Origin of the sequence: Curtobacterium sp. NPDC087080, assembly GCF_044745105.1 — a bacterium.
Lineage (GTDB): Bacteria > Actinomycetota > Actinomycetes > Actinomycetales > Microbacteriaceae > Curtobacterium.
On the sequence record NZ_JBIUZP010000001.1, the window covers coordinates 56,503 to 114,173 of the forward strand.

A 57,671-nucleotide genomic window follows, 5' to 3' on the forward strand; every position below is an offset into this window, starting at 1 on the left:
CGCCCTGCTGTCCCTGTTCTTCGTCATCACGAAGATCCCCGAGACGAAGGGTCGCTCCCTCGAGGAGATGGGCATCTCGGCCGAGGGCGACACGGTCTCGGCGAAGTAGCGTCCACCGGCGTCACCACCCGACGGGAGGCGCGGTGCGGGTCGGTCCCGCACCGCGCCTCCCGTGCGTCCACGGTCAGCAATCCAGCCCGCGTCGGGCAGGTCGCCGGGACCTGCTAGCATTGCCACCGCAGCGCGCTCCAGCGCGCTGACTTCGCGCGTCCACCGTGCCTGCAACGACACTGCTCGTTCAACGGCACGTCCCGCGGCCACCGGTCCTGCTCTCGCGAGCGGGCGGCCGTGCGGACAGGGCGCCAGGGGCCACGACCACCGGTCGTGACCGACACAACCGCAACCGTGCGCACGGCCCAACAGTCGTGCGCCGAGAACAAGGAGGGACGGCATGGCCGTCGTCACCATCCGCCAGCTGCTCGACAGCGGCGTCCACTTCGGACACCAGACCCGTCGGTGGAACCCGAAGGTGAAGCGCTTCATCCTCGCCGAGCGCTCGGGCATCCACATCATCGACCTGCAGCAGTCGCTGGCCTACATCGACCGCGCGTACGACTTCGTCAAGGAGACGGTCGCGCACGGTGGCACGATCCTCTTCGTGGGCACCAAGAAGCAGGCGCAGGGCTCCATCGCCGAGCAGGCGACCCGCGTCGGCCAGCCGTACGTCAACCAGCGTTGGCTCGGCGGTCTGCTCACGAACTTCCAGACGGTCTCCAAGCGCCTCGCGCGCATGAAGGAGCTCGAGGAGATCGACTTCGACGACACGACGAAGGGCTTCACCAAGAAGGAGCTCCTCATCAAGAAGCGCGAGCTGGACAAGCTCCACAAGACCCTCGGCGGTATCCGCAACCTCACGCGGACCCCGAGCGCGCTCTGGGTCGTCGACACCAAGAAGGAGCACCTCGCGATCGACGAGGCGCAGAAGCTCGGGATCCCGGTCATCGGCATCCTCGACACCAACTGCGACCCCGACGAGATCACCTACCCGATCCCGGGCAACGACGACGCGATCCGCTCCGTCGGTCTCCTGACCCGCATCGTCGCCGACGCCGCGGCCGAGGGCCTCAAGACCCGCCACAACGGTGGCGACGAGGAGACCGCCGAGCCGCTGGCCGAGTGGGAGCAGGAGCTCCTCTCCGGTGAGCAGGGTGGCGAGCAGGCTGCTCCGGCAGCCGAGGCCGCTCCCGCAGCCGAGACCCCCGTCGAGGAGAACGACGCCGACGCGCAGGTCGCCGCGAAGGAGATCGGCGAGCCGATCGCCGACGAGGCCAAGAACGCCGAAGCCACCTCGGCCGAGTAGTCACCGGGGGCGTCGGGCCGCTCGGCTCGGCGCCCCTTCCTTCTCTCCCCACAACCACAGTCCAGAAAGGACTCCAGTCAATGGCCAACTACAGCCTTGCTGACGTGAAGAAGCTCCGTGAGGACCTCGGGGCCGGCATGATGGACGCGAAGAACGCGCTCGTCGAGGCCGACGGCGACTACGACAAGGCCGTCGAGCTGCTCCGCATCAAGGGCGCGAAGGCCGTCGCCAAGCGCGACGACCGCGCGACCTCCGAGGGTGTCGTCGTCGCGACGACCGAGGGTGGCGCCGCCACCGTCGTCGAGCTCGCGAGCGAGACCGACTTCGTCGCGAAGAACGAGAAGTTCACCACCCTCGCCGACAAGGTCGTCGCCGCGGTCGCCGCCGCCCGTGCGTCCGACGTCGAGGCCGGCAACGCCGCGCCGCTCGACGGCAAGACGGTCGCCGAGACGATCGACGAGGCCGCCGCCGCGCTGGGCGAGAAGCTCGCGCTGCGCACGGTCGTCCGTGTCGAGGGCGACGCCTTCGAGGTCTACCTGCACAAGACCAGCCAGGACCTGCCGCCGCAGATCGCCGTCGTCATCGCGTACGCGGGCTCCGACGCCGCCGAGGCGCGCTCGATCGCCCAGCACGTCGCGTTCGCGAACCCGACGTACCTGACCCGCGACGAGATCCCGGCCGAGGCCATCGAGAAGGAGCGCGCGACCGTCGAGGCGATCACGCGCGAGGAGGGCAAGCCGGAGGCCGCCCTGCCGAAGATCGTCGAGGGTCGCCTCAACGCGTACCGCAAGCAGGTCGCGCTCCTCGAGCAGGACTACGCGAAGGACAATAAGCTGTCCGTCGCGAAGGCCGCCGAGAACGCCGGTCTGACGATCCAGGGCTTCGCCCGCGTCAAGGTCGGCGCGTAACGAACCCGTGACGGGGCTCGGAACCACATCGGTTCCGGGCCCCGTTTTCTGCGCGCTGCGACACGCGCGGACCCGGCCTGGAGGCACGGCCTCCTCCGCCGGACCGGCTGCGGCCGGGTAGATTCCCACGAGACATTCGACGAAGGGTGCGCCACATGACGAACGAGAAGACCGGACGCCGCCGGGTCCTGCTGAAGCTGTCGGGGGAGGCGTTCGGGGCCGGGTCCCTCGGGGTGAACCCGGACGTCATCAGCACCATCGCCAAGGAGATCGCGCAGGCCGCGCAGGACGTCGAGGTGGCCATCGTGGTCGGCGGCGGCAACTTCTTCCGCGGCGCCGAGCTCTCGCAGCGCGGCATGGACCGCGGGCGTGCCGACTACATGGGCATGCTCGGGACCGTGATGAACGCGCTCGCGCTCCAGGACTTCCTCGAGCAGGCCGGTGCGGCGACTCGGGTGCAGTCGGCGATCAGCATGACCCAGGTCGCGGAGCCGTACATCCCGCGGCGCGCCGAGCGGCACCTCGAGAAGGGGCGCATCGTGATCTTCGGTGCCGGTGCGGGGCTGCCGTACTTCTCGACGGACACCGTCGCGGCGCAGCGGGCGCTCGAGATCGACGCACACGAGGTCCTGGTCGCCAAGAACGGTGTCGACGGCGTGTACACCGCCGACCCGAAGAAGGACGCCACGGCCGAGAAGCTGCACCACGTCACGTACCAGGACGCCCTGCTGCAGGGTCTCAAGGTCGTCGACGCCACCGCGTTCTCGCTCTGCATGGACAACGGCATGCCGATGCACGTGTTCGGCATGGAGGGCGAGGGCAACGTCGCGGCCGCGATCCGCGGGGAGCGGATCGGCACGGTCGTCAGCAACTGACCCGCACGCTGACTAGACTCGACGCAGTACCGAAGGAGAACCACCGTGATCAGTGATGTCCTGACCGAAGCCACCGAGAAGATGGCGAAGGCCGTCGACGTCGCCAAGGACGACTTCGCGACCGTCCGTACCGGACGCATCAACGCCGCCCTCTTCCAGAAGATCCCGGTCGACTACTACGGGACGCCGACCCCGCTCGCGCAGCTCGCGTCGCTCCAGACGCCCGAGGCCCGCACGCTCATCGTCACGCCGTACGACAAGTCGGCGCTCAAGGAGATCGAGCGCGCCATCGCGACGTTCCCGAACCTCGGCGCCAGCCCGTCGAACGACGGCGAGATCGTCCGCGTGACGATCCCCGAGCTCACGCAGGACCGCCGCAAGGAGTTCGTGAAGCTCGTCCGCGGCAAGGGTGAGGACCACAAGGTCGTCATCCGCAACATCCGCCGCCGCGCGAAGGACGACCTCGACGCGCTGAAGGGGGAGATCTCCGACGACGAGATCGCCCGCGGCGACAAGGACCTCGAGACCCTGACGAAGAAGCACGTCGACCAGATCGACGACGCGCTGAAGAAGAAGGAAGCCGAACTCCTCGAGGTCTGATGCGTCTCCCCGAGCCGGGCGGCGACCGCCCCACAGAACCGCGCCCGCCGGAACCGGTCCCGACTGCGAAGAAGGGGCTCCGACAGGACTTCGACGCCCGTGCCCGTGCGGCGCGCGCCGACTTCGAAGCGCAGCTCAAGCAGCGCAAGGCGGAGTTCGGTGCGCGCAACGAGGCCCTGACCGCTCGCACCGGTCGGAACCTGCCGGCCGCGATCGCCATCGCCCTGGCGTTCGCGGTCGTGATGCTCGGTTCGCTGCTCATCTGGAAGCCGGCCTTCATGGTCGTCGCGGCGTTCCTGCTCGGTGTCGGGGTGTACGAGCTCGCGAGTGCGATGCGCTTCGCTGGTCGCGACGTGCCCCGCGTGCCCAGTGTCCTGACGGCGGTCGCCATGGTCCCGGCGGCGTTCCTCGGCGGGCAGGTCGCGGCACTGTTCGCGATCATCGGCGGCATCGTCCTCATCGCGGTGTGGCGGCTCGTCGAGGTCAGGCTCACGCGTGAGAAGCCGCCGGCCGGGCACGTTGCCCGTGACCTGACCAACGGACTCTTCGTCCAGGCGTACATCACCCTGCTCGGCGCCTGCATCGTGCTGCTCTCGGCGCAGCCCCGCGGCGAGCTGTGGGTGATCGCGTTCATCCTCGTGGTGGTCGCCGTGGACACCGGGGCGTACGCCACCGGGTTGAACCTCGGCAAGCACCCGATGGCGCCGCGGATCAGCCCGAAGAAGACCTGGGAGGGCTTCGCCGGGTCCGTCGCGGCGAGCATCCTGGTCGGCATCGTCGTGACGTGGCTCATGCTCGGGCTGCCCTGGTGGACCGGCATCGTCCTCGGCGTGCTCATCTCGGGCTCGGCGACACTCGGGGACCTGACCGAGTCGATGATCAAGCGGGACCTCGGGATCAAGGACATCTCGTCCTTCCTGCCCGGGCACGGCGGGCTGCTCGACCGCATCGACAGCATCCTGCCGTCGGCCGCCGTGGCCTACGTGTTGTACCTGATCGTCAACCACTGACCTGAACGGCCGACGCCCCGGCGGGCCGCGCGTCCAGGCAGCGTCATGGTCCGGTGCTGGCAGAATGTCGCCGTGGCCACGACCTTCCCCTCCGCAGACCGCAAGTCCCTCGGGTACGACGTCGACGAGGTCGATCGGTTCCTCGAGGACGCCCGTCGTGCCTACACCGCGGGCGACACCGCACCGGGCATCGAGGCGGCGAAGATCCGCGCGACCGCGTTCTCGATGCGCAAGGGCGGGTACTCCACGGCGCACGTCGACGCAGCGCTCGAGCGGCTCGAGGACGCCTTCGCCGCACGGGAGCGGGAGCGCGAGATCGCCGACGTCGGCCAGAAGGCCTGGTACGCCGAGGCCCGCGCCAAGGCCTCGGACGTGGTCGCACGGCTCGAACGCCCGGCAGGGCAACGCTTCGCCCGCACCAGCCCGCTCGGCACCGGGTACCACCCGAAGGACGTCGACGCCTTCGCGGAGCGGCTCGCCGGCTACTTCCGTGACGGCAAGCCCCTGAGCCTCACCGAGGTCCGGTCGGTGGTGTTCCGTCCCAAGCACGGCGGCTACCGCGAAGCACAGGTGGACGCCGTCCTCGACGCCGTCGTCGAGGTCATGCTCGCCGTCCGCTGACGACGCGCGGGTCACGGGTGCTTCTCATCTCGTGACCGTTCCGTTATCCTGGTCCCACTCATGGGCAGGCACACGGCAGACTCCAGCTCCGACCGCGGTACCCGCGAGCACCTCGACCCTTCGGTCGTCGGTGAGCGCCGCGCGGCACGCGACCGACTCCGCACGACGGGGCACTCGGTCCTCCACGCGACCCCGCGGGTCGAGACAGCGTCGCTGCCGTCGACTGCGCTGGGCGCACCCGTCACGGGCCCGACCCCCGTGGCGACGGCCGCGTCACCGACGACCGGTCCGGTGCTCGTGCGTGGCCCGATCGCGCCGACCGGTGTCGCCGACCCGCGGATCGTGCAGCGCCGCCGTGCGGTCGCCGCACCGGCGAAGCCGAAGGCCGCCCGCACCCTCAACTCCTTCATGCGCCGGCGCGCGACGATCCCCACGCTCTCCTTCTTCGCCGTGTTCGGCTTCGTGGGTGGCTCCCTCTTCAACCCGATGCAGCCCGACGTGGCCCAGGCCGCCGTCGTGGCCCCCGTGCTCGTGAAGGCGCCGGTCGAGCCGCAGCAGTTCACGGCGCACGGCACCTACGCCGCGTTCGACGTGACGCGCGACGGCTACGGGGTCACGCTGCCGAAGCCCAAGGTCGTGGAGCAGCCGGCCGAGACCACCGACGACCAGGCCGGCTCCGCAGCGAAGAGCTCGGCCGTCACACCGTCGAACACCCTCGCCGCGACGGCCGCGACGCCGAACCCCGGCAGCGCGCAGGCCATCGCACAGCAGATGGTCGCCGCTCGTGGGTGGGGCAGCGACCAGTTCAACTGCCTCGTGTCGCTGTGGAACAAGGAGTCGGGCTGGCGCGTGAACGCGTACAACCCGAGCGGTGCCTACGGCATCCCGCAGGCGCTGCCGGGCAGCAAGATGGCCACGGCGGGCGCGGACTGGCAGACGAACCCCGCGACGCAGATCACCTGGGGTCTCAACTACATCTCCGGTGTCTACGGCACCCCGTGTGGCGCCTGGGGCCACAGCGTCTCCCACAACTGGTACTGATCGGCAGTTCCGGGGTGCCGCGCAGCAACCGGCCGCGGCGCCCTCGCGGCCGTGGTCCCGAGCCGACCGAGGACGAGACCGGCCTCGACCGTCTCATGAGCACGTGGAAGCGGACCGAGGTCCGTCGTGGTCGCACGTACACCGTGCAACCGGTGTCCGCAGCATCCGCGCAGAAGGAGTACGTCTGCCCGGGCTGCGGCCTCGCCGTGCTGCCCGGTGTGGCCCACGTCGTGGTCTGGCGGGCGGACGGTGTGCTCGGGGACGAAGCCGACCTGGCGTCGCGCCGCCACTGGCACCACCACTGCTGGAGCATCGCATGAGCACCGAGATCCGCTCGAACACCGAGCTGCTCGCCCGCCGCACCGACATCGAGCTGGTGACGGACGACCACCTCACCCTCGTCGGTGAGCTCGCCGAGCCGCTCGACCGGCCGGCGCGGGGCACCCTCGTGACGCTCCACCCGCTGCCGACCGCGCAGGGCTTCATGGACTCGCACGTGCTCAAGAAGGCCGCGGCACGACTGCCGGCCCTGGCGGACATCGCGGTGCTCCGGTTCAACTTCCGGTCCGTCACGTCGCCGCGGGGCACCTCCGAGGGCGTGTTCGGCGACGGCGAATCCGAGGGCTTCGACCTGCGGGCAGCCGTGCACGAGACCGTCGAGCGCGGGTTGCCGACGCCGTGGCTGCTGGGCTGGTCCTTCGGCACCGAGGTCGCGCTCAAGCACGGGCTCGAGCACGTGGCCGCCGGCACCGTCGCCGGCGTGGTCCTGCTGTCGCCTCCGCTGCACCGGACGACCGACGACGAACTGCGCCGCTGGGCGGACGTGGACGTGCCGGTGGTCGCGCTGGTGCCCGAGCACGACGACTTCCTGCAGCCGGACGAAGCCGCACGACGCTTCGCGATCGCGCCGAACGTGCGCGTCGTGCCCGTCGCGGGCGCGAAGCACCTGTGGGTGGGGGAGCGGTACGTCCGGACGGTGCTCGACGCCGTCGCGGACCTGGTGGTGCCCGGCAGCGCGCCGCTGCCCACGCACCTCGAGGACTGAGCAGCCGGCCGCCTCTGCGGGCGGCCGCCACTGCGGGCCGGCCAGTGCCGCCACGCATGCGCGCGGCGAGCGGACGGCCGGAGGTGACCGGCGGGCACCACGGGTGCCGCGGACGACGTGACCCGGCGTGGAGGCGCGGGGTGCGCCTCCAGGCCGGGTCACCGGTGCCGCCGTCAGCGGGCGGTCGTGTCCTCGTCGGCGTCGGCGTCGGACGGTCGGCCGTTCGCCGTGGGGTCGTCGAGCAGCCCGGTGGCGTGCGTGAGCACACCGCGCAGGTTCTCCAGGTAGCCGGCGACCGCGTCGCGCTCGGTGCGGATGGCGGCGAGCCGGTCCTCGGACTCGGCGATGGCCGCTGCCGACCGCTCCTCGGCCTCGGCGATCATGCGGTGGACACGCTCCTGCGCGTCGCTCACGATCGTGCGGGCGCGCTCCTGGGCCTGCGCGGTGCTCGTGCGCTCGAGGTCGTCGGCCTCCTGCCGCAGTCGCTCGGCGCGCTCCCGGGCCTCGGACGCCCGGCGGGTGGCCTCGGCGAGCTGCAGGTTCGCCTCGTCGAGGTACCGCTGCGTCTCGGTCACCGTCTCGCGGTGCTTCTGCAGGTAGTCCTGCTCGGCGTCGTCGCGCCGGGCGGCGAGCTCCGACTCGAGCGCGGCGCGCGCTTCGTCCTGTTCGCGGACGATCGCCGCACGGACCTCGTCGCGTTCCTTCGCGAGGTCGGCCCGGACCGTGGCGACCTCCTGCTGCAGCGCGGTGCGCTCCGCCTCGAGGTCGGAGAGCTCCGCCGTGCGACGGTCGGCGATCTCGGTGTCGACCTCGGCGTGCTCACGCTCGCGGCGTGCGGCGAGCTCGTCGGTGTGCTCCCGCACGGCACGCTCGGCCGCGGACTCGGCCTCGGCACGCTCGCGTTCGATCCGGGCGCGGTGGTCCTCGAGCTCCGCGGCGATCCGCGCTGCGGTCTCCTCGACCAGACGGGCGTTCTCGGCGCGGGTCTGTTCCTCGTCGACCCGGAGCTGGGCGCGGGCGGTCTCGAGCTCCTGGTCGAGCGCGGCGCGGGCCTCGGCGACCTCGCGCTCCCAGCGCGCGCGGGCGGCGCCGAGTTCGGCGTCGAGCTCGCGGCGGCGGTCGTCGGTCTCCGCCTCGAGCGCCGCGCGGCCACGCTCGACCTCGGACTCGAGCTCGGCCCGACCGGTCTCGAGCGCGAGCTCGTGGGCGCGTCGCTGTCCGTCGCGCTCGCGCTCCCAGGCCGCACGGGCCTCGGCGAGCTCGCGTTCGAGCGCGGCGCGACGCGTGGTCTCCTCGCGGTCCAGGTCCTCGGTGCGGCGAGCGTGCTCGGCCTCGAACACGCTGCGGCGGTGCTCGGTCTCGCGGTCCAGGTCGGTGGCGGCGCGACGGGCGTCCTCGGCGGCGCGCTGGGCGTCCTCGCGGAGCTCGGCCGCCTCGCGCTCGACCCGGGCCCGCAGCGCGTCGGTCTCGCGGATGGCGACGGACCGGACCTCGGCGGCCTCGGTGACGGCGGCGCCGCGGACGGCCGCTGCCTCGTTGCGGGCGTCCTGCGTGAGCAGGCCGGCCTCGGCGCGGGCGCGCTCGATCGTGTCGGACGACTCGGCACGGACGCGGGTCAGCTCGTCGGTCGCGCGGGACCGGGCGTCCTCGAGGGTCGCCGATGCCTCCTGTCGGGCTTCGCGCAGCAGCCGCTCGGCCTCGTTCCGGCTCGACGCGCGGAGACGCTGCGCGTCGATGTCCGCCTGGCTGATGAGCCGGGTGGACTGTTCCTCGGCCACGCGCAGGGTGGACTCGAGGCGGGTGCCGAGACCGCTGTAGGTCGGGGTGCCGGCCTCGTCGAGCTCACCCTGCAGGTCGGCGACCCGGGCCTGCAGGAGACGGATCTCCTTCGCGGCCTCGGCGCGGTCGGTGTTCGACTTGATGAGCTCCCGACGGAGCTCGTTCACCGAGCGGTCCACCTCGTCGCGGCGGTACCCGCGCAGCTCGGTCCCGAACTCGGCCTCGTCGTTCGCCACGTGTTGCTCCTGGGGGTCGGCGGAGGGCCAGCCCTTGGCCCGCGGACGAGTCTAGTGGCGGCCCGTCGGCCCGGACTGTGCCCGCGGACAGCGGTGGAGGATGCGACTTCCAGGGTGCCTCGCTATCCTGGAGCGCTGATTCGCGCGCCGATCCCCCACCCCCGGCGCGGTAGGGAGAAGATCCGTGCGATTCGTCCTGGCGATCGTCAGTTTCGTCATCGGTCTGCTGCTCGTCGGTCTCGCGGTCGGGCAGCGCACCGTCTTCGCGCCACCCTCGTCGCTCGTCGCACAGTCGTCGAGCTCGGCGTCGGCCCCGGTGACCGTGATCCCGGGTTCGACGCTCACCGCGAACCCCGGCTACCAGCGCATCAACGTCGCGGGCTCCGGCACCGTCTTCGCTGCCTACGGCAAGACCGCCGACGTCGACGCGTGGATCGGCGACGCGAAGCACACCACACTGCGCTTCGACGCCGAGCAGGACCGCCTGGTCGGCCGGACGACGGGTTCCGGTGACTCCGTGCCCGACCCGAAGGGCAGCGACCTCTGGTACCAGGAGTGGGACGGCGCGGGGCAGTTCACCGTCCGGCTGCCCGCCGACGTCTCCGTGGTGGTCCTCGCCGACGGGTCGTCCGCCGCACCGACCGACGTCTCCGTGACCTGGCCGCGGGACACCGCGACGCCGTCCGTCGGGCCGCTGCTCGTGGCCGGCGGGCTCTTCCTGGCCGGTGGCGTGGCGCTGCTCGTCTGGGCCTTCCTGCACCAGCGCCGTGGTCGCGGACCGCGTCGTCGGAGCGGAGGGACGCGACCGCCGCGGGTCCGGGCGTCGCGTCGTGCCGCCGCCGCAGGTGCGCAGGTGCCGGTGCGCGGTCGACGCGGCCGTCGCTCGTTGGTGGCCGTCCCGATCGTGCTCGTCGGTGCGCTCGGTCTGGCCGGGTGCTCGTCGGACTACTGGCCGCAGGGCGGGGGCTCCGGTGCCACGCCGACCCCCACCGCCTCGGCGACCGGGACCGCGGACGCGGACGAGCCGACCGCCGCGACCGAGCAGCAGATCCGCCGCATCGTCGAGCGGGTCGCCGACGTCGCCACGAAGGCCGACGCCGACCGGGACACGTCGCTGCTCGAGTCCCGCTTCACCGGGGCGGCGCTCGACTTCCGCAAGGCCAACTACGCGATCCGCGAGAAGGACGCCGACGTGGGCGCGCCGCCGGCGATCTCCGCGGGCCAGGTCTGCGTGGCGCTCCCGCAGCAGACCGACACCTGGCCGCGCACGATCTTCACCGTCGTGGCCGAGGACTGCTCCGCCAAGACCGCACCGCAGGCCCTCACCCTGGTGCAGGAGAGCGCCCGCGACGACTACAAGGTCGCCTACGACGTGTCGCTCGAGGCAGCGGCGGAGATCCCGAGCCTGGCCCCGACGTCGCTCGGTGCAGCACGGCTCGCCGGCGACACCAAGCTCCTGCGCATCGCTCCGGACGACATCGCCGCGGCCTACGGCGACGTCCTGGCGAAGGACTCCGAGAGTGGATCGGCCTCGCTCTTCGCCTCCGACGGGGACGGGCTCCGCTCGACCATCGGCAAGGCCTACAAGGACAAGAAGGCCGATTCGCTGCCGGACACCGCGAAGATCGAGTACTCGTCCGAGGTGCCCGACGCCAGCCCCGTCGCGATCGCGACGGACGGCGCGGGTGCGCTCGTGTCGGCGTCGCTCGACGAGGTCGAGAAGGTGACGCCGACCGCGGCGGGCGCCGAGGTGAACACCGAGGGGGCGGTCAAGGCCCTCTCCGGCGTCGACTCGAGCACGAAGGGGATCAGTGCGACGTACAGCGTCCAGCTGCTGTTCTCCGTGCCGCCGGTCGGCAGTGATGAGAAGGTGGTCCTGCTCGGGTTCACGCAGGGCCTGACCGCAGCGAGTGAGGTGCAATGACCAACGTCCCCCCAACCCCGTCCGGTCTCCGCGGAGCCGTCGACCTGTCGTCCCTCGTCGACCGTGCGCAGCGGCCGACGCAGCCCGGTGGTGCGCCCGCCGGGGCCCAGGGTGCTGCCGCCGCAGCCCCGGCTGCCGCCCAGGGCGGCGTCCCGGCCGGCGGCCCCGGTCCCGAGGGTGACCTGACCGTCCCGTCGCTCGTCATCGACGTCACCGACCAGACCTTCCAGGACGTCCTGCAGCTGTCGTCGGTCGTCCCGGTGATCGTCGACATCTGGGCCGAGTGGTGCGGGCCGTGCAAGCAGCTGTCGCCGATCCTCGAGCAGCTCACCGCGGAGTACGACGGCCGCGTCGTGCTCGCCAAGGTGGACGCGGACACGAACCCGCAGCTCGTGCAGGCGTTCCAGGCGCAGTCGATCCCGACCGTCGCAGCGGTCATCGGTGGGCGTCCGCTCGGCCTCTTCGTCGGCGCGCTGCCCGAGGCGCAGGTGCGTGACGTCTTCGAGCAGGTCGCCGCCGCCGCCGAGCAGAACGGCGTGACCGGCCGGGTCACGGTGGACGGTGTCGCCTCGGCGGAGCCCCAGGGCGAGCCCGAGCCGGAACCGCTGCCCCCGCACCACCAGGCCGCGTACGACGCGATCGAGCGCGGTGACTACGCCGCAGCCGTGCAGGAGTACAAGACCGCGATCGCGCAGGACCCGAACGACCAGATGGCCGTCGCCGGGCTCGCGCAGGTCTCCCTGCTGGACCGGCTGAACGGACGCACCGCCGACGAGCTGCGCAGCGCCGCGGCCGCCGCGCCGCAGGACGTCGAGGCGCAGATGGCCGTCGCCGACCTGGACGTCAGCGGCGGGCACGTCGAGGACGCCTTCGGTCGGCTGCTCGACCTGGTGCCGACGGTGTTCGGCGCGGAGCGCGAGGCACTGCGTGTCCGGCTCGTCGAGTACTTCGAACTCGTCGGGGTCGACGACCCTCGCGTGGTCGCAGCGCGGCGCCGGTTGGCGAGCGCGCTGTACTGACGTCGACGGCGACCGCCCGGAGCGGTACGAGACGCCGGTGTCACCGCGAGACGCCGCAGGAACCGCGAGACGCCCCCGGGAACGGGGGCGTTCCGCGTGCTCCGGGGTGGCTCGCGAGGAAGCGGGCGTCTCGCGGTGGTGGCGGCACGCACGGCCCAGCCGGGCGGACGACGGACGGGAGGCCCGGTGCCAGCTGGCACCGGGCCTCCCGTCCGTCTCGTGGTCACGACCGCTCGCGGCCGCGTCCCGTGGTCGTGTCAGTCGGCCAGCCGCAGCCAGACCGCACCGAGCGGCGGCACCACCAGGTGCGCTGACGCCGGACGGCCGGCCCACGGCGTCTCCTCCGCCGTCACCGAGCCCATGTTGCCCACACCGGAGCCGCCGTACTCGGCGGCGTCGGTGTTGAGCACCTCGTGCCAGGTGCCCGCCGCGGGCAGCCCGAAACGTCGCTCGACGGGGACGCCGGAGAAGTTCACGAAGACCGCGAGGCGGTCGTCGCCGTCCTTCCGGAGGAACCCGAGCGTGGAGTGCGGGGCGTCGCCGCCCTCGATCCACTCGAAGCCCTCGGGGGAGGAGTCGTGCCGCCACAGCGCCGGCGTGTCCTTGTAGACGCGGTTGAGCGCTGCGACGAGGTCCTGGACGCCGAGGTGACCGGGGTCGTCGAGCAGCCACCAGTCGAGCCCACGGGCCTCGGCCCACTCGGACGGCTGGGCGAACTCCTGGCCCATGAACAGCAGCTGCTTGCCGGGGTGCGCCCACATGAAGGCGAGGTACGCCCGCACGTTCGCGAGCTTCTGCCACTCGTCGCCGGGCATCTTGCCGTAGAGCGAACCCTTGCCGTGCACGACCTCGTCGTGGCTGATCGGCAGGGTGAACTGCTCGCTGAAGGCGTAGACCAGCGAGAACGTGATCTCGTCGTGGTGGTACGCGCGGTACGCGGGGTCACGCTCGACGTAATGCAGCGAGTCGTGCATCCACCCCATGTTCCACTTCTGGCCGAACCCGAGGCCGCCGGCGCTCGTCGGCTGGGTGACGCCCGGCCACGAGGTGCTCTCCTCGGCGATCATCACGATGCCGGGGTAGCGCTTGTACGCCGTGGCGTTGGTCTCCTGGAGGAACGAGATCGCCTCGAGATTCTCGCGGCCGCCGTGGACGTTCGGGAGCCACTCGGTGCGCGAGTAGTCGAGGTACAGCATCGAGGCGACAGCGTCGACCCGCAGGCCGTCGATGTGGAACTCCTCGAGCCAGTACAGCGCGTTCGCCACCAGGAAGTTGCGGACCTGCGGGTGCCCGAAGTCGAACACGTAGGTGCCCCAGTCGAGCTGTTCGCCGCGGCGCGGGTCCGGGTGCTCGAAGAGGGCGTAGCCGTCGAACTTCGCGAGCGCCCACTCGTCCTTCGGGAAGTGCCCGGGCACCCAGTCCATGATCACGCCGATGCCGGCGGAGTGCAGACGGTCGATCAGGTACCGCAGGTCGTCCGGCGTGCCGAAGCGGGCGGTCGGGGAGTAGTACCCGGTGACCTGGTAGCCCCACGAACCGCCGAACGGGTGCTCGGCGAGCGGCAGGAACTCGACGTGGGTGAACCCGAGGTGCTGCACGTGGCCGATGAGCTGGTCGGCGGCCTCGCGGTAGGAGAGCCCGGGGCGCCACGACCCGAGGTGCACCTCGTACACGCTCATCGGTGCGTCGTGGGACGTCGTCTGCGCCCGACGCTCCATCCACGCGGTGTCGCCCTCCGACCACGAGTGGTCGGAGGCCGTGATCACGGACGCGGTCGCCGGCGGGACCTCGGTTCGGCGCGCGAACGGGTCCGCCCGCTCGACCCAGCCCGAGTCGGTGAGGATCTGGAACTTGTACCGCTGGCCGACGAGGGCGCCGGGCCAGAAGAGCTCCCAGACGCCGAGGTCGTTCAGCCGGCGCATCGCGGTGGTGCGACCCTCCCAGCCCTCGAAGTCGCCGATCACGCGGACGGCGGTGGCACGCGGCGCCCAGACCGTGAAGGCGACGCCGTCGACACCGTCGACCGTGCGGACGTGGGCGCCGAGGTGCTGCCAGAGCTGCTCGTCGCGACCCTCGCCGAACAGGTGGAGGTCGAGCTCGCCGATCGTCGGCGCGAAGCGGTAGGCGTCGTCCGTGGTCCAGGTCGCGTCGTCGGCGTCGGTGGACTCGTCGAGGTCGTAGTCGGCCTCGACGCGGTAGCGACCGAGCGTGCCGGTCGTGGCGCCCGCCCACAGGCCGTCGCCCTCGTGCGTGAGCTCGACGTCGTCGCCGTCGGGTCGGACGATGCGGACGGCGGTGGCGAGGTGGCGGACCACCCGCACGCTCGTCCCGCCGTCGACCGGGTGCGGGCCGAGCACGTCGTGCGGCTGCGACCAGCGGCCCTCGGAGACCTGCTGTCGGAGCCAGTCCTCGACCGGTGCCGGTCGGGGTCCGGCTCCTGACGACGGGGTCCCGTCGGCCGGGGTGCCATCGGACGGGGCGCCGTCAGCCGGGGCGCCGTCGGCCGGAGCGTCGGGCTCCGGCGCTGCGACGAGGTCGGCCGCGGTCGGCGTCGGGGTCCGGCCGTCCGGACGCCCGCCCTCGGAGAGCGGAGCGTCGGCACCGTCCGCCGACGCCGCGGTCGTGTCCGCGGAACCGGGGGTGGCCGGTGCGGCGGCGTCGTCGCGGGCGGCGCCGGCGAGCGTCGCGGATTCGGGGACACCGCGGTCGGGTGTCTCCTTCGCCACCGGCGCGGCGCCGGGCAGGTCCTCGTGCGGGGCGGACACCCGCGGCTCGTACCGCGGTGCCGGCTCGTCGACCTGCGGGACCGCGCCGGGAGCACGGTTGCGGGTCACGGGCGGCGGGGGCGGCGGCACCGGCGGGACGCTCGGGCCCTGGCCTCGGTCCGGCGTGGCGGGGGTGGGACGGTCGGAGCCCATCGGCGGGGTCCCCTTCGGGTCGCGGTCGGTCATCGGACGGGTCCTTCCACGACGAGCAGGTGCACCGGCTCCTGGAAGGCGTCGAGGCGCACGTAGTTCGACGAGCCCCACTCCCAGCGCTGCCCGGTGACGACGTCGCGGACGACGAACGGCTGCTCGTTCGGCAGCCCGAGCGCGGCGAGGTCGAGGTGCACGGTGGTCTCGCGGGCGGAGTGCGGGTCGACGTTGGCGACGACGATCACGGTGTCGGCGCGGCCGGAGCGGATGAACTCGCCGGGGAGGTGCTTCGAGTAGACGACGATCGCCGGGTCCTCGGCGTCGTGGACGTGCAGGTTCCGGAGCTGCCGCAGCGCGGGGTGCGCCTGGCGGAACCGGTTGAGCATCGTGACGTACGGGGCGAGGCTCGCACCCTCGGCCTCGGCCAGGGCGAAGTCGCGTGGCTTGTACTCGTACTTCTCGTTGTCGATGTTCTCCTCGGACCCCGGGCGGGCGACGTCCTCGAAGAGCTCGTAGCCGGCGTACATGCCCCAGGTCGGAGCACCGGTCGCGGCGAGCGCGGCGCGCACCTTGTAGCCGGCGCGACCGCCGAACTGCAGGTACTCGGTGAGGATGTCGGGCGTGTTCACGAAGAGGTTCGGGCGCAGGTAGGCGCTCGTCTCGTGGCTGAGCTCGGAGAAGTACTCCTCGATCTCCTCCTTCGTGTTCCGCCACGTGAAGTACGTGTACGACTGCTGGAACCCGGCCTCGGCCAGCGCGCGCATCATCGCCGGACGGGTGAAGGCCTCGGCGAGGAACACCGTGTCCGGGTGCTGGTCGCGGACCTCGCGGATGACCCGCTCCCAGAACCAGAGCGGCTTCGTGTGCGGGTTGTCGACGCGGAAGATGCGGATGCCGAACGCGATCCAGTGCTCGAGGACCCGCAGGACCTCGGCGACGATGCCCTCGGGGTCGCTGTCGAACTGGATCGGGTAGATGTCCTGGTACCGCTTCGGCGGGTTCTCGGCCGTCGCGATCGAGCCGTCGGCGCGGACCGTGAACCACTCCGGGTGCTGCTGGACCCACGGGTGGTCGGGGGAGCACTGCAGCGCGAAGTCGAGGGCGACCTCCATCCCGCTGTTCTTCGCCGTCTCGACGAAGTCGCGGAAGTCGTCCTCGGAGCCGAGGTCGGGGTGGATGGTGTCGTGCCCGCCCTCGGGTCCTCCGATCGCCCAGGGGCTGCCCGGGTCGTGCGGTCCCGGGGTGAGGGTGTTGTTCGGGCCCTTGCGTGCGGTCGTGCCGATCGGGTGGATCGGCGGGAGGTAGACCACGTCGAAGCCCATGCGCGCCACGGCCGGCAGCCGGCGTGCGGCGGTGCGGAAGTCACCGCTCTGCCAGGAGCCGTCGGGGTTCTTCTTCGCCCCTTCGCTGCGGGGGAAGAACTCGTACCAGGCGCCGACGCCTGCACGCTGCCGCTCGACGTCGAGGAGCTGCGTGGGGGAGTGCGTCCGGAGCGAGGTCAGCGGCGAGTCCTCGACCTCGCCCGTGATGCGGGGGTCGTCGACGGCCGCCAGGCGCTCCGTCGGCTCGAGGTCGGTGTCGCGCAGCTGCTCGGCGGCGCGGACGGCGGCGCTCGAGTCGGTCTCGGTCGCGAGGCGGTCGAGCAGGACGGCCCCGTCGAGGAGCGTCGCCTCGGTGTCGACACCGGCGGCGATCTTGAGCCGGGCTGCGTGCAACCACGTCGCCCAGTCGTCGGAGAACGACTCGACGTGCCACGTCCAGACGCCGACGTGGTCGACCTGCACGGTCGCCTCGTACCGGTCGGTGCCGGGGGCGCCGAGCAGCATCGGGACCGTGCGCGTGCCCCCGTCCGGGCGTTCGAGCACGAGGTCGGCGCCGATGACACCGTGGCCCTCGCGGAAGACGGTCGCGCCGAACGTGATCACCTCGCCGTCGAACGCCTTGCCCGGGAACCCGTTCGGGGTCGTCGGCGCGAGCTGGGTGATCGGGATGCGTCCGATCTTCGGTCGGCGGGGTCGATCTGCGGTGGCCACGGAGCCGACGCTACCCGGCTGCAGCGTCCGCGTTCCCCGGAACGCGTTCCCTGTGCAGTGTCGGGCGCGTCACACGACCTGTGCAGGAGGCGAGCGCGGCCGGCGGAACGGCCCTACGCCACCTCGAAGACGTGGATGCCCGGCCCGTACGCCGTGAAGACCTGGCCACCGGGCCGGAGCCGCTCGTGGTCCCGGTGCTTCTCGCTCGACCACGCCAAGCGGTACCCGAGCACGTCCTGGCGTTCCGGCAGCGTCAGGTCACGCGTCCGCCCGCTCCCGTGCACCACCACGAGAACCCGGTCGAACGGCTCGTGCTCCGGCGTCGACTCGACGAAGTACTGCACGACCCGGTGGATCGGCTGGTCCCACCCCTCGGACGTCATCGGGTGCCCGTCCGGCCCGTACCAGGCAATCCGCGAGGCACCGGGGGTCTCCCGACCCTCGACACCGAAGCGGGTCGGTCGGAGCGCCGGGTGCGCGGCGCGGAGCCGTGCGAGCGCCGCGACGGCCTCGGTCATGGCCTCGGCGTCCTCGTCGTCCGTCCAGTCGACGGCGGTCAGGTCCTCGGACACCACGTAGGCGTTGTTGTTCCCGTGCTGTGTCCGGCTGCGCTCGTCGCCCGCGGTCAGCATCGGGACGCCGGCGGAGAGCATGAGGGTACCGACCAGGTTCCGCATCGAGCGGCCCCGGGCGGCGCGCACGCCCCGGTCCGCCGTGTCGCCCTCGATCCCGTGGTTGAACGAGCGGTTGTCGTCGGAGCCGTCCCGGCCGTCCTCGCCGTTCGCCGCGTTGTGCTTCCGGTCGTGGGAGACCAGGTCGAGCAGCGTGAACCCGTCGTGCGCCGTCACGAAGTTGATGCTCGCGAGCGGACCGCGTTCCTGACCGAACGTGCCCCGGGACCCGGTCAGGGCCTCCGCGAGGCGACCGATGCCCGCCTGCGGGGTGCCGTTCCGCCGTTCCTCGGCGACGTCGGTCAGCCAGAACTGCCGGACGGTGTTCCGGAACCCGTCGTTCCACTCGCTCGTCCCGGCGCCGAACGCGCCCGTGCGCCACCCGTCGGGTCCGACGTCCCACGGCTCTGCGACGACGAGCACGTCCTGCAGGTCCGGGTGCTGCCGGATGCGTTCGAGCAGCGGGTGCGCCGGGTCGAACACGTGGTGCGCGTCGCGGGCGAGCGCCGCCATCAGGTCGAAGCGGAAGCCGTCGACCTGCACCTCGCGTGCCCAGTAGCGCAGGCTGTCGACCACCAGGTCCGCGGTGGCCTCGACCGACGTGTCGAGGGTGTTCCCGCAGCCGGTGGTGTCGTAGTACGACGCGCCGTCCTCGGTCCAGCGGTAGCGCTCCGCCCCGTCGATCCCGCGGAGCGACGAGGTCGGACCGCCGAGGCCCTCCTCGGCGGTGTGGTTGTACACCACGTCGAGGAGCACCTGGATGCCGGCCTCGTGCAGGAGCCGGACCATGCCCTTGAACTCGCGGAGCACCGCCGAGGCGCCCGCGGCACGGGCGTCGGCCGACGCGTACGCCGCGTGCGGGGCGAAGAACCCGAGCGTGTTGTAGCCCCACGCGTTCTCGCGACCGGCCGCGCGCAGCCAGGCCTCGGTGTCGAAGGCGTGCACCGGCAGCAGCTCGAGGGTCGTCACCCCGATGCGGCGCAGGTGGGCGATGGTGCTCGGGTGCGCCACCCCGGCGTACGTGCCACGCAGGTGCTCGGGGACGTCCGGGTTCGCCGCGGTCAAGGTGCGGACGTTCGCCTCGTACACGACCGCCCGGTCCAGGGGCACGTCCGGCTTCCCGACACCGCCCCAGTCGAAGGCGTCGTCGACGACCACGCTCGTCCACCGCGGGCCGCCGCCGTCCGGGCCGGCCGTCGACGGGACGACGCCGCGCGCGTACGGGTCGAGCAGGGGTCGCTCGGGATCGAACTCGTGACGGGGGCCCTCGGGCCCGTCGACCAGCAGGTGGTAGCGGTCCCCGGGTCGCACGTCCGGCGTCCCGGCCGCCCAGCGGTCGGTGCCGTCGACCCGCGACAGGGCGTGGCGCATCTCGCGCCCGTCGGCGTCGACGACCACGAGGGTCACCGCCGTCGCCGAGGCGGAACGCACCGAGAAGCGGGGCGCGCCGTCACCGAGGCGGAAGCCGGGGGTCTCGTCGATCACGGTGCGGTGCATGACGACCAGGGTACGAGGGGGCGCGGGTACCCTGTGAACGCACACGGAAGGGGAGTGGGTCATGCCGGTCTACCTCGACCACGCGGCGACGACGCCCGTCCTGCCCGCGGCGCTCGCCGCGTTCACCGAGGCGCTCGCCACGGTGGGCAACCCGTCGTCGATCCACAGCGCGGGCCAGCGCGCGAAGATGCTGCTCGAGGACGGTCGCGCCGCGGTCGCCCGGTCGCTCGACGCCGAGCCGGTCGAGGTCGTCTTCACCTCGGGCGGCACCGAGAGCATCAACCTCGCGATCAAGGGCACGTACTGGGCGCGGCAGCAGGACCGACCCCGGCCGCGGATCGTCCTGCCCGCGGGCGAGCACCACGCCACCGTCGACACGGTCGAGTGGCTCGAGCGCCACGAGGGCGCCGTCGTCGACGTGGTCCCGCTGGACGCGCAGGGTCGCGTGGACCTCGTCGGCCTGGAGGCGCGGCTCGCCGACGCCTCGGACGTCGCCCTGGTCACGTTCCTGTGGGCGAACAACGAGGTCGGCACCCTGCAGCCGGTCACCCGGATCGTCGAGCTCGCGCACGCCGCCGGCGTTCCCGTGCACAGCGACGCCGTCGCGGCCTACGGCCAGGTCCCGGTGTCGTTCGCGGCGTCCGGCCTCGATGCGCTCAGCGTCTCGGCGCACAAGATCGGCGGCCCGGTCGGCATCGGGGCGCTGGTCCTCGGTCGCCGTGCGACGGTCGAGCCGCTCATCCACGGTGGTGGTCAGCAGCGGCAGGTCCGCAGCGGCACGCAGGACGCCCCGGCCGCGGCGGCCTTCGGGGTCGCCGCGGCGGCCGGCCTGCACGACGCGTCGATCCTGCGCGACCGGCTCGTCGCGGGGGTGCTCGAAGCGGTGCCGACCGCCGTGCTCATGGGCGACCCGGTCGACCGGCTCCCCGGCAACGCCCACTTCACCTTCCCCGGGTGCGAGGGGGACTCGCTGCTGTTCCTGCTCGACGCGGCGGGGGTCGCGGTGTCGACCGGGTCCGCGTGCCAGGCCGGCGTCCCGGAGGCGTCGCACGTGCTGCTCGGCATGGGCCTGTCCGAGGACGAGGCGCGCGGTGCCCTGCGGATCACGCTCGGACGCACCTCGACCGACGCCGACGTCGACGCGTTCCTCGCGGCGCTGCCCGACGCGGTGGCGCGGGCGAGCCGAGCGGGCATGGCGTCCCGCGCCCCGTCGCTCGGGCGGTGAGCCGGCGGTCCGCGCAGCCGGGTGACCGGCGGTGACCGGCGGGACGGGCGTGCGCCGCGCCTCCAGGCCGTCGGTCGGTCGGCCCCGCACGACGTGCGCCGCTAGGATCGGTGACCATGGTCGAACTTGACTTCACCGAGCAGCTGTCCGCCCTCCGCGAGACCTTCGGCAACATCCGCTCGGTCGTCGACGTCGACCGGCTGCAGCGCGAGATCGCCGAGCTGAGCGAGCAGGCGGGCGCGCAGGACCTCTGGGACGACGTCGAGCACGCGCAGCAGGTGACGAGCGCACTCTCGCACCGGCAGGCCGAGCTCCGGAAGATCACCGACACCGAGCAGCGCATCGACGACCTCGAGGTCCTCGTCGAGATGGCGAACGAGGCGGACGACGCCGACTCCGCCGCCGAGGCGCAGGACGAGCTCAAGGCGATCCAGAAGACCATGGGGGACCTCGAGGTGCAGACGCTCCTCGACGGTGAGTACGACGAGCGCCCCGCGGTGATCACGATCCGCGCCGGTGCCGGTGGTGTCGACGCCGCGGACTTCGCCGAGATGCTGCTGCGCATGTACCTGCGCTACGCCGAGCAGCACGGCTACAAGACCACCGTGATGGACACGTCGTACGCCGAAGAAGCCGGCATCAAGTCGGCGACCTTCGAGGTCGACGCGCCCTACGCCTTCGGCACGCTGTCGGTCGAGGCCGGCACCCACCGCCTCGTCCGCATGTCGCCGTTCGGTGCCGCGGGCAAGCGCCAGACGTCCTTCGCCGCGGTCGAGGTCATCCCGCTCATGCCGGAGACCGCGGTCATCGACATCCCCGAGAACGACATCCGTGTCGACGTCTTCCGGTCCTCGGGCCCCGGCGGACAGTCGGTCAACACGACCGACTCCGCCGTCCGCCTGACCCACCTGCCGACCGGCACCGTGGTGTCCATGCAGAACGAGAAGTCGCAGATCCAGAACCGCGCCGCCGCCATGCGCGTGCTGCAGTCGCGCCTGCTGCTCCTGAAGAAGGAGGAGGAGAACGCGAAGAAGAAGGAGCTCGCCGGCAACATCACGGCGAGCTGGGGCGACCAGATCCGCTCGTACGTCCTCGCGCCGTACCAGATGGTCAAGGACCTCCGGAGCGAGCACGAGGTCAACAACCCGTCGTCGGTGTTCGACGGCGACCTCGACGGCTTCATCAACGCGGGCATCCGCTGGCGCAAGCAGGGCGACGATTCCTGAGCGACCTCGCGGCGGAGTCGAGCCGCGCGCCTCGGTTGACTTCCGGCCCGGCCGACCTACCCTGATCCGGTCATGATCAAATTCGACCAGGTCACCAAGGTCTACTCGGGCAACCCGAGTCCTGCGCTCGACGACCTCTCCCTCGAGATCCTCAAGGGTGAGTTCGTCTTCCTCGTCGGCGCGTCCGGCTCCGGCAAGTCGAGCTTCCTGCGCCTCGTGCTCAAGGAGGAGAAGCCGACCCGCGGGCAGATCCACGTGCTCGGCCAGCGCCTCGGCGCCCTGTCGTCGCGCAAGGTCCCGTACTTCCGCCGCAACCTCGGTGTGGTCTTCCAGGACTTCCGACTGCTGCCGAACAAGAACGTCTTCGACAACGTCGCGTTCTCGCTCCAGGTGATCGGCAAGAGCAAGGGCTTCATCAGCGAGGCCGTCACCGACGTGCTCAAGCTCGTCGGCCTGGCCGGCAAGGCCACCCGCATGCCGCACGAACTCTCCGGTGGTGAGCAGCAGCGCGTGGCGATCGCCCGCGCGGTCGTCAACAAGCCGGCGATCCTGCTGGCCGACGAGCCCACCGGCAACCTCGACCCGACCACCTCAGCCGGCATCATGGCGCTCCTCGAACGAATCAACCAGGGAGGCACCACCGTGCTCATGGCGACACACGACGCCAGCATCGTGAACCAGATGCAGCGTCGGGTCATCGAGCTCTCGAACGGCACCGTCCTGCGCGACGAGCAGTCCGGCGGGTACCAGACGCAGGCGCTCCCGATCCAGCGCGGGTCGGGCGTCTCGAACACGACCGGTATCCAGACGATCCCGGGGCTCATCCGATGAGGCTCGGGCTCGTCATGTCCGAGGTCGGGTCGGGCCTGCGGCGCAACGCGTCGATGGTGGTCTCGGTCGTCCTGGTGACCTTCATCTCGCTCACCTTCGTGGGCACGGCGATCCTGCTGCAGATGCAGATCAACCAGATGAAGGGGTACTGGTACGACCGGGCGCAGGTCGCGGTCTACCTCTGCACCGACACCGACACCTCCGGCAACTGCACCGGCGCCAAGGCGACCGAGGACCAGCGCGAGCAGGTCCAGGCGCAGCTCGACTCGACCACGCTCAAGCCGTACATCGAGAAGACGTACTACGAGGACCAGGACCAGGCGTTCACGCGGTTCAAGGAGCAGTTCAAGGACTCGCCCGCCACCGAGTTCGTGAAGCCGGAGTACCTCAACGAGACATTCTGGGTGAACCTGAAGAACCCGTCGCAGGCGGACGTCCTCGTCGAGAGCCTGTCGAAGGTCGCGGGCGTGCAGAGCGTCGTCGACCAGCGCGGGTACCTGCAGCCGATCTTCAACCTGCTCAACGCGTCGTCCTACACGGCGATCGGCATCGCGTCGCTGATGCTCGTCGCGGCCGTGCTGCTCATCGCGACGACGATCCGACTGTCCGCGTTCAGCCGACGGCGTGAGCTCGGCATCATGCGGTTGGTCGGCGCGTCGAACCGGTTCATCCAGACACCCTTCGTGCTCGAGGGCGTGATCGCCGCCGCGATCGGAGCGGTCCTGGCCGGGGGCGCGATCACCGCGGTGGTCTGGTTCTTCGTGCGGAACTACCTGGCGCAACGGTTCTCCGGCACGGCGTTCATCGGGATGGGTGACGCAGCCGTGGTGGTCCCCGCGGTGATCGTGATCGGTGTGCTCCTCGCCGGCGTCTCCGCGTTCATCGCGATCCGCCGCTACCTGCGGGTCTGAGGCAGTCCCTCCGGGAGGACGACCACGTCCACGACCGCGGCGCGCCGGGAAGGTGCGCCGCGGTCGTCGTGTTCACTAGGCTGTAGGGCTGCGCAGCAGCACCGGGATCCGTCCCCGGTCACGGAAGGGAGCCACCATGGCGAAGGAACGCGGCGAGAAGATCGTGGCGACCAACCGTCGCGCGCGCCACGACTACCTCATCGAGGACACGTACGAGGCGGGCATGGTGCTGTCCGGCACCGAGGTGAAGTCCCTCCGCGAGGGGCGGGCGTCACTCGTCGACGGCTACGCGTTCATCGACGGCGGCGAGGCCTGGCTCGACTCCGTCCACATCCCCGAGTACACCGAGGGGACGTGGAACAACCACACGCCGCGGCGGAAGCGCAAGCTCCTCCTGCACAAGCAGCAGATCGTCAAGATCTCGCACAAGACCGCGCAGGGCGGGTACACGCTCGTGCCGATGAAGATCTACTTCCACGACGGCCGAGCGAAGGTCGAGATCGCCGTCGCGAAGGGCAAGCGCGAGTTCGACAAGCGCCAGGCCCTGCGTGAGAAGACCGACAAGCGCGAGGCCGAGCGTGCCATGCGCTCGCGCAACCGCATGGGCGAGTGAGCCCACGGCGAACGGCGTTGGCATCGTCCAGCACACCCCGCTAGACTGGGGGACCGCTCCTCACCAGGAGCATTGGCAACTCAACAGCGTGACAGCGGCTCGCACGTCACGGCCCGTACGGGGATGATCGGTTTCGACATTGCCTGTGTGCCGACGGGAAGCGGGCCGAGGACCCACGGTCATCTCGTGAACGATCCGTGGAAAACAACAAGTGCCAATTCCAAGCGCACTGACTTCGCTCTCGCTGCGTAAGCAGCCCAGCACATGAAGTCCGTCGGCCAGGTGATCGTCTTCTAACCTGAGTTCCGGCGTCATCCAGAGGACTTGCTGCACGGTTGCGCCTCAGGGCCGTGCGGGACTTGCACTGAGACTGGGCCCGTCGTCCTAGAAGCCGGTAGCAAAGGACGGGGCCGAGCAGAACGACTCATCCGGATACGCCCGTAGAAGACGTCGAAGCGCAGCGATGGACGGGGGTTCGATTCCCCCCATCTCCACCACCGCCGGACGTCGGGCCGCTGTCACGCTGATCACCGAGATCGCCACCTGAACGCCCCGTCGTCCCCTGGACGTCGGCGGGGCGTTCGTGCTGTGCGGGGGAATCCGGGACTACTGTCCGGGTCAGGCACGGGGCCGCTCGTGTCGTTCTCGAACGAGAGGTGTGCGCGTGGTGCAGGAGATCGCGATCCGGGTCCGTCTGCGAGAGCAGGACCGTCTGGGGCTGGCGGAGTACGAGCGGACCGTGGGGTCCGTCGCGACCGTCGCCGCGGTCGTCGCGTGGCTGCCCTCGCCCGAGATTCGGCTCGTCGTCCGCGGTCGCGGGGCCGAGCCGGTTCGCCTCGAGACGGTGTCGTACGGCGGTGTGTTCGAGATGCTCGTCGTGCTCGACCAGCGCTCGGCAGCGGTCGAGCGCGCCGCGTCGGCAGTGGCGGCGCTCATCGCTTCGGTGCGGGACGACCACGTCGAGGACGACGACGCCGGCGTCGCCGGTGAGCTCGACCGCCTCGACCGCTCGGCGCCGCGGGGTCGCTCGGCGGTGGAGCGGGCGCTGCGCGGGTTCCTCGAGGGAGCGCGGGCCGACGTCCTGGCGCGCCGGACCACGACGCGGGTGCGGGCGGCGCAGGCACTGCTCCGGCTCGCCGAGGACGGTGCCGAACTCGTGGTGGAGCGGGTGGAGGACGCGCTCGTCCCGGTCGTCGCGGAGCAGGAGGTCGACGTGCTCGCGGACACCGGTGCCGCGGTGGTCGTCGAACCCGTCGACGGCTTAGCGCTCTCCGGCGTGCGCGCGGAACGGCCCGCGGAGGAGCAGCCCGACGGGGAGCAGCCCGACAAGAAGAAGGACAAGGGCAAGAAGAAGGACAAGAGCAAGAAGAAGTCGGACGAGAAGAAGTCCGACAAGAAGAAGTCCGACGAGAAGAAGTCCGACGAGAAGAAGGACAAGGGCAAGAAGAAGAAGTCGGGCAAGAAGAAGTAGGACCTCGCGGCCCCGCAAGACGCAACGTCGGCGGCTCTGCGCAGCGGTACAGCGCTGCGAGCAACCGCCGACGTTGCGTTTCGCGGGAGAGGGCGGGGGTCAGAAGTCGAAGAGGTTCGCCCGCAGGCCGCCGTCGCCGTACTCCCGACGCAGCAGCCCCCGGCGGCGCAGGACCGGCACGAGGTCGCCCGTCATCCGGTACACCTGCGCCGGGTGCAGGTCCCCGGACAGGATGAACCCGTCGTTGTCCGCGTCCGCGCCGAGCTCCTCGACGAAGTCCGCGAACTCCTCAGCCGTGCCGACGAACCCCTCGCGGGCACTGATCCGCCCGAGCCGTGCCTTCCGCGTCAACAGCTCACGCAGGGGCGCGTCGGGCGTCTCCCCGACCAGCCCCCGGACCGTCCCGGCGGACACGTGGTCGCCGAACGTGCCCACCGGGATCGGCGCGTCCAGGTCGAGCGCGAGCAGGTCCGTCTCCGAGTCGCTCGACCACGCGACCGCAGCCGCCCGGAGGTCGGCGTCGGACGGGTGCCGTGAGGCCGCGACGATGCGGTCGGCCTCCTCGGCGGAGGGCACGAGCACCGGCTTCAGGACGAAGAGCACCCGCAGGTCGTCCGCGCTCCGCCCGGCGTCGGCGGCGGCGGTCAGCACCCGCGACCGGTACGCGCGCACCGCCTCGGCCGTCAGCGGTGCGAGCGCGAGCTGCACGTCCGAGTGCATCCCGGCGAACCCGAGCCCACGCCCGGACCCACCGGGGGAGACCACGACCGGGTCACCGTCGAGCGGCAGGGCGTTGAGCGGTCCGTCGGCGGTGAAGTACGCGCCCTCGTGGTGGAACGCGTCGAGTGCGTCGCCGTCGGCGAAGTGCCAGTCCGTCGGGTCCCCGACGTAGCCGTCGCCCCACGAGTGCCACAGCCGTCGGAGCAGGGTGATCCACTCCTCGGCGCGGTCGTACGCGGCGTCGTGCGGCAGCGGCGCCGCCCCGACGTGCCGGGCGCTGCCGGTGTCGGTCACGACGTTCAGCCCGAATCGGTCCGAGGACAGGTGCGCGAGCGTCGCGGCCTGGCGTGCGGCGAGGTACGGCGGCGTGATGCCCGCGTTCACCGTCGGTGCGATGCCGATGTGCTCCGTGACGGCGAACAGGTACGGCGCGAGCAGCAGCGGGTCGTGCTTCGGGCCGCCGTACGCCTGCCGGATCCGCAGGTCCAGGGTCGCCGGACTGCCGAGCGAGATCGCGTCCTCGGCGATGACGAGGTCCATCCCTGCGTGCTCGAGCGCCCGGACGGACTGCTGGTACAGGTCCGGCTTCGTCCAGTCGTGGCCCCAGTCCCAGTCGGCGCGGCCCCAGGCCTGCGGGCCGAACCCTCGCGAGAAGAAGTACCCGAAGTGCTGCAGGTCGCCCACGGTCAGACCTCCTGCGCGACGACGTGGCCCCGGGGGACCGCGTGTACGAGGTCCGCGACCTGCCTGGCGGGGGTGGGGCGTGCCTCCAGGCCGACACCGTCGTCTCCGGTGGCCGCGTGGACCGCAGCCAGACCGCGCTCCACGTCGGCGAGCAGGTCGGCGACGTCCTCGATGCCGACGGACAGGCGGACCAGGCCGTCGCCGATGCCGAGCTCGGCCCGCTCGGCCGCGGTGCGGCCGGAGTGCGTGGTGGTCGCCGGGTGCAGCACGAGCGAGCGCACGTCGCCCAGGTGGGTCATCCGGCTGATCAGCTGCACCGCGTCGATGAAGGCGCGTGCCGCCGGCTCGCCGCCGGCGAGCGTGAAGGCGAACACCGACCCGGCTCCCCGGGGCAGGTAGCGCTGGGCGAGGTCGTGGTACGGACTGGAGGCGAGACCCGCGTGGTCGACGCTCGTCACCTCCGGCTGGCGCTCCAGGAAGGACGCCACGGCCAGCGCGTTCGCGACGTGGCGCTCCACGCGGAGCGACAGCGTCTCGATGCCCTGGCGCAGCAGGAAGGCGTTGAACGGAGACGGTGACGGGCCGATGCGGGCGGCGACGACGTCGCGGGCGAACACGACGAACGCGCGGCTGCCGTACCGCTCGACGTAGCTCTGCCCGCCGAGGGCGCGCTCCGGGGTGGTCAGGTGCGGGAAGCGCTCCGGGGTGCGGCCCCAGTCGAAGCGACCGCCGTCGACCACGAGCCCGCCGAGGCCGGCGCCGTGGCCCGACAGGAACTTCGACGCGGAGTGCACCACGACGTCGGCGCCGTGCTCGACCGGGCGGACCAGGTACGGCGTCGCCAGGGTGTTGTCGACCACGAGCGGCACGCCCGCCCGGTGCGCGGTGTCGGCGACGCCCTGGATGTCGAGCACGTCGTTCTTCGGGTTCGGGATCGTCTCGGCGAAGAACGCCTTCGTGTTCGGGCGGACCGCAGCGGCCCACGCGTCGAGGTCGCGCTGGTCGGCGACGAAGTCGACCTCGATGCCGAGTCGGGCGAGGTTCTGCAGCAGCAACCCCTTCGTGCCCTCGTAGATGCTCCGTGCGCTGACCACGTGGTCGCCGGCTTGCAGCAGCCCGAGGAGCGCCACCGTCACCGCCGCCTGACCACTGCCGACGAGGATCGCCTCGGCGCTCCGTTCGAGCAGCGCGACCCGGCGCTCGACGTCGGCGTTCGTCGGGTTGCCCAGACGCGTGTAGGTGTACCCGTCGTCGGTGCCGGCGAAGCGCTCCCGGGCCTGGTCGAAGTCGTCGAAGAGGAAGCCCGAGGTCATGTGGATCGCGGGCACCCGTGCGCCGTGCGCGGTGTCGGGCAGGAACCCGCCGTGCACCTGCTCGGTGGCGAAGCCGTGGCCGTCGTTCGACATGGGGTCCTCCTGCGTGGTCCGTCGTGCGGGTACTTTCGCAGGCCGGACGGGTCGGCGGCGTATTGCGGCGTCGGGTTACGGGCGAGTTCTGTCAGGGTGGACGCGTGCATGGTGGCAGGACGAACGTCGAGACCCTGGCCGACGAGGTCCGGCGAGTTCGCGCAGCGGCGGGTCGTCCCGTCGTCGTGGGAGTCTCCGGCTTCTGCGGATCGGGCAAGTCCACGCTGGCCAGGGCACTGGTCGGCAGGGTGCCGGGCGCGGTGCGGATGCGCGGGGACGACTTCCTCGACCCGGCGCTGTCGCACGCGCGCTCGGACGACTGGTCCGGGGTGGACCGGGTGCGACTGCGTGACACGGTGCTCGAGCCGTTCCGGGCGTCGGCCGGAGGGTCCTTCCGCCGGTACGACTGGTCGGCTCGGGGCCTGGGCGCCGCAGAGCGGCTCCCGGGCGGCGAGGTGCTCGTCGTCGACCTGATCGGGCTGTTCCACCCGGAGACGCTGCCCTCCATCGACCTCACCGTCTGGTGTGACCTGGACCTCGAGACGGCAGTTCTCCGCGGCCAGCACCGCGACCGAGTGCTCGGACGGGACCACGAGCGGCTCTGGAACGACGTGTGGGTCCCCAACGAGCGCGACTTCGCGGCACGCTTCGACCCACGCGCCGCGGCGGCCGTACTCGTCTCGACGCGCTAGTCGTCCGCGCCGGTGCCCTGCGGTGCGGCGGGACCGGCGAGCAGCGCGGCGAGGCGCCGGTCGAGCCCGGACGCGAGCGGGGCGGGCAGCGCGTCGACCGGGAACCAGCGGACGTCCTCGCTCTCGTGGCTCACGGCCGTCGGTGTCGAAGGGGCCGCCGTCGCGACGAAGCCGACGTCCCAGTGCGCGGCGCAGGAGAACCCGCCGTGCAGGTCGTGCCGGTCGAGGTCGGCCACGGCGTCCTCGTCGAGCTCGAGCCCCGCGATCCCGGACTCCTCGCGCGCCTCGCGCCGTGCCGCTCCCGCGAGGTCGTGGTCCTGCGGCTCGAGGTGTCCGCCGAACTGCACCCAGAAGCGACCCTTGCGGTGCAGGCAGAGCAGCACGAGGGACCGGTCGGGCGAGAACACGAAGCACGACGCCGTCAGGTGCTCCGGGCCGAGCGTCCGGTCGATCGCGGCGTCCCCCGAGGCACGGACGAACGCCGTGAACCGCTTACGGTCGGGCGACGGCGCGTCGGTGAGTGCGGCGAGGGCATCGGCGGGTCGCATCCGACGATCGTGGCACGTCCGGCTCTGCTCTGGTGCACCTGGTCGGGCGGCTGGTGCGACGATGTGGTCGTCGCACGACAGCGGAAACGTCGTGTTGTCGCTCGGGTCGCTCGGAGGCGCGGCTGGTGCGACATCGTGGTCGTCGTACGACAGCGGAGGTGTCGTACGAGCACGACCGAACCGTCAGAACAGCGCGCGCACCCCGGCGGCGACGGTGTCCCACGAGGCGAGCAGCGGCTCCCGGACGAGCCACACGACGACCCCGTTGACGACCACGAACAGCACGAACCACAGCACCGCCGGGACGCGCATCTCGGCGGCGGCGATGTGGAAGTCGGTCTGCACCCGCGCGCCGGTCAGCAGCCAGCGCGCGACCTGCACGAGGGACCGGAGCCCGTCGACCAGGAACGCCGCACCCACCGCCGCGACGACCAGCACGGTGACCTCCGACGGACGGACCGCCACCCAGAGCGCGAGCGCGTCGAAGCCGACCACGACGAGCAGTCCGAACCAGTTCCGCACGAACGCGAGGGCCACGAGACCGACCACGGCGAGCACCGCCACGGGCAGCCACCGCGACCCGTGCAGCACGCCGGTGACCAGCAGCACCCCGGCCCAGACCGGCGCGCTGTACCCGGCGAACAGGTTGAGGATCCGCACCAGCCAGCGGATCGCACCCGGTACCCGCCCGAGTCGGACCCAGGCCTCGCCGGAGCCGTCGGGGTGCAGGTCGATCCGGTCGATGCGCCCACCGAACGGCACCACGACGACGCAGTGTCCGACCTCGTGCACGATGGTCGCCGCGATCCGGGCGACGCGGCCGACCAGGGGCACGAACGGCAGGACGGCGCCGACCAGGACGGCGACGAACACGAGGGGTGGGGCTGCTGCGGTCAAGACGCCAGGATGACAGCGCCCACCAAGAGGACCCTGACCGCGCGGGCCGTGGTGTCAGCGGACGGCGTCCTCCACCACGACGAGCGCCACGACGACGACGGTCGCGACGACGGCGAGCCCCGTCAGGACGGCGAGGAACACCGTCACCCGGCTGCGCTGCGTGTGCCTGGCCATCCGACTCCCACCGACCTCTCGGGAGCGCGGGGCCTGTCGACCGCACAGCCGAGCTGCACGGCGAGCTCCCGGGCGAGCATCTGCAGCGGCACGACCGCTTCGACCGGTCCCCAGGGAGCGAGGGGTCGTCCCCACGCCAGGTCGGTGCCGTCCACGCGTCCGGCGATGACCGGCAGGTCGGAGCCGGCACCGCCGATCGTGACGACGAACCCCCCGCGGGCGCGCACCTCGGCGACGGCGGACCGGATCCTGGGGTCCCCGTGGTCGACCACCACGACCGGCGTGCCCTCGTCGACGAGCGCGAGCGGTCCGTGCCGGAGCTCGCCGACCGCGCAGGAGCGCACCCACCGGTAGGCGAGCTCCTCCACCTTCAGCGCGCCCTCGGCGGCGTAGGGCAGCCCGTGCCCGCGGCCGACGAAGAGGAACCCCGGAGCGTCCCGCACGGTCGCGGCGAGCAGCGGGACCCGCTCGGCGGCCACCAGCGCGGCCGTCGCCATCCGGTCGGGCAGCTCCGACAGCTCGTCGACCAGGGCGGCGGCTCGGGCCGGTTCGAGTCGGTCCGAGGCGACCAGGGCGGACAGGACCGCGGTCACGCCGACGACCACCTGCGCGGTGAAGGACTTCGTCGCGGCGAGCCCGACCTCGGGCCCGGCGTGGCAGTCGAGCACGGCGTCGGCCCGGCGAGCGAGCGACGAGTGGACGTCGTTCGTCAACGCGAGCACCGGGACCCGGTCGTCGAGCCGGTCGAGGGCCCGGAGGACGTCCGCGGTCTCACCGGACTGGCTGATGGCGACCACCAGGGTGCCACGGCCGAGGACGACCTGGTCGACCTCGCTGGCGGCGACGACGTCGGTCGGGACGCCGCCGAGGGTGCGGGCGGTGCCGGCGACGACCTGACCGGCGTGCAGCGAGGTGCCGCAGGCGACGACGGCGAGCCGCTCGAACGCCGGGAGCCCGAGACCCGCCCAGGTGCTGCCGTCCGCGGTGCGGTGCCGGACGCGGTGGAGGAGGTCGGTGACGACGCCGGGCTGCTCGGCGATCTCCTTGGCCGTGTGGTCCGGGTGGTCGCCGAGGTCGACCTCGAGCGCACTCGCGGCGAAGGGTGACGCGGTGGGGAAGGGTACCGGTACGGCGATCCCATCCGAGGACCAGCTCCACGCCTCGCCGAGCTCCACGACGTCGCCGTCGCGCAGTGGCACGAAGGTCTCGCACCACTCGGCGATCGTGCCGACGTCGCTCGCGACGAAGTCCCCCCGGGCGGAGCGCGCGACGACGAGCGGCGACCGGTGCGCCGCAGCGACCATGCGGCCGTCGCGGGCGTCCAGCACGACGATCGCCCACGAGCCGCGGAGCTGCGCGGTCGCGATCTGCACCGCGAGCACGAGGTCCGGGTCGACCAGCAGGGCGCGCTCGACGAGGTGTCCGATCACCTCGGAGTCGACCTCGGACCGGAACACGTGCCCCTGCCGCTCGAGCGTGGTCCGGAGGGTCGCCGCGTTCTCGACGGTCCCGTTGTGCACCACGCTGATCCGTCCGGAGCAGTCGGCGTGCGGGTGCGCGTTCTCCTCGCGCACCGACCCGCAGGTCGCCCAGCGGGTGTGCCCGATCCCGACACCCGTCGCGGCCTCCTCGGGCGTCCCGACCGTGGCCCGTGCCGCGAGGTCTGCCCGGAGGTCCGCGACGCGCGAGACCGACCGGACCGTGGCGATCCGGCCGGCGGCGGTGCGCAGTGCGACCCCGACGGAGTCGTGGCCCCGGTACTCCATCCGCTCGAGCCCGTCGAGCAGGAAGGGGGTCACGTCGTCGCTCACGCGGGCCGCGATGATGCCGCACATACGGTGTCCGTTCAGGTGGGGGACCGGCCCGGTGCCGGGGAACGGCACCGACCGCCGCCGGGTCTGCCGCGGGTCCGGGGCCGTCGACGGACCGTGCCCGCCCGCGGATCAGGTGGGGCGGAGACGGTGGGTCGGCGGGTCGGGTACCGGACGGTCGGGGATCGCGGACGGGCCCTTCCGGGAAGGGCTCGGCGGTCGGTGCACCACGAGCCTCGTCCCGCGGCACCGCCGTGACAAGCGTCCGGGCCGCCTCTTGCGGTTCACCGCGTGAGCGGTGCGAGCCGTCCGCCCGCCGGTGCGGACCCACGCAAGTCGGTCCGGTGGCCGACGCTGCGCGTGACGGACGGGAGGCCCGGTACCAGCCGGTACCAGGCCTCCCGTCCTCGGGGTGGTCGCCTGGCGTCCACCGGTCGCGCGGTCAGCCGAGCAGCGCCACCAGGTGCGAGCGCGAGCGCGCACCGACCTTCCGGTAGATCTGCGTGAGCCGCAGCTCCACGGTGCGCTGCGACATGAACAGCGACGAGGCGATCTCGCGGTTGCGGTAGCCCTCCGTCACCTTCTGCACGACGGCGCGCTCCTCGGCGGTCAGCTGGGTGAGGACCACCGACGCGTCGGGCGCGCTCCGCGGCGAACCCGGGACCGGCGCGGAGAGCACCGGACCGGACCGCAGCGAGGTCGGCGCCCCGAAGGGCGGCATGACGGCCGTCGGGGCCGGCGCCGCGAGCGGTCGACGGAGCCCGGCGGCCTCGTACGCGGCAGCCGCGGCGGCGCTCAGGCGGGGCCGTTCGGTGTCCGTGCCCACCGCCGCCAGGGCGGCGAAGGTCCGGGCGCGCTCGTACTGCGAGTCGTGCGGCTGGAACAGCTCGAGCGCGCGACGACGCGCCGTCTCGCGCGTCGCGTCGTCGGCGACGAGCGCCAGGCTCCTGGCGAGCACGAGCGCACCCCAGCGGGACGGCCGTGCGTGGTGGTCCGCCGCGAGGCGGGCCGTCGCGCTCCGGGCGTCGTCCACCCGACCGAGGCGCACGTAGCCCTCGACCAGGTCGCCCAGGTGCCGGAGCACGGTCGGGTTGCGCAGCGAGCGACCGACGGCGTCCGCCGCCTCGAGCGCGGTCACCGCCTCGTCCAGGCGTCCGTCGAGCAGCAGGACCCGTCCGCGCAGCGCGTGCAACCGGGCCGTGGTGCCCCAGAGCAGCACCGTGGAGCGGAGCGCCAGGCAGCGGTCCACCACCTCGAGCGCCTCGTGGGTGCGGCCCTCGGCGAAGTGCCGCCACGCGACCGCCACCGCCCGCGACGGCTCGCGCAGCCGCTGGGCGGACAGGGCGCTCCCGGCCTCCCAGGCGTCGACCGCGCGCAGGGCCTGCCGGAAGTTCCCGGACCGGAGCTCGTTCTCGGCGGACAGGTAGCGGGCGCCCTCGACCCAGACGGCCTCGGTGTCCTGCCCACGGGCGACGACGAGGGCGAACACGCGCCGTGCACTGCGGTACCGCTCCGCGAGGCTCAGCGCGTGCGCGACGAGCAGGAGGGCCGCATCGGACATCGCCATCAGCCGGGGCGTCGCGAGGCCGTCGTAGAGCTCCGTGTCGGCGGGCAGCGAGCCGTCGAGTGCGGCGACCACGCACTGCACGGCGCCGGCGATCTCCGCGGTGCGCGGGGTGATCACCGGACCGAGCTGCTCGACGCGGGCGAGCAGGTCACGAGCCTGGTCCAGGTCCCACGTCTCCGCCCGGAAGCTCGCGACCATCGCCAGGAGCCCGGCGGTCGCGGGGGCTTCGGGTGCCTCCGCGTCCACGGGCACGAGGAGTTCGTCCGCGTGCACGGTCTCACCGCGCAGGTACTGCACGGAGTACAGGACCCGCAGACGCCGGACCTCGTCCGCTGCGCGCCGGAACGGACGCATCGCGGTGAGGTAGCGCGCGGCGAGCCCGAGCAGGCGCTGCGCGAACAGGGCCTCGACGACCGCGAGCAGTGCCGCGCGCTCGTCCTCGCCGCCGGAGCCGACGTGCAGGGCACGCTCGGCCAGGGCCACCGCGGCGTGCGGTGCACCGTCGAGGACGTAGCCCTCGGCGGCGGCGAGCAGTGCGACCACGTCGGGGACGTCGTCGACGAAGCTCCGGTGCCACGCGGCGGCGCGGGGGTCGGTCTCGGCGCTCGCCGCGGCGAGCTCCCGGTGCAGGGTGCGCCGGGTGCGTGCGGACGTCCGCCAGTACAGGGCCGACTGGAGCAGCGGGTCGCGGACCGCGACGGTCTGCCCGCGCACCACGACGAGCCCGGCGTCGGTGAGGTCGTCGACGGCGTCGCGGTCCCAGCCCGTGGTCCGCGCCACGGGGACGAGGGCGAGGCGCGCGAGGACGTCCGGGCCACGTCCCGCGTCGGCGTCGGTGTCGGTGGGGCCCTCGACGGCGTCGAGGGTCAGCGCTGCGATGGCCTCGGTGGTGGCGGTCGGGCGCAAGGGCAGCACGAGCGGCTCGGTACCGGCGAGCTGCGCCGTCGAGAACGCGTCGAACTGCTCGCGGAGCGCGCCGGGGTTGCCGCCCGTGGCCTCGGCGAGGATCGCGAGGACGCCGTCGTTCGCGCCCTCCGGTGCCATCGTCCGGGCCAGCGCCAGGGACTCGTCCGTGGTGAGCGGCTCGAGCCGCAGCACGGGGAGCGCCGCGAGCGGGCCGTCCGACGGCACGGTCCGGACCGTCGCGACCAGGCGCAGCGCCGTGCCGGCGAGACGACCCGCCAGGAACGCGATGAGCTCCTGGCTCTCGACGTCCATCCGGTCGAGGTCGTCGATCAGGACGACCGTCGGCGGCAGGGTCAGGGTCTGCACGGCCTCGAGGAAGTCGTGTGCCGCGGCCAGCCCACTGGTCGCGCCGCCGGCCTGCAGCAGGTGCGCGATGTGTGCGGTGGCCCGCGGGTCGTCGAGTGCGGTGAACAGGGAGGTCACGCCGGCCAGCGGCCAGCGGGACTCGCTCCCGTTGACCCCGACCCGCACGACGGGGAGGGAGACGCGGTCCGCGACCGCGTCGAGGACGCTGCTGCGTCCGGAACCAGGGTCGCCGACGACGACCATCGCGGACTCACGAGGGAGTGCTGCGAGGGTCGCGATCCGGTCGACCTCGAGACGGCGACCGGTGAGTGCCATGACTCACCGGCCTCCGGGTCCGGCGGCGAGGACTGCGGAGGGCGTCCGGTCGGCAGCGTGGCGGGAGGCCACGGCGACGGACGGGATCCGCGCGGCGTCACGGGCAGGGACCGTGGCGACGGACGGACGCGAGGCGGCGACGGAGCGCGCACCAGGGCTGTCGGTGAGATAACGCGGACGACGAGTGAGGGTGCACTCGGTTCCGCCTGGGAACGATGAAGTCATCGTCTGGACCACCCCTCGGGTCAGGGTTTTTCGGACGAGTAGGGAACAGCGGACCCGACACGGTCCGGGTCTAGGGAACCCGGTGCGCCTGATCAGCCGTGAGCACGATAACCCGCCGGTCGGACGCCGACGGAGTGCTCGTCAGCACACTGTCCGCCGTCCCTGGCCCCAGTCCGGGGGGTCTCTGGCCCTTCTGGGGGTCCGACGCGGGGAGGCGGGTGCGCCCAGGGGACAAGCGGGGTACACCGCGTTCCGCCGTCGGTGCGGACCGTTCGCGGGACTACGAGCGCCGGATGACGTCCACCACGGCGTCGTGCACGAGGCCGTTCGTGGCGAGGGCGCTGCCGTGCCACGGGCCCGGGTCGCCGTCGAGCGAGGTGAAGCGGCCACCGGCTTCCTCGACGATCGGCACGAGGGCCGCGATGTCCCACGGCTTCAGGTCAGGTTCGCCGGCGACGTCGAGCACTCCCTCGGCGACGAGCATGTACGACCACATGTCGCCGTACGCCCGCGTGCGCCAGACCTTCCGGGACAGGGTGACGAGGGCGTCGAGCCGGTCGTCCTCGTCCCACTGCTGGATGCTGTTGTAGCTGAGGCTCGACTCGGACAGCTCCGCGACGCCGGACACCCGCAGGGGACCGTCGGTGGAGTGCGCGCCGAGGCCCTCGGCGGCCCACCAGCGCTTGCCGAGCGCCGGGGCGCTGACGACGCCGAGCACCGGACGGCCGTCGACGGCCAGGGCGATCAGGGTGGCCCACACCGGCACGCCCCGCAGGTAGTTCGCGGTGCCGTCGATCGGGTCGACCACCCACTGGCGGTGGCCTTCGCTCAGGGCGTCGGCGCCGGTGTCCGCCGTCGTCTCCTCGCCGAGGAACGCATCGTCGGGGCGTTCGGCCGCCAGTCGCTCGCGCAGGGCGCGTTCGACCGCCTGGTCGGCATCGGTGACGTGCGTGCTGTCCGCCTTCGTCGTGACGTGCAGGTCGGCGGCGCGGAACCGCTCGAGGCTGATCGCGTCGGCGGTGTCGGCGAGGGAGCGGGCGAAGTCCAGGTCGGCGCTGAGGTCCACGGAGGTCAGGGTAGCGTCCTAGGCCGCCACCACCTGCTCCTCCTCGTAGCGCGAGACGGCACGGTCGCGGGCGATGCGGGTGCGGCGCGCAGCGAGTCCGTGCACGAGGACGCCGAGCAGCACGGCGACGACGAGCCACAGCACGAGCACGACCACCGACCGTGTGAGCGACGCCCCCGGGAAGTACACGAGGTCCTGCGCGGCACCGAGCCAGGCGGCCCCGCTCCAGAACGTGTTGAGCGCTGCGAAGAACCCGGGCTGGAACGACGGCTGGAAGATCCCGCCGGAGCTCGTGAAGTTGAGCATGACGAAGAGCATCGTGAGGATCGGCGTGGTCCACCGGCCGAGCAGCGGGTGCAGGCCGACGCCGAGGGCGACGATGACGGCGTCGTACAGCCAGGCGAACAGGAAGACCTGCCAGCGGTGGTCCGGGATGACGCCGTAGAGCGGCCCGGCGACGAGCACGCCGATGCCGGCGACGACCCCCGCGGTGGCGGCGCCGACGACGACCGTCCAGAGCGCGCGGAGCTTCGCGGCCGCCGCGGCGACGGCGATCGCCGAGGCGTACCCGCCGACGCTCAGGCCGACGAGCAGGAAGAAGAGCCCCTGGCCGGTCGGGTCCTCGTCGCCGGTGGGGACGACGTCGTGCACGGTGAACGGCAGGTGCTGCTCGTACGCGATCGGCAGGAAGACCTTCTGCGCCGCGGTCGCGGTGGTCTCGCTCGCGGCCGTCGAGACGTAGAGCACGGCACCGTCGGTCGCGGGGGCGTAGACCGCGGCGAGGTCGCGGTCGCGTACATGCCGCTCGGCCTCGGCCGTCGACCCGACCACGTGCGCGACCAGCCGGCCGTCGGAGCCGTCGGTGACGGTCTGGGCGAAGACCTGGGCGCTGGGGCCCTGGCCGACGATGCCGACGGGGAGCTCGTGCGGGGTGGGGGCGTGGAAGGCGCCGAGGTAGGCGAGGCTCATCCCGACCGCGAGGAACAGCGGCACGAGGATGTGCGACCCGAAGGACCGCAGCGTGCGACCGAGGTGCTCGGGGCGCAGGAGCGCCGCCGCGAGCGCCGTCGACCGGGACGTCCGCTGCGGGTGCGGCGCCGCGTGGTCGCCGTGGTGGACCGGTTCTGGACGGGCTGTGTTGTGTTCTGCAACTTCGGGCACGAGGAGCAACGGTACACCCGCGCCGGCGGGGGCCGGTCTGCCCGGGGTGCGGCTGCCCCGGGCCGTGCCCCGGGGTCGGTCCGCCCCGGGGCGTCAGCGCCGGGGTCAGTCCGCCCCGGGGTCCTCAGCGCCCATGCCGGTGAGCAGTGCGCGGAAGGAGTCGAGCCGTTCGACGCCCGTCGGACCGAGCTCCCCGTCGTGCACCCGGTCGACGATCTCCCAGTCGTGCGCCTGCGACAGCGGGATGCCGTCGGCGGACTCCCGCACCGGGACGGCGTGCGCCGCGAAGGCGCGGAAGACGTTCTCGGGCTGCACGTGGCCGAGCCCGAACGACCGGACGCCCGGCGTGTCGATGATCCAGCCGCCGTCGCGCACCCGCAGCGCGATCGAGGACGACGAGGTGTGCCGCCCCCGGCCCGTCACCGCGTTCACGACGCCGGTCGCCCGGGTCGACCCGGTGATCGCGTTGACGAGCGTGGACTTGCCGACGCCCGAGTGGCCGACGGTGACCGTGACCTGGTCGTCCAGCACCTCGTGCAGCGCGTCGAACGGCACGTCGTCGGAGCGGCTCGTGACGATCCGAAGGTCCAGGCACGCGAAGTGCGCCAGGAACGGCGCCGGGTCGGCGAGGTCGGTCTTCGTGATGCAGAGCACCGGGTCGAGCCCGGCGTCGAACGCCGCGACGAGGTACCGGTCGATGAGCCGCGGGCGCGGTTCGGGGTCGGCCGCGGCGACGACGATCAGCATCTGGTCGGCGTTGGCGACGATCACGCGCTCGACCTCGTCGCTGTCGTCGGCGCTCCGGCGCAGCAGGGTGGACCGCTCGGCGACCTTCACGATGCGGGCGAGCGAGCCCGGGTCGCCGGAGACGTCCCCGGCGAGGGACACGTGGTCGCCGGTCACGACCGACTTCTTGCCGAGCTCGCGGGCCTTCGTCGCGGTGATCACCCGTTCGTCGTCCTGCCCGGCCGACACCAGCACGCCGAAGCGTCCGCGGTCGACGTTCGTCACCCAGCCGGTCGGGGCGTCGTCGTAGCTCGGACGGGTCTTCGTGCGGGGCCGGTTGCCCTTCGGGTTCGGTCGGATCCGCACCTTGGACTCGTACTGCCCGTACGGCTCGTCCTCGTCGGTGTCGTCCCTGTCGACGTCGTCCCACCAGCTCACGGCGTCACGCTCCCGTCTCGACGGTCCGGCGAGGGCCCGTCCCGGTCGCCACGAGGTCCGCCCAGAGCTCGGGGAACTGCGGGAGGGTCTTCGCGGTGCAGCCGATGTCGTCGACGGCGACGCCGTCGACGACGAGGCCCACGAGGGCGCCCGCGGTCGCCATCCGGTGGTCGTCGTACGCGGCCCAGGCGCCGCCGTGCAGCGGTGCCGGGATGATCCGCAGGCCGTCGTCGAGTTCCTGCACCGCGCCTCCCGACCGGTTCACGTCGGCCGCGAGTGCGGCGAGACGGTCCGTCTCGTGGCCACGCAGGTGGCCGATCCCGGTGATCTCGCTCGGCTCGTCGGCCAACGCCGACAGCGCGACGAGCGCCGGTGCGAGCTCACCGCCGCGCGTCAGGTCGAGCGTGACCCCCGGCAGGGAGGCCCCACCCGCCACCCCGACGCCGCCGTCGAACACCAGGTCGTCACCGTCCCTCGTGACGGTCGCGCCCCACAGGGGCAGGAGCGTCTCGAGGTCGGCGCCGACCTGCGTGGTGTCGGTCGGCCAGGTGCGGATCCGGACGGTGCCGCCCGCGACGAGGGCGGCCGCCGCGAACGGCGCGGCGTTCGACAGGTCGGGCTCGATGACGACGTCACGCGCCGCGATCGGGCCCGGGTGCACGACCCACTCGCCGACGGCCGGCTGGTCCACCCGGACGCCGCGTGCGCGGAGCGCCGCGACGGTCATGTCGATGTGCGGCAGGCTCGGCAGCCGCTCGCCCACGTGAGTGAGGTGCAGGCCCTCGTCGAAGCGGGGTGCCGACAGCAGCAGGCCGGAGACGAACTGCGACGACGCCGACGCGTCGATCTCGAGACGACCGCCGCGGACCGCTCCGGTGCCGGTGAACGAGAACGGCATGGCGCCGCCGCCGTCGTCCGTCACGTCGACGCCGAGGTCGGCGAGGGCGCGGATGATCGCGCCCATCGGGCGCTTCCGGGCGTACGGGTCGCCGTCGACCGTCACGGGGCCGGTCGCGAGCGCGGCGAGCGGCGGCAGGAAGCGCATCACGGTGCCGGCGAGGCCGCAGTCGACGGCGACGTCACCGTGCATCGGCGCGGGCGTGATCCGCAGGTCCGGCCCGTACGGGTTCGGTGCTGCGCCGTCCGCGGGGACGGCCTCGTCGATGCCGACCCCGAGCTGGCGGAGTGCCGCGACCATCAGGGCCGAGTCGCGCGAGTGCAGGGGCAGGCGGATCGTCGAGGGGCCGTCGGCCAGCGCCGCGAGCACGAGCTCACGGTTCGTCAGTGACTTGGAGCCGGGCAGGGCGACGTCGCCGCGCAGGGGCCCGCGGGCGAGGGGGGCGATCCAGGGACCGGGCTGCTGGGAATGCGTCGACTCTGCCATCGGTTCACCAGGGTACTGAACACCCGCGGGAGGACCATTGGCGACAGTCACACTCGAGCGCACCCGGACGGCGCTGCCGGCCGTGCGGACGACGATCGGGCTCGGCCTAGACTCGTCCGTGATGACGACCGACGAACCGCAGGCAGCACCGCACGACCTGGTCGAGGAGACCGAGGCGCAGCTCGACGCGGTGTCCGAGGAAGCGGACGCCCTCGAGCCCGAGGCCGAGCCCGCCGACGAGAAGACCGTCTCCGAGGCCGAGCTGCGGTCGTTGTTCGAGGCGCAGGCGCTCCCGTTCATGGACCAGCTCTACGGCGCCGCGATGCGGATGACCCGCAACCCGGCCGACGCCTCGGACCTGGTGCAGGAGACCTTCGTCAAGGCGTACGCGGCGTTCCGGCAGTTCCGGCAGGGCACCAACCTCAAGGCGTGGCTCTACCGGATCCTGACGAACACGTTCATCAACACGTACCGCAAGAACCAGCGGAACCCGTACCAGGGCACGATCGACGAGCTCGAGGACTGGCAGCTCGGCGGCGCCGAGAGCGTCACGCAGTCAGTGTCCGCGCGCTCCGCCGAGGCCGACGCGATCGACCACCTGCCGTCCTCCGCCGTGAAGGACGCGCTCCAGTCGATCCCCGAGGACTTCCGGATGGCCGTGTACTTCGCGGACGTCGAGGGCTTCTCCTACCAGGAGATCGCCGACATCATGAAGACCCCCGTGGGGACGGTCATGAGCCGTCTCCACCGTGGCCGCCGACTCCTCCGCGGGCTCCTGGCGGACCACGCACGCGAGACCGGCATCGTCCCGGACGCAGCGTCGACGGCGACGATGCGCGGGCGGGGCCGGAAGACGACTGCGGCCGCTGGCCGCACCGACGGGAAGGACGCACGATGAGCGGCTGCGACTGCTCGAAGGCCAAGGCCGAGCTCGAGGAGTTCCTCCACGACGAGCTCTGCCGCGAGGACGCTGCGGACATCCGCGAGCACATGGAGTCCTGCGAGGACTGCACGAGCGAGCACCGCGTGGGCGTCGTCCTCACGGAGACCGTGAAGCGCGCCTGCGCCGAGACCGCTCCGGACCAGCTCCGGACGGAGATCCTGGCGCGGATCCGCGTGGAGCAGTCGACGCACTAGCGGTCACCGCCCGAGCATGAAGTGCGTCGCGACCGCCGTCCAGGGCAGTTCGCGGTTGTAGACACGTGCCGTGTCGACGTCGCCGACGAAGTTCGGCGCTCCCTCGTCGGCCGCGGGCCAGTCGGCGGTGGACTCGAGCCCGACGCGCCAGTAGCCGTCGAACGTGGACGGTTCGGTGGTGTCGGTCCGGCTGGCCACCTCGACGCCGTCCAGCCAGAGCGCCGTCCGGCCACGCGTCGACGTGCCGACGGCCATGTGCCACAGGCCGTCGTCGACCCGAGTGGACGAGGTGACCGCCCGCCGGGTCGCGTCGACGCCGTCCTGCACCCCGAACGCCAGGGTTCCGTCCGAGGTGACGTAGAGGCGGCGGTCCGTGTGCTCGGACGCGGTCGTCTGCCCGGAGCCGAAGGACATGATGCTGCCCTGTGCGCGCTCCGTCCGGAACCAGATCTCGATGCTGGAGGTGGAGGGAGCCTGGATCCTCGTCGTGCTGGTGACACGCGGCGGATCGTCGGCGTCCTCGAACCGGAGGGACGGGTTGCCCGTGCACGAGGCGTTCAGCCGATGCGCGTTCCCCGTGATCACCCCGGGCTGGAGGTGGACCCGGTCGACGACGTCCGGACCCGACTTCTCGTCGAAGTCCCACGCCAGCGACGGGTTGTCCAGGAACCCGCGGTAGCACGGGAAGGACGGCGCCGTCGCCGCCGACACCGCTGCCCCGGTGTCCGCCGAGAAGGCCGCGTTCGCCCCGGACCCGGTGCCGATCGCGGCGGCGGTCACGGCGGCGAGGACGGCGAGGAGCGTCACCGGGGACGACGAGGGTGACCCCGGCACGGCGGGCAGCGGGGTGACGAGGTCCGCACGCGGGGTACCGCACCGACGACACGGAGCGCCGTCGCGGATCTCCCGGTCGCGCTCGGCGAGGAAGAGGAGGGCGAGCCCGAGCGCGAGCGCTCCGGCGATGTGCGCGGTGTCACGCTCGCGGAGCCACGTCGCCGGGAGGCCGACCGCGGGGAACCGCAGCAGGGCGACGCCGCGGACCGCCGACGGTGACACGGCACTCCGGTCGGGCCGCGGGTTGGCGTCCCCGCGGAGGACGAGCATCCCGTCCTCCCGCACCCGGTCGAGACGGTGCAGGCGGAGGCGGCCCGGATGATCGGGGTCGTCCACCAGCAGGACCCGTCCCGGCGTGCGGGCGGTCTCCGGCAGTGGTGCTGCGGCGACGACGTCCCCGACCTGGACGGCCGGGGCCATGGAGCCGCTCACCACCGTGGTCGTCTGCCAGCCGAGGCACGCGGGCACGAGCGCCCACAGGAGCAGGGCGACAGCCGTCAGGAGCAGGGTCCTGGCTGTGGTGGCGATCCCGAGCGCGACGGCGTCGCTCGTGCAGCGCCGCCCGGTGCGGGTCGTGTCGCGGGGCATCGTTCGTCCTCCCTCGGTCCGGTGGTGGTGTGCGGCTCCGGAAGTGGCCGCTACGTCGTCTGCGCCTCCCACACGAACGTGGTCGACGCGGAGGTGCCCTGCGCCGAGTTCGGGGTGTCCTCGCCGAGGCGGTACGTGATGCGGTAGACCGTGTCCTCCGTGCCGGTGGTCGGCGTCCAGGAGCCGTGGCCGTCGGCGAACGAGGTCGATGCCGCGAGGGCGCCCAGCGTGTCGGCGAAGACGCCGTCCTGCGCGGTGAAGCCCTCGCAGCCGGGCCCGGTCGCGGTCCCGCGTTCGACGATGAGGTCGAGGTGGTCCGCGGCACCGCCGTCGACGACGTCCGCGCCGTAGAAGCGGACCTCCGCCGGACTCGAGGTCGTCGCGGTGACGGTGAGGCACTGCTCGCCGGTGTCACCGGGGACGAGGTCGTCGACCTCGAACAGGGCGGTGCCCTGGTGGTCGTCGTCGAGCGCGACGGTGCCGGTGCGCCAGTTGTTGCCGGCGTTGTCGGTCGAGCCGGAGAACGCGGCGTAGGACGCGCCGGAGATCACCGCGGCGCTGGCGACGAGGGCCAGCGGGACGGCGACGAGGGCGCTGCGGCGGCTGGAGCGGGCAGAGAGGTGCATGGTGTCTCCTTCGAGTGGACGAGTCCCATGAAGGATACGAAATATCAAGTGTTTTCACAAGCGTGTGCTCGTCGTCACACGTCGCCGGCGCTGGGTAGGGTCGCCCCATGACCCTCACCGCCGAGTCGATCACCACCTGGTCCGACACGGACGTCGCCGACGTCACCGCCCTCGTCCGTCTGCTCGGGCACGTCGTCGACGAGTCTGCCATGCGCGCACGGCTGGAGCGGCTCGTGCCCGAGGCCGGGCACCGCACGTGGCTGGTCCGTGGCGACGACGGTCGCGCGGTCGCCGTGGCCGGGGCGCAGGTCACATGGTCGTACGCGAGCGACGAGCCCACGGCGCAGCTCCTGCTGCTGGTGGTCGACCCAACGGCCAGGAGGCACGGCACGGGTTCCGCGCTCATCGACACGTTCGAGACGTGGGCGACCGACCAGGGCGCGCACCGCCTCAGCGCCGTGTCCGCCGCCGCGACCGACAGCGCGCACCGCTTCTACCAGAAGCGCGGGTACCACGAGGCCGGCGTCCGCTACACGAAGCTCCGGTAGCCCCGCGCTCGCGCAGCCCGCCGGTGCTGCTGACGCCGTACCGGTCGGTCCTGCGCCCCGACGCGACGATGCGCCCCGGACGCGACGATGCGCCCCCGACACGACGATGCGCCCCGTCTCCACGGGGCGCATCGTGCGTCAGGGGGCGCGGCGGGTCAGCCGAGTGCCTTCCGGACGACGTCGGCGGCCTCACCCGCGGAGCGCTTCGACGATCCCGTCGCCGGTGCGGCGCTCGCCGGGCGCGAGGCCACGGAGAGCGGACGGCCGTCGAGGTGCGGCGACAGGTTCATGCAGACGAACGGCCAGGCGCCCTGGTTCTCCGGCTCCTCCTGCGCCCAGACGACCTCGGCCTGCGGGTAGCCGGCGAGCACCTGCAGCAGCTCGTCGAGGGGGAGCGGGGCGAGCTGCTCCAGCCGCACGAGGGCGACGTCGGTCGCGCCGGACTTGTCGAGCTCGGCGCGGAGGTCGTGGTGCACCTTGCCCGAGTGCAGCACGACGCGGCGCACGGCTCCCTTGTCGGTCACGCGGTCGTCGTCGAGCACCTCGCGGAACGACCCGCTCGTGAACGCCTCGACCGGGCTCGTCGCCTGGCGCAGGCGGAGCATGGCCTTCGGCGTGAACACGACGAGCGGCTTCTGCGGGCGCTCCCACGCCTGGCGACGGAGCAGGTGGAACCACGAGGCCGGCGTCGAGGGACGCGCGACGATCATGTTGTCCTCGGCGCAGAGCTGCAGGTAGCGCTCGATGCGCGCCGAGGAGTGGTCCGGCCCCTGGCCCTCGTAGCCGTGGGGGAGCAGCAGCACCAGACCGGAGCGCTGGCCCCACTTCTGCTCGGCGGACGAGATGAACTCGTCGATGACGGTCTGCGCGCCGTTCGCGAAGTCGCCGAACTGCGCCTCCCAGAGCACGAGGGCCTCGGGACGTTCGACCGAGTAGCCGTACTCGAACGCCATCGCCGCGTACTCACTGAGCAGCGAGTCGTAGATGTACAGGCGGGCCTGGTCCTCGGCGACGTTGGCGAGCGGCAGCCACTCCTGCCCGTTCACCCGGTCGTGGAAGACCGCCTGGCGCTGCACGAACGTGCCACGTCGGGCGTCCTGGCCGGCGAGTCGGACGGGCTTGCCCTCGACCAGCACCGAGCCGATCGCCATGAGCTCCGCCATCGCCCAGTCGATGCCGCCGGAGCGGGTCATCTCGGTGCGCTTGGTGAGGAGCTGCTGCAGCTTCGGGTGGATCGAGAAGCCGGCGGGCGGGTTGCTGTGTGCGTCGCCGATGGCCCGGACGAGCTCCTCGGAGATCGCCGTGTCGTGCACCTCGACCTCGGCGTCGTCGCGCTGCGCGGTGGGACGCTCGAGGCCGTCCACCGCGCCGTCGTCGTCCGTCGTGATGACGGGCATCGTGCCGGTCTGCGCCTCGTGGGTCTCGGCGAAGGCGCGCTCGAGGCGGTCCTGGAAGTCGCGGTGCGCCTCGTCGTACTCCTCCTGCGTGATGTCACCGCGGCCGACGAGGGCCTCGGTGTACAGCGTGCGGACGGAGCGCTTCGCCTCGATGAGGTTGTACATGAGGGGCTGCGTCATCGAGGGGTCGTCGCCCTCGTTGTGGCCGCGGCGGCGGTAGCAGACGAGGTCGATGACGACGTCGCGGTGGAACTCCTCGCGGTAGGCGAAGGCGAGCTCCGCGACACGCGCCACGGCCTCGGGGTCGTCCCCGTTGACGTGGAAGATCGGCGCCTGGATCGTCTTCGCCACGTCGGTCGAGTACACCGAGGTGCGCGCGGACTCCGGGGGCGTGGTGAACCCGACCTGGTTGTTGATGACGAGGTGGACCGTGCCGCCCGTGCGGTAGCCGCGGAGCTGCGACATCTGCAGGGTCTCGACGACGACGCCCTGGCCGGCCATGGCGGCGTCACCGTGCACGAGCACCGGCAGCACGCCGAAGGTGCCCGGCGGGGTCCGGTCCTGCTTGGCGCGGACGATGCCCTCGAGCACGCCGTCGACGGCCTCGAGGTGCGACGGGTTCGCGGCGATGGTCACGGGGATGCTCGAGCCGTCCGAGGCACGGAAGAGCCCCTCGGTGCCGACGTGGTACTTGACGTCGCCCGAGCCCTGGCCGGACACGGCACCGGGCAGCGACGAGCCCTCGAACTCGCGGAAGATCTGCCCGTAGGTCTTCCCGGCGATGTTCGTCAGGACGTTGAGCCGGCCGCGGTGGGCCATGCCGATCGCGACCTCGTCGAGGCCGGCGCCCGCGGCGTGCTGGATGAGGGTGTCGAGGAACGCGATGGTCGACTCGCCGCCCTCGAGCGAGAAGCGCTTCTGGCCGACGTACTTCGTCTGCAGGAAGGTCTCGAACGCCTCGGCCTCGTTGAGCTTGCCGAGGACGCGCAACTGCTCGTCCTTCGACGGCTTCGAGTACGGCACCTCGATGTGCCCCTGGACCCAGCGACGCTGCTCCGGGTCCTGGATGTGCATGTACTCGACGCCGACGGTGCGGCAGTAGGCGTCGCGCAGGATGCCGAGCACGTCGCGCAGCGGTGCGGTCGTGGTGCCGGCCAGGCCGCCGGTGACGAACTCGCGGTCGAGGTCCCAGAACGTCAGCCCGTGGTTCTCGAGCTCGAGGTCCGGGTGCGTGCGCTGCCGGTACTCGAGCGGGTCGATGTCCGCCATCAGGTGTCCGCGCACCCGGAAGCTGTTGATGAGCTCCTGCACGCGGGACGTCTTGTTGACGCGGTGCGCCAGGTCGACGTTGATGTCGTTCGCCCACTGGATGGGCTTGTAGGGGATGCGCAGCGCCGAGAAGATGCCCTCGTAGAAGCCGTGCTCGCCGATGAGGCGCTCGTGCACCTTCTTCAGGTACTCGCCCGACCCGGCACCCTGGATGACGCGGTGGTCGTAGGTGCTCGTCAGCGTGATCGTCTTGCCGACGCCCAGCTCGACCAGGGTCTTCGTCGCGGAGCCCTGGAACTGCGCCGGGTACTCGAGCGCGCCGGCGCCGATGATCGACCCCTGGCCCTTCGTCAGGCGCGGGACCGAGTGCACGGTGCCGATGCCGCCCGGGTTGGTGAGCGAGATCGTCGTGCCCTGGAAGTCCGCCGGCGTGAGCTTGTTGTCGCGGGCGCGCTTGACGAGGTCCTCGTAGGCGGAGAGGAACTGGCCGAAGGTCAGGGTCTCGGCACGCTTGATGCTCGGGACGAGGAGCGAGCGGGTGCCGTCCTTCTTCGGGACGTCGATGGCGATGCCGAGGTTCACGTGCGCGGGCTCGACCACGAAGGGCTTGCCGTCGCGCTCCTCGTAGAACACGTTCTGGCTCGGGAAGTCCTTCAGCGCCTGCACCATCGCCCAGCCGATCAGGTGCGTGAAGGAGATCTTGCCGCCGCGGGCACGACGCAGGTGGTTGTTGACGACGATGCGGTTGTCGATCATCAGCTTCGCCGGGATCGTCCGGACGCTGGTCGCCGTCGGGACCGTGAGCGAGGCGTCCATGTTCGAGGCCAGCGTCTTCGCCATGCCCCGGAGCGGGGTCGCCACGTCCTCGTGGGTCTCCTCGTGGTCGTCGGCCTGGTCGTTTGCCTCGGCCGGGATCGGCTGCGGGGTCGGCTGCCGCGAGGTCGTCTTGGCCTGGATCGGACCGCCCGGCTTCGCCTCGGCCGGGACGTCACCCGTGGCGGGCTGCTGCGTGGTCGACTGCGACGACGACTGCGCGGGAGCGGGAGAGTCGGACCGGGCGGAGCCGCCGGCGGCGGAGGAACCGGTCTGCGAGCGGTGGTAGCTCTCGAGCACGGGCCACCAGGACTCGTCGACGGACTCCTTGTCGGCGACGAACTGCTCGTAGAGCTCGTCGACCAGCCACTCGTTCGCCCCGAATTCGCCCGCGGTCTCGTCCGTACCCGTCAGATGGCTCGACACAGCCGATCGCCCACTCTCCGTCGATAGATGCTCGTGTGTGTCGTGCGGGGCAACCCTGCTCCGCACTGGCCGCCAGCCTAGCCGTTCCGCGCCGACCGTTCGGTGACCGTCGGACGCGCGCCGCGCCTCCCGGCCGCACTCGCGCGTGTCGGGACGGGACCCGCTCACCGGGACGGTCGCACGGACGACGGGTGTCGTGCAGCCGGGCGGCACGGTGGGCCGGCGGCACGGCCCGACGAGCACCGTGGCGGCACAGCCGAGCACGTGTCCGCGCGACTGCGGGGCCGTACAGTTGCACCCATGAGGTTCTACGAGACGCGGCCGACGCACGACCTGACCTACTCCGACGTGTTCCTCGTGCCGAGCCGGTCCGGGGTGACGAGCCGCTTCGACGTGGACCTCGCCACGAACGACGGCACGGGTGCCACGATCCCGATCGTCAGCGCCAACATGAACTCGGTGACGGGTCCGCGCCTCGCCGCGACCCTCGCCCGCCGCGGTGGTCTCGGGGTGCTGCCGCAGGACATGCACCTGCAGGACCTCGACGCCGCGATCCGCTGGGTCAAGGAGCAGCCGGTCGACTTCGACACCGCCTACGACATGCGCGCCGACACCACGGTGGCCGAGGCACTCGAGCAGCTCCTGCCCGTCGCCGGCCGCGGGGTCGTCGTCCGTGACGGCGCGGGGGAGTACCTCGGCTGCGTGCCGGCCGCCCGACTCGGCACCGCCGGTGCGGACGCCACGATCGGTGACCTGCTGCACGGACCCTCCACGGCGATCGACGCCGAGGACGCCGGCACCCCGCGGCACGTGTACGACGTGCTCTCGGCCGCCGAGGTCGACTTCGCGCCCGTCGTCCGTCACGGCCGGGTCGTCGGCACCACCAGCCAGACCAGTGCGATCCGCCAGGACATCTACACGCCGGCCGTCGACGGGGAGGGGCGCCTCCGGGTCGCCGCAGCGGTCGGCATCAACGGCGACGTCGCCGCGAAGGCGAAGGCCCTCGCCGCGGCCGGGGTCGACGTGCTCGTGCTCGACACCGCGCACGGTCACCAGGAGGGCATGCTCCGCGCGCTCCGCACCGTCTCGGCGCTCGACCTCGGGCTGCCGATCGTCGCCGGCAACGTCGTCACCGCCGACGCCGTCGCGCACCTCGTCGACGCCGGTGCGACCATCATCAAGGTCGGCGTCGGCCCGGGCGCGATGTGCACCACGCGCATGATGACGGCCGTCGGTCGTCCGCAGTTCTCCGCCGTGCTCGAGGCCGCCGCGGCCGCCCGGTCGCTCGGAGCGCACGTCTGGGCGGACGGTGGCGTCCGCTACCCCCGCGACGTCGCGCTCGCCCTGGCCGCCGGCGCGTCGAGCGTCATGATCGGCTCGTGGTTCGCCGGCACGCTCGAGGCACCGGGCGTGCTCCGTCGCGACGCCGCGGGCAAGGCGTACAAGGAGAGCTGGGGCATGGCGTCGGCGAAGGCCGTCCGGGAGCGCTTCGAGCGGCTCGACCCCTACGAGCGGGCACGCAAGGCGCTCTTCGCCGAGGGCATCTCGTCGTCGACGATCTACCTCGACCCGGAACGCCCGAGCGTCGAGGACCTGCTCGACATGATCACCACCGGCATCCGCAGCTCCGCGACGTACGCGGGGGCGTCCTCGCTCGCCGAGTTCTCGGAGCGGGCGCTCGTCGGCATCCAGTCGGCTGCCGGCTACGAGGAGGGCAAGCCGCTCCCCGTGAGCTGGTAGCCGGCCCGGCCGGCCCGAGTCTCGGCCTGAGCGACGTCTCTCGGGCCGAGGAGCGCGAGGAACGTCGCTGAGCGCGAGTCTCGGGTCCGCGACCGACAGACGGACGGGAGGCGCGGTGCCAGCTGGCACCGCGCCTCCCGTCCGTCGGGCGCGGTCTACCGCCGTCGGGTCGCGTCCTCGACGGTGCCCACGAGTTCCTCGAGGATGTCCTCGAGGAACAGCACACCGATCGTGCGTCCCTCGGCGTCGAACGCCCGCGCCACGTGGCGACCGGCGGCACGCATGGTCGCGAGGGCGTCCTCGAGGTCCATGTCCGTGTACAGCGAGATGAGCTGCCGGATCCGCTTCGGCGGCACCGGCACGTCGAACTCGTCCGGGCGCAGGTCGATGACGTCCTTCACGTGCACGTAGCCCGTCGGGTCGCCGTCGTCGCCGACGAGGACGTACCGCGAGAAGCCGCGCTGGGCGACCGCACGCTCGACGTCCTCGGGGGTGGCGTCCTCGGGGAGCGTGACCAGGTCGGACATCGGCACGGCGACGTCCCTGACCTTCTTCTCCGTGAACTCGAACGCCATCGCGAGCTTGCCGTCGTCCGTGAGCGTGCCCTCGCGACGGGACTGCTCGACGATCGTCTGGACCTCCTCCACGGTGAACGCGCTGACGGCCTCGTCCTTCGGCTCGACCTTGAACAGGCGGAGCACGGCGTTCGCGGTCTCGTTCAGGCCGACGATCACCCAGTGCAGGGCGTGCCCGATGTACCAGAGGGTCGGGACGAGCAGCAGCGCGGCCCGGTCGGGCATCGAGAACGAGATGTTCTTCGGCACCATCTCGCCGAACACCACGTGCAGGAAGGACACGAGCAGCAGCGTGAACACGAAGGCCACGGTGCCGATCACCTCGACGCTCCAGCCGGTCAGCCCGAGCGGAGCCTCGAGCAGGTGGTGGATCGCCGGCTCGGACACGTTGAGGATCAGGAGCGAGCACACCGTGATGCCGAGCTGCGTGGTGGCGAGCATGCGGGTCGCGTGCTCCATCGCGGCGAGCGTCGTCTGCGCGGCCTTGGAACCGGCCTCGGCGCGCGGCTCGATCTGCGAGCGGCGGGCGGAGATGACGGCGAACTCGGCGGCGACGAAGTAGGCGTTGCCGAGCAGCAGGACGACGAGCCAGAAGATGCCCCACCAGTCGGAGCTGCTCGACGCGGACTCACCGGCGGCGAGGACGACCATCCCGTCGTGCACGGACGTGGCGCTCATCGGGAGCCCTCCTTCGTGGCGGGGATGATGATCCCGGTGGCCGGGCGCTGCGCGGTCGCGGTGCTGCCGGTCGCCCTGCTGCCCGTCGTGGTCGGGACGGGGTCGGGGCGGTTCGGGGTCCAGCGGACGCGGTCGACCCGGCGCCCGTCCAGCCGCTCGACGCGGAACACACCGTCGTCGAGCGCGACCTCGTCGCCGACCGCGGGCAGGCGCCCGAGCGAGGACATGATGAATCCGCCGACGGTCTCGTACGGGCCGTCCTCCGGCACCGTCACACCGGCGCGGTCCTCGAGCTCGTCGGGGCGCAGCAGCCCGGGGAAGGTCAACCAGTTGCGGGAGCGCACGACGTCGATGCGGGCGCGGTCGTGTTCGTCGGACACCTCGCCGACGATCTCCTCGACGAGGTCCTCGAGCGTGACGACACCGGCGGTGCCGCCGTACTCGTCGACGACGATCACCATCTGGTACCCGCGGCTCCGGACCTCGGCGAGCAGGGTGTCGCCGGGCATGGTCTCGGGCACGCGCTCGGCCTCGGTCATCAGGGCACCGACGGGGACCTCGGGGCGCTTCTCGCGCGGGACCGCGACCGCCTGCTTGACGTGCACGATGCCGACGACGTCGTCAGCGTCCTCCTCGATGACGGGGAAGCGGCTGAAGCCGGTCCGGCGGGCCAGGGCGAGGACGTCGTCCGCCGACTCCGAGACGCGGATGGTCGACAGCCGCGGGCGCGGGGTCATCACGTCGCTCGCGTCCAGCTCGGAGAACGCGATCGTGCGCTGGAGCAGCGTCGCGGTGTCCTGCTCGAGCGAGCCCTCCGATGCCGAACGGCGCAGGAGGGAGCTGAGCTCCTCGGCGCTGCGGGCACCCGACAGTTCCTCCTGCGGTTCGATGCCCATCGAGCGCAGGACGGCGTTGGCGGTGCCGTTGAGCAGGGCGACCGCGGGCTTGAACACGGTGGTGAAGGCGATCTGCAGCGGGACGACGAGCCGCGCGGTCTGCAGCGGGAGCGCGAGCGCGAAGTTCTTCGGCACGAGCTCGCCGAGGATCATCGACAGCAGCGTGGCGATGACGAGTGCGACGATCGAGCCGACGGTCTCGACGACCGCCTCGGGCAGCTGCATCGCGAGGAACGGTGCCTCGAGCAGTGTCGCGATCGAGGGCTCGAGCAGGTAGCCGGTCAGCAGCGTCGTCAGCGTGATGCCGAGCTGCGCGCTCGACAGGTGCGTCGAAGTGACCTTCAGCGCGCCGATCACGGGCGCCAGGCCGGTCTCGCCGCGGTCGCGCCGGGCCTCGACCTCGGCGCGGTCGAGGTTCACGAGCGCGAACTCCGAGGCGACGAAGACACCGGTACCGAGGGTCAGCAGGATGCCGCCGACCAGCATGACGATGTCGAGGGGACTCATTCTCCACCTCCCGACACAGGGGAAGCGGGGCTGCTCACCGAGTGAGCGCCGGATGAGTGGGAAGGCGAAGAGGAATTCGGAGGATCGTCCACAGTGAGCAACATCGTACCGGGTGCGCGGAGGCGGAGCCGAGAGGACGTACAGGGAGTGCGCCGCGCCTCCCGTCGGTGCGTGGTGACCGGACGGGAGGCGCGACGCGCGTCACGGAGGCCGGCCTACGCCGTGACGCGCGCGCGGTGGTACTGCTGCGGCTCGTAGTCGAGGGTGACGCCGAGTTCGGCCGCGGCCCGGAGCGCGAACGCAGGGTCGCGGAGGAACTCCCGCCCGACCATGACGACGTCCGCCTGGCCGGTGGCGACGACCTGCTCGGCCTGGAACGCGGTGGAGATCATGCCCACCGCGATCGTGCCGATGCCGGCGTCGCGCTTGACCCGCTCGGCGAACGGGACCTGGTACCCGGGGCCGACCGGGATCGGGGCCTTCGCGACGTTGCCGCCGGTCGAGACGTCGGCCAGGTCGGCGCCGTGCTCGGCGGCCCAGCGCGCGACCTGCACGGTGTCCTCGACGGTGAGCCCGCCGTCGACCCAGTCGGTGGCCGAGAACCGGACGACCACGGGGAAGCCCGCGCCGACCTCGGCGCGGACCGCGTCGATCGTCTCGAGCAGCGCCCGGGCGCGGTTCTCGAGCGAGCCGCCGTAGGCGTCCGTGCGGTGGTTGCTCAGCGGCGACAGGAACTGGTGCAGCAGGTAGCCGTGGGCGGCGTGCAGCTCGACGAGGTCGAAGCCCGCCTCGACCGCGCGTCGGGCAGCAGCGGCGAACGCGAGGGCGACGACACGGATGTCCTCGGTCTCGAGCTCGCGCGGCACCGCGTAGCCGTCGAAGGCCACGGCCGACGGGGCGACCGTCGCCCAGCCGCCCTCGGACTCGGGCACGCTGCCCGACGTCCCGGACCAGGGGCGGTACGTCGAGGCCTTGCGCCCGGCGTGCGCGAGCTGGATGCCGGCAGCGGCGCCCTGCGCGTGCAGGAAGTCGACGATCGGCCGGAAGGCGTCGCGCTGCTCGTCGTTCCACAGCCCGACGTCCTGCGGGCTGATCCGGCCCTCGGGCACGACGCCGGCGGCCTCGACGACGACCGCACCCGCGCCGCCCTTGGCGAACCCGCCGAGGTGCACGAGGTGCCACGGCGTCGGGACGCCGTCCTGCTGCTCGACCGAGTACTGGCACATCGGCGAGACCCAGAGACGGTTGCGGACGGTCAGGTCGCGGATGGTGATCGGTTCGAACAGGGCGTGCGTCACGCGGGTGCTCCTTCGGCGTTCCGTGCCGCCAGGTCCTGCAGGAAGGCCCGCAGTCCGGCCGGCGACGTGAAGTGGTGGCCGACCGCCCCGATCGCGTCTGCACCGGCGGCGTTCTCGGCCCTGTTGTCCACGAACACCATCTGCTCGGGCGTGATTCCCAGGCGCTCGCACGTGGTGCGGTAGACGGACGCGTCCGGCTTCAGGACGTGCTCCTCGGCGCTCACCACGACCGTCTCGAACACCGACCCCATCGGCGACCAGCGGTACGGGTCGCCGAAGTCGCGGCCGGCGTTCGAGAGCAGGGCGAGGCGCGTGCCGGCATCGTGCAGCTCCTCGACGATCGCCAGGACCTCGGGGTCGACCTCGAACCAGCCGGTGAAGTCGACGGCCCAGAAGCGGTGGACGTCGGTGAGGCTCCACCGGCGGCCGGTCCGGGCCGCGATCGCGCGCCAGTACTCGAGCACCGTGAGGTCGCCGCGGTCCAGGTCGTGCCGCAGCTCCTGGTACACCGGCAGCAGCTCGTCCGCGGGCACGCCGGTCATCGCGACGAGGGTGTCCCACGCGCCCTGCGGCGTCCGGCTGATCACCTCGCCGTAGTCGAAGACCACCACGCGACCGGGCAGGAACAGGCTCATGCGCTCCACCGTAACGTGGCGGTCGTGAACGACTTCGTCCCCTTCGCCCCGACCGACGCCGCCGCCTGGACCACCGCACCGCACGGCGAGTCGACCAAGTACCGCCGGGGAGTGCTCGGCGTCGCGACGGGTTCCGACCGGTACCCGGGAGCCGCCGTGATGGGCGTCGACGCCGCGGTGCACACCGGGGTCGGGATGGTCCGGTACGTCGGGCCGTCGCGGGCGACCGACCACGTGCTCACCCGGCGTCCCGAGGTGGTCTCCGGTGTCGGTCGCGTGCAGGCATGGCTGGTCGGATCGGGCATCTCGGCGGACTCGCTCGACGAGCTCGACCGGTCCACCGCCGACGCCTTCCGGCACGCCTCGGAGGACGGGGTGCCGGTGGTCGTCGACGCCGGGGCGATCCCGCTCGTCGACCTCGGCCCGCTCGCGGTGCTGACGCCGCACGCGGGGGAGCTCGCCCCGGTGCTCGACACGTCGCGCGAGACCGTCGAGCGCGACCCGGCGACGGCTGCGCTGCGCGCCGCGGAGCGGACCGGGAGCGTCGTCCTCCTCAAGGGCTCTGACACGCACGTGGCGACGCCGGACGGGTCGGTCCGGCTCGTGGCGTCGTCGGCGACGTCGTGGCTGGCCGCAGCCGGCGCGGGGGACGTGCTCGGCGGGGTGCTCGGAGCGCTCGTCGCCACGCGGCAGGGTGCCGCGGAGGCGTCCGGCGCGGCGCTCACGCCGTCGGACCTCGCACACCTCGCGGCGACGGCGGCGGTCGTGCACGGCGTCGCGGCGCGGCGGGCGTCGCGGGGTGGGCCCTTCACGATGACGGCGCTGATCGATCAGCTGAGCGGCGTGGTGCGGGACATGGTGGTCGACGGCGACGCGCGGGGATAGCGCGCGGCCGGGTGGGTGCGCGCTGCGAGCGTGGCGCTCCCCGCTGCGGAACGACAGATGCGATGTCGAGCGACAGCGGATCTGTCGTTCTGCGTCGTCGCGGCGACCGGATGACGGCCGGGAGGCGCGGGGCGGGCTCGCGGCGTGCCTCCCGGCCGGTGCTGGGGCACGTCAGGACGCCGGTCGCGTGACCGGGCGGGGTCGCGTCCGACCGGCGGGTCAGGACGCGGGGGTCGCGTGCACGAGGAACTCGACGGCGCCCGCGTCGTCGACCTGCACGAAGCCGAGGTCGGGGGCCTGCACGCCGAAGTCCGAGAACGTGATCGGGACCGTACCGGACACCGCGACACCGTCGCCGTCCAGCCCGATCTGCAGATCTGCGCGGACCGCTTTCGTGACGCCGTGCAGGGTGAGCTCGCCGTCGGCCCGGACCTCGGTCGTGCCGGAGCCGCTCGGGACGGCGTCGGCGATCGGCTCGCTGAGCGTGAAGGTCGCCTGCGGGAAGGCCGAGACGTCGAGGGCGGAGTCGCGGAAGTACGAGTCGCGCTGCGCCGAGTCGGTGGCGATGTCGGCGACCTGCACCGTGATCGTCGCCTCGCTGATCGAGGTCCCCGCGACCCGCGCCGAGCCGGTGACGCTGTCGGTCCGTCCGGTCACGGTGACGTCGGAGCCGTTGAGGACCTCGTGGACGCGGTAGCCGGCCTCGGAGTCCCCGCCCACGGTCCAGTCGCCGGACAGGTCGGCCGGGTCGAGCGTCGACGGGGCGCGGCTCGCGGCGACGGAGGGCGTCGCGGAGGCCTTCGCGTTCTCGTTCGAGGTGTACACGTTCGTCCCGACGGCGACACCGACGACGGCGAGCACCGCGACGAGCAGGACGATCCCCGCCCACACGAGGGGCTTGCGGGTGGCGGGGCGCTGGCGGGGGTCGGTGCTCACCGGGGAACGGTGACACGTCCTCCTCAGGGGAGCCTGTGGGTCGGGCCGCTACGCTCGCACGGTGCAGCAGCGGTTCCGGTGGGTCGAGGGCGTCTCGCTCGCCGTGGTCTTCGTCCTGGTGCACGCCGTGCTGTGGTGGCTCGCCACGACGGCGCCGAACCAGCCGCTGGGTGACGTCACCCTCGCCTACCGGCGGTGGATCGAGGTCGGGCGGATCGACCACTCGTGGGTCGGGGTCGACACCGACTGGGTGTACCCGGTGTTCGCGCTCGTGCCCATGGCTGCGGCGGCGCTGGGCGGCACCGCGGCGATCGCGAGCGGCTGGCTCACCATCATGGTGCTGCTCGACGCCGTGGCGTGCGCCTTCCTGTGGCGCTTCCGTGCGTTCGGCGTGCGGGTCGTGTGGTGGTGGCTCGTGTTCCTGCTCGCGCTCGGGCCGATCGCACTCGGACGGATCGACACCGTGGCCACCGCCCTGGCCCTCGTCGCGGTGGCCTTCGTCGTGACCCGTCCGGCGGTCGCGTCGGCGCTCTTCACTGCTGCGGCCTGGACCAAGGTCTGGCCGGCTGCACTCGTCGGCGTCCTGGTGCTGCTCCGACGGGGCCACCGGAGCGCCGTCGTGACCGGGGCACTCGTCGTGACCGGGCTGATCGTGCTCGTCGACGTGCTCTACGGGGGAGCGCCGCACCTGCTGTCCTTCGTCACGGAGCAGACCGACCGGGCGCTGCAGGTCGAGGCGCCGCTCGCGACGCCCTTCATGTGGGCGGCCGCACTCGGGGTGCCCGGGGCGGCGGTGTACTACGACCGCGAGATCCTGACCTTCGAGGTGTCCGGAGCGGGGACCCACGCCGCAGCAGCCCTGTCGACGCCGCTGATGGCACTGCTCGTGCTCGGCGGCGTGGTCCTCGCAGTGCTCGCGGTCCGCGGTGGTGCCCGTCGCACCGAGGTCGCGCCGGTCCTCGCGCTGCTGTTCGTCGCGGCGCTCA

47 protein-coding genes and 1 other RNA gene (2 of these 48 only partly in view) are annotated in these 57,671 nt (G+C 72.3%); 26 read left to right on the forward strand and 22 right to left on the reverse strand.

The annotated features are described in order from the left end of the window. The 10 genes from ACIPEQ_RS00285 to ACIPEQ_RS00330 form a co-directional block, all read left to right on the forward strand. Window positions 1-109 carry the 3' portion of a sugar porter family MFS transporter gene (locus tag ACIPEQ_RS00285; protein WP_209677432.1) on the forward strand. Its footprint begins 1,331 nt before the window's first position, so the window shows 109 of its 1,440 coding nt (coding positions 1,332-1,440); its start codon lies off the left edge, out of view; it ends in the stop codon at window positions 107-109. 342 nt (window positions 110-451) lie between these two features. Further along, entirely contained in the window at window positions 452-1,360 is a 909-nt protein-coding gene (rpsB, locus tag ACIPEQ_RS00290; protein ID WP_126892277.1) for a 30S ribosomal protein S2, read from the forward strand. Window positions 1,361-1,440: 80 nt separating this feature from the next. Beyond that, entirely contained in the window at window positions 1,441-2,268 is an 828-nt protein-coding gene (gene tsf / locus ACIPEQ_RS00295; protein WP_402713352.1) for a translation elongation factor Ts, read from the forward strand. Between the two features lie 155 nt (window positions 2,269-2,423). Beyond that, complete coding sequence (pyrH, locus tag ACIPEQ_RS00300) at window positions 2,424-3,143, forward strand: UMP kinase (RefSeq protein WP_058729969.1); 720 nt, start codon at window positions 2,424-2,426, stop codon at window positions 3,141-3,143. A 45-nt stretch (window positions 3,144-3,188) separates the two neighbouring features. Beyond that, complete coding sequence (frr, locus tag ACIPEQ_RS00305) at window positions 3,189-3,743, forward strand: ribosome recycling factor (protein ID WP_058750599.1); 555 nt, start codon at window positions 3,189-3,191, stop codon at window positions 3,741-3,743. Further along, entirely contained in the window at window positions 3,743-4,753 is a 1,011-nt protein-coding gene (locus ACIPEQ_RS00310; RefSeq protein ID WP_402713354.1) for a phosphatidate cytidylyltransferase, read from the forward strand. Before frr ends, ACIPEQ_RS00310 begins: the two co-directional genes overlap by 1 nt. Window positions 4,754-4,825: 72 nt before the next feature. Then, window positions 4,826-5,374 carry a DivIVA domain-containing protein gene (locus ACIPEQ_RS00315; RefSeq protein ID WP_402713356.1) on the forward strand — a complete coding sequence of 183 codons (549 nt, stop codon included), beginning with the start codon at window positions 4,826-4,828 and terminating at the stop codon, window positions 5,372-5,374. A 60-nt stretch (window positions 5,375-5,434) separates the two neighbouring features. After that, the gene (locus ACIPEQ_RS00320; RefSeq protein WP_402713358.1) at window positions 5,435-6,415 is read left to right on the forward strand and encodes a transglycosylase SLT domain-containing protein; all 981 of its coding nucleotides are present in this window, start codon (window positions 5,435-5,437) and stop codon (window positions 6,413-6,415) included. 14 nt (window positions 6,416-6,429) lie between these two features. Further along, the gene (locus ACIPEQ_RS00325) at window positions 6,430-6,735 is read left to right on the forward strand and encodes a hypothetical protein (RefSeq protein WP_374109388.1); all 306 of its coding nucleotides are present in this window, start codon (window positions 6,430-6,432) and stop codon (window positions 6,733-6,735) included. Continuing rightward, on the forward strand, window positions 6,732-7,460 hold the full coding sequence (locus ACIPEQ_RS00330; RefSeq protein ID WP_402713359.1) for an alpha/beta hydrolase: 729 nt from the start codon (window positions 6,732-6,734) through the stop codon (window positions 7,458-7,460). Before ACIPEQ_RS00325 ends, ACIPEQ_RS00330 begins: the two co-directional genes overlap by 4 nt. A 173-nt stretch (window positions 7,461-7,633) precedes the next feature. Here the strand turns inward: ACIPEQ_RS00330 and ACIPEQ_RS00335 are convergent, their stop codons facing one another. Beyond that, on the reverse strand, window positions 7,634-9,475 hold the full coding sequence (locus ACIPEQ_RS00335) for a hypothetical protein (protein WP_402713361.1): 1,842 nt from the start codon (window positions 9,473-9,475) through the stop codon (window positions 7,634-7,636). 184 nt (window positions 9,476-9,659) lie between these two features. On the opposite strand from ACIPEQ_RS00335, the gene ACIPEQ_RS00340 reads away from it, so the two are divergent. After that, on the forward strand, window positions 9,660-11,399 hold the full coding sequence (locus ACIPEQ_RS00340) for a hypothetical protein (protein ID WP_402713363.1): 1,740 nt from the start codon (window positions 9,660-9,662) through the stop codon (window positions 11,397-11,399). Then, the gene (locus tag ACIPEQ_RS00345; RefSeq protein ID WP_402713365.1) at window positions 11,396-12,418 is read left to right on the forward strand and encodes a tetratricopeptide repeat protein; all 1,023 of its coding nucleotides are present in this window, start codon (window positions 11,396-11,398) and stop codon (window positions 12,416-12,418) included. Before ACIPEQ_RS00340 ends, ACIPEQ_RS00345 begins: the two co-directional genes overlap by 4 nt. Window positions 12,419-12,675: 257 nt before the next feature. On the opposite strand, the gene glgB is transcribed toward ACIPEQ_RS00345, so the two are convergent. The 3 genes from glgB to ACIPEQ_RS00360 all read right to left on the reverse strand — a co-directional run bounded on the left by glgB (window position 12,676) and on the right by ACIPEQ_RS00360 (window position 19,534). After that, window positions 12,676-15,369 carry a 1,4-alpha-glucan branching protein GlgB gene (glgB, locus tag ACIPEQ_RS00350; RefSeq protein ID WP_402713366.1) on the reverse strand — a complete coding sequence of 898 codons (2,694 nt, stop codon included), beginning with the start codon at window positions 15,367-15,369 and terminating at the stop codon, window positions 12,676-12,678. Further along, a complete protein-coding gene (locus ACIPEQ_RS00355; RefSeq protein WP_402713368.1) occupies window positions 15,366-17,366 on the reverse strand; it encodes a maltotransferase domain-containing protein in 2,001 nt (666 codons plus the stop codon). The genes glgB and ACIPEQ_RS00355 overlap by 4 nt, the downstream gene beginning before the upstream one ends. Before the next feature lie 113 nt (window positions 17,367-17,479). Continuing rightward, window positions 17,480-19,534, reverse strand: a complete 2,055-nt coding sequence (locus ACIPEQ_RS00360) for a glycogen debranching protein (RefSeq protein ID WP_402713370.1) — start codon at window positions 19,532-19,534, stop codon at window positions 17,480-17,482. A 61-nt stretch (window positions 19,535-19,595) separates the two neighbouring features. Between ACIPEQ_RS00360 and ACIPEQ_RS00365 the strand changes: the two genes are divergently transcribed. The 7 genes from ACIPEQ_RS00365 (at window position 19,596) to ACIPEQ_RS00395 (ending at window position 25,811) form a co-directional block, all read left to right on the forward strand. Beyond that, entirely contained in the window at window positions 19,596-20,759 is a 1,164-nt protein-coding gene (locus tag ACIPEQ_RS00365; RefSeq protein ID WP_402713372.1) for a cysteine desulfurase family protein, read from the forward strand. 116 nt (window positions 20,760-20,875) lie between these two features. Beyond that, a complete protein-coding gene (prfB, locus tag ACIPEQ_RS00370; RefSeq protein ID WP_126891212.1) occupies window positions 20,876-21,985 on the forward strand; it encodes a peptide chain release factor 2 in 1,110 nt (369 codons plus the stop codon). Window positions 21,986-22,057: 72 nt separating this feature from the next. Further along, complete coding sequence (gene ftsE, locus ACIPEQ_RS00375; protein ID WP_066654786.1) at window positions 22,058-22,816, forward strand: cell division ATP-binding protein FtsE; 759 nt, start codon at window positions 22,058-22,060, stop codon at window positions 22,814-22,816. After that, a complete protein-coding gene (ftsX, locus tag ACIPEQ_RS00380) occupies window positions 22,813-23,727 on the forward strand; it encodes a permease-like cell division protein FtsX (protein ID WP_402713373.1) in 915 nt (304 codons plus the stop codon). The genes ftsE and ftsX overlap by 4 nt, the downstream gene beginning before the upstream one ends. A gap of 136 nt (window positions 23,728-23,863) precedes the next feature. Next, on the forward strand, window positions 23,864-24,340 hold the full coding sequence (smpB, locus tag ACIPEQ_RS00385) for an SsrA-binding protein SmpB (RefSeq protein ID WP_126891214.1): 477 nt from the start codon (window positions 23,864-23,866) through the stop codon (window positions 24,338-24,340). A gap of 119 nt (window positions 24,341-24,459) precedes the next feature. Beyond that, window positions 24,460-24,837: a transfer-messenger RNA gene (gene ssrA, locus ACIPEQ_RS00390) on the forward strand. 167 nt (window positions 24,838-25,004) lie between these two features. Continuing rightward, window positions 25,005-25,811, forward strand: a complete 807-nt coding sequence (locus ACIPEQ_RS00395; RefSeq protein WP_402713375.1) for a hypothetical protein — start codon at window positions 25,005-25,007, stop codon at window positions 25,809-25,811. Window positions 25,812-25,910: 99 nt separating this feature from the next. On the opposite strand, the gene ACIPEQ_RS00400 is transcribed toward ACIPEQ_RS00395, so the two are convergent. After that, window positions 25,911-27,215, reverse strand: coding sequence for an LLM class flavin-dependent oxidoreductase (locus ACIPEQ_RS00400; protein ID WP_402713377.1), 1,305 nt, complete (start codon window positions 27,213-27,215; stop codon window positions 25,911-25,913). Between the two features lie 2 nt (window positions 27,216-27,217). Then, on the reverse strand, window positions 27,218-28,621 hold the full coding sequence (locus ACIPEQ_RS00405; RefSeq protein ID WP_402713379.1) for an O-acetylhomoserine aminocarboxypropyltransferase/cysteine synthase family protein: 1,404 nt from the start codon (window positions 28,619-28,621) through the stop codon (window positions 27,218-27,220). A gap of 104 nt (window positions 28,622-28,725) precedes the next feature. Here ACIPEQ_RS00405 and ACIPEQ_RS00410 point away from each other — a divergent pair, with 104 nt between their 5' ends. After that, window positions 28,726-29,313, forward strand: coding sequence for a uridine kinase (locus ACIPEQ_RS00410; RefSeq protein WP_402713381.1), 588 nt, complete (start codon window positions 28,726-28,728; stop codon window positions 29,311-29,313). Here the strand turns inward: ACIPEQ_RS00410 and ACIPEQ_RS00415 are convergent. The 8 genes from ACIPEQ_RS00415 to aroA form a co-directional block, all read right to left on the reverse strand. Beyond that, the gene (locus tag ACIPEQ_RS00415) at window positions 29,310-29,861 is read right to left on the reverse strand and encodes an NUDIX hydrolase (RefSeq protein ID WP_402713382.1); all 552 of its coding nucleotides are present in this window, start codon (window positions 29,859-29,861) and stop codon (window positions 29,310-29,312) included. The two genes, ACIPEQ_RS00410 and ACIPEQ_RS00415, sit on opposite strands and share 4 nt — an antisense overlap. Window positions 29,862-30,044: 183 nt before the next feature. Further along, window positions 30,045-30,758 (reverse strand): M50 family metallopeptidase, encoded by a 714-nt coding sequence (locus ACIPEQ_RS00420; RefSeq protein ID WP_402713384.1) that lies wholly within the window; start codon window positions 30,756-30,758, stop codon window positions 30,045-30,047. Between the two features lie 143 nt (window positions 30,759-30,901). Beyond that, window positions 30,902-32,767, reverse strand: coding sequence for a glutamine--fructose-6-phosphate transaminase (isomerizing) (gene glmS, locus ACIPEQ_RS00425; RefSeq protein WP_402713386.1), 1,866 nt, complete (start codon window positions 32,765-32,767; stop codon window positions 30,902-30,904). Between the two features lie 418 nt (window positions 32,768-33,185). After that, on the reverse strand, window positions 33,186-35,897 hold the full coding sequence (locus tag ACIPEQ_RS00430) for an AAA family ATPase (RefSeq protein WP_402713388.1): 2,712 nt from the start codon (window positions 35,895-35,897) through the stop codon (window positions 33,186-33,188). Window positions 35,898-36,402: 505 nt separating this feature from the next. Next, window positions 36,403-37,188 (reverse strand): inositol monophosphatase family protein, encoded by a 786-nt coding sequence (locus tag ACIPEQ_RS00435; RefSeq protein ID WP_402713390.1) that lies wholly within the window; start codon window positions 37,186-37,188, stop codon window positions 36,403-36,405. 18 nt (window positions 37,189-37,206) lie between these two features. Beyond that, entirely contained in the window at window positions 37,207-38,349 is a 1,143-nt protein-coding gene (locus tag ACIPEQ_RS00440) for a hypothetical protein (protein WP_402713392.1), read from the reverse strand. A gap of 105 nt (window positions 38,350-38,454) precedes the next feature. Beyond that, a complete protein-coding gene (rsgA, locus tag ACIPEQ_RS00445) occupies window positions 38,455-39,513 on the reverse strand; it encodes a ribosome small subunit-dependent GTPase A (protein ID WP_250368475.1) in 1,059 nt (352 codons plus the stop codon). A gap of 4 nt (window positions 39,514-39,517) precedes the next feature. Next, window positions 39,518-40,897, reverse strand: a complete 1,380-nt coding sequence (aroA, locus tag ACIPEQ_RS00450) for a 3-phosphoshikimate 1-carboxyvinyltransferase (RefSeq protein WP_402713393.1) — start codon at window positions 40,895-40,897, stop codon at window positions 39,518-39,520. A 121-nt stretch (window positions 40,898-41,018) separates the two neighbouring features. On the opposite strand from aroA, the gene ACIPEQ_RS00455 reads away from it, so the two are divergent. After that, complete coding sequence (locus ACIPEQ_RS00455; RefSeq protein WP_402713395.1) at window positions 41,019-41,795, forward strand: sigma-70 family RNA polymerase sigma factor; 777 nt, start codon at window positions 41,019-41,021, stop codon at window positions 41,793-41,795. Beyond that, window positions 41,792-42,034: a zf-HC2 domain-containing protein gene (locus ACIPEQ_RS00460; RefSeq protein WP_402713396.1), complete on the forward strand. Its 243-nt coding sequence runs from the start codon at window positions 41,792-41,794 to the stop codon at window positions 42,032-42,034. The genes ACIPEQ_RS00455 and ACIPEQ_RS00460 overlap by 4 nt, the downstream gene beginning before the upstream one ends. 3 nt (window positions 42,035-42,037) lie before the next feature. Here the strand turns inward: ACIPEQ_RS00460 and ACIPEQ_RS00465 are convergent, their stop codons facing one another. Both ACIPEQ_RS00465 and ACIPEQ_RS00470 read right to left on the reverse strand, forming a co-directional pair. Continuing rightward, on the reverse strand, window positions 42,038-43,456 hold the full coding sequence (locus ACIPEQ_RS00465; RefSeq protein WP_402713398.1) for a LamG-like jellyroll fold domain-containing protein: 1,419 nt from the start codon (window positions 43,454-43,456) through the stop codon (window positions 42,038-42,040). Between the two features lie 50 nt (window positions 43,457-43,506). Next, window positions 43,507-44,082, reverse strand: a complete 576-nt coding sequence (locus tag ACIPEQ_RS00470) for a hypothetical protein (RefSeq protein WP_402713399.1) — start codon at window positions 44,080-44,082, stop codon at window positions 43,507-43,509. A 107-nt stretch (window positions 44,083-44,189) separates the two neighbouring features. Between ACIPEQ_RS00470 and ACIPEQ_RS00475 the strand changes: the two genes are divergently transcribed. Next, a complete protein-coding gene (locus ACIPEQ_RS00475) occupies window positions 44,190-44,630 on the forward strand; it encodes a GNAT family N-acetyltransferase (protein WP_402713401.1) in 441 nt (146 codons plus the stop codon). A 155-nt stretch (window positions 44,631-44,785) separates the two neighbouring features. Here ACIPEQ_RS00475 and ACIPEQ_RS00480 read toward each other — a convergent pair whose 3' ends face one another. Further along, window positions 44,786-48,535, reverse strand: coding sequence for a multifunctional oxoglutarate decarboxylase/oxoglutarate dehydrogenase thiamine pyrophosphate-binding subunit/dihydrolipoyllysine-residue succinyltransferase subunit (locus ACIPEQ_RS00480; protein ID WP_402713402.1), 3,750 nt, complete (start codon window positions 48,533-48,535; stop codon window positions 44,786-44,788). 300 nt (window positions 48,536-48,835) lie between these two features. Here ACIPEQ_RS00480 and ACIPEQ_RS00485 point away from each other — a divergent pair, with 300 nt between their 5' ends. Next, window positions 48,836-50,275, forward strand: coding sequence for a GuaB1 family IMP dehydrogenase-related protein (locus ACIPEQ_RS00485; protein WP_402713404.1), 1,440 nt, complete (start codon window positions 48,836-48,838; stop codon window positions 50,273-50,275). A 155-nt stretch (window positions 50,276-50,430) separates the two neighbouring features. Here the strand turns inward: ACIPEQ_RS00485 and ACIPEQ_RS00490 are convergent, their stop codons facing one another. From ACIPEQ_RS00490 to ACIPEQ_RS00505, 4 genes are all read right to left on the reverse strand, one after another. Further along, a complete protein-coding gene (locus ACIPEQ_RS00490; RefSeq protein ID WP_402714190.1) occupies window positions 50,431-51,501 on the reverse strand; it encodes a hemolysin family protein in 1,071 nt (356 codons plus the stop codon). A gap of 23 nt (window positions 51,502-51,524) precedes the next feature. Next, on the reverse strand, window positions 51,525-52,931 hold the full coding sequence (locus ACIPEQ_RS00495; RefSeq protein WP_402713405.1) for a hemolysin family protein: 1,407 nt from the start codon (window positions 52,929-52,931) through the stop codon (window positions 51,525-51,527). 215 nt (window positions 52,932-53,146) lie between these two features. Beyond that, on the reverse strand, window positions 53,147-54,229 hold the full coding sequence (locus ACIPEQ_RS00500) for an NADH:flavin oxidoreductase/NADH oxidase (RefSeq protein ID WP_402713406.1): 1,083 nt from the start codon (window positions 54,227-54,229) through the stop codon (window positions 53,147-53,149). After that, entirely contained in the window at window positions 54,226-54,864 is a 639-nt protein-coding gene (locus ACIPEQ_RS00505; protein ID WP_250367256.1) for an HAD family phosphatase, read from the reverse strand. Before ACIPEQ_RS00505 ends, ACIPEQ_RS00500 begins: the two co-directional genes overlap by 4 nt. A gap of 24 nt (window positions 54,865-54,888) precedes the next feature. Between ACIPEQ_RS00505 and ACIPEQ_RS00510 the strand changes: the two genes are divergently transcribed. Next, the gene (locus tag ACIPEQ_RS00510) at window positions 54,889-55,749 is read left to right on the forward strand and encodes an NAD(P)H-hydrate dehydratase (protein ID WP_402713408.1); all 861 of its coding nucleotides are present in this window, start codon (window positions 54,889-54,891) and stop codon (window positions 55,747-55,749) included. 219 nt (window positions 55,750-55,968) lie between these two features. On the opposite strand, the gene ACIPEQ_RS00515 is transcribed toward ACIPEQ_RS00510, so the two are convergent. Beyond that, window positions 55,969-56,685, reverse strand: coding sequence for a YceI family protein (locus ACIPEQ_RS00515; RefSeq protein WP_402713409.1), 717 nt, complete (start codon window positions 56,683-56,685; stop codon window positions 55,969-55,971). Between the two features lie 61 nt (window positions 56,686-56,746). On the opposite strand from ACIPEQ_RS00515, the gene ACIPEQ_RS00520 reads away from it, so the two are divergent. Then, window positions 56,747-57,671 carry the 5' portion of a hypothetical protein gene (locus ACIPEQ_RS00520; RefSeq protein ID WP_402713411.1) on the forward strand. The gene runs 398 nt beyond the window's last position, so the window shows 925 of its 1,323 coding nt (coding positions 1-925); its start codon is at window positions 56,747-56,749; its stop codon lies beyond the right edge, outside the window.

Excerpts from the sequence above, each read along its gene's own strand:
- rpsB (WP_126892277.1), top strand. The coding sequence starts at position 452 with ATGGCCGTCGTCACCATCCGCCAGCTGCTCGACAGCGGCGTCCACTTC.
- tsf (WP_402713352.1), top strand. The coding sequence starts at position 1,441 with ATGGCCAACTACAGCCTTGCTGACGTGAAGAAGCTCCGTGAGGACCTC.
- pyrH (WP_058729969.1), top strand. The coding sequence starts at position 2,424 with ATGACGAACGAGAAGACCGGACGCCGCCGGGTCCTGCTGAAGCTGTCG.
- ACIPEQ_RS00310 (WP_402713354.1), top strand. The coding sequence starts at position 3,743 with ATGCGTCTCCCCGAGCCGGGCGGCGACCGCCCCACAGAACCGCGCCCG.
- ACIPEQ_RS00320 (WP_402713358.1), top strand. The coding sequence starts at position 5,435 with ATGGGCAGGCACACGGCAGACTCCAGCTCCGACCGCGGTACCCGCGAG.
- ACIPEQ_RS00330 (WP_402713359.1), top strand. The coding sequence starts at position 6,732 with ATGAGCACCGAGATCCGCTCGAACACCGAGCTGCTCGCCCGCCGCACC.
- ACIPEQ_RS00345 (WP_402713365.1), top strand. The coding sequence starts at position 11,396 with ATGACCAACGTCCCCCCAACCCCGTCCGGTCTCCGCGGAGCCGTCGAC.
- glgB (WP_402713366.1), bottom strand. The coding sequence starts at position 15,369 with ATGACCGACCGCGACCCGAAGGGGACCCCGCCGATGGGCTCCGACCGT.
- ACIPEQ_RS00360 (WP_402713370.1), bottom strand. The coding sequence starts at position 19,534 with ATGCACCGCACCGTGATCGACGAGACCCCCGGCTTCCGCCTCGGTGAC.
- ACIPEQ_RS00365 (WP_402713372.1), top strand. The coding sequence starts at position 19,596 with ATGCCGGTCTACCTCGACCACGCGGCGACGACGCCCGTCCTGCCCGCG.
- prfB (WP_126891212.1), top strand. The coding sequence starts at position 20,876 with ATGGTCGAACTTGACTTCACCGAGCAGCTGTCCGCCCTCCGCGAGACC.
- ftsE (WP_066654786.1), top strand. The coding sequence starts at position 22,058 with ATGATCAAATTCGACCAGGTCACCAAGGTCTACTCGGGCAACCCGAGT.
- ftsX (WP_402713373.1), top strand. The coding sequence starts at position 22,813 with ATGAGGCTCGGGCTCGTCATGTCCGAGGTCGGGTCGGGCCTGCGGCGC.
- smpB (WP_126891214.1), top strand. The coding sequence starts at position 23,864 with ATGGCGAAGGAACGCGGCGAGAAGATCGTGGCGACCAACCGTCGCGCG.
- ACIPEQ_RS00405 (WP_402713379.1), bottom strand. The coding sequence starts at position 28,621 with ATGTCGAACGACGGCCACGGCTTCGCCACCGAGCAGGTGCACGGCGGG.
- ACIPEQ_RS00415 (WP_402713382.1), bottom strand. The coding sequence starts at position 29,861 with ATGCGACCCGCCGATGCCCTCGCCGCACTCACCGACGCGCCGTCGCCC.
- glmS (WP_402713386.1), bottom strand. The coding sequence starts at position 32,767 with ATGTGCGGCATCATCGCGGCCCGCGTGAGCGACGACGTGACCCCCTTC.
- ACIPEQ_RS00430 (WP_402713388.1), bottom strand. The coding sequence starts at position 35,897 with ATGGCACTCACCGGTCGCCGTCTCGAGGTCGACCGGATCGCGACCCTC.
- aroA (WP_402713393.1), bottom strand. The coding sequence starts at position 40,897 with ATGGCAGAGTCGACGCATTCCCAGCAGCCCGGTCCCTGGATCGCCCCC.
- ACIPEQ_RS00455 (WP_402713395.1), top strand. The coding sequence starts at position 41,019 with ATGACGACCGACGAACCGCAGGCAGCACCGCACGACCTGGTCGAGGAG.
- ACIPEQ_RS00460 (WP_402713396.1), top strand. The coding sequence starts at position 41,792 with ATGAGCGGCTGCGACTGCTCGAAGGCCAAGGCCGAGCTCGAGGAGTTC.
- ACIPEQ_RS00465 (WP_402713398.1), bottom strand. The coding sequence starts at position 43,456 with ATGCCCCGCGACACGACCCGCACCGGGCGGCGCTGCACGAGCGACGCC.
- ACIPEQ_RS00470 (WP_402713399.1), bottom strand. The coding sequence starts at position 44,082 with ATGCACCTCTCTGCCCGCTCCAGCCGCCGCAGCGCCCTCGTCGCCGTC.
- ACIPEQ_RS00475 (WP_402713401.1), top strand. The coding sequence starts at position 44,190 with ATGACCCTCACCGCCGAGTCGATCACCACCTGGTCCGACACGGACGTC.
- ACIPEQ_RS00485 (WP_402713404.1), top strand. The coding sequence starts at position 48,836 with ATGAGGTTCTACGAGACGCGGCCGACGCACGACCTGACCTACTCCGAC.
- ACIPEQ_RS00490 (WP_402714190.1), bottom strand. The coding sequence starts at position 51,501 with ATGGTCGTCCTCGCCGCCGGTGAGTCCGCGTCGAGCAGCTCCGACTGG.
- ACIPEQ_RS00495 (WP_402713405.1), bottom strand. The coding sequence starts at position 52,931 with ATGAGTCCCCTCGACATCGTCATGCTGGTCGGCGGCATCCTGCTGACC.
- ACIPEQ_RS00505 (WP_250367256.1), bottom strand. The coding sequence starts at position 54,864 with ATGAGCCTGTTCCTGCCCGGTCGCGTGGTGGTCTTCGACTACGGCGAG.